The 57671-nt window shown below is 63.6% G+C and carries 46 protein-coding genes and 1 pseudogene (2 of these 47 running past the window's edge); 14 read left to right on the forward strand and 33 right to left on the reverse strand.

The annotated features are described in order from the left end of the window. From GR328_RS16470 to GR328_RS16480, 3 genes are all read right to left on the reverse strand, one after another. Positions 1-808, reverse strand: the 5' portion of a protein-coding gene (locus tag GR328_RS16470) for an allantoate amidohydrolase (RefSeq protein ID WP_160885616.1). It extends 431 nt beyond the left edge of the window; the window shows 808 of its 1239 coding nt (coding positions 1-808); the start codon lies at positions 806-808; the stop codon falls past the left edge of the window. A 68-nt stretch (positions 809-876) separates the two neighbouring features. Then, entirely contained in the window at positions 877-1920 is a 1044-nt protein-coding gene (locus tag GR328_RS16475; protein WP_160885617.1) for an NAD(P)/FAD-dependent oxidoreductase, read from the reverse strand. Positions 1921-1995: 75 nt separating this feature from the next. After that, positions 1996-2310, reverse strand: coding sequence for a 2Fe-2S iron-sulfur cluster-binding protein (locus GR328_RS16480; protein ID WP_160885618.1), 315 nt, complete (start codon positions 2308-2310; stop codon positions 1996-1998). Between the two features lie 183 nt (positions 2311-2493). On the opposite strand from GR328_RS16480, the pseudogene GR328_RS16485 reads away from it, so the two are divergent. Beyond that, positions 2494-2682 (forward strand): annotated as a pseudogene (locus GR328_RS16485) (MHYT domain-containing protein); the annotation flags it as partial. Here the strand turns inward: GR328_RS16485 and GR328_RS16490 are convergent. Genes GR328_RS16490 through GR328_RS16505 form a run of 4 tightly spaced genes read right to left on the reverse strand, consistent with a single transcriptional unit; the run spans position 2679 to position 7262 of the window. After that, complete coding sequence (locus GR328_RS16490; RefSeq protein WP_160885620.1) at positions 2679-3392, reverse strand: ABC transporter ATP-binding protein; 714 nt, start codon at positions 3390-3392, stop codon at positions 2679-2681. The pseudogene GR328_RS16485 and the gene GR328_RS16490 overlap by 4 nt on opposite strands. Continuing rightward, positions 3389-4165, reverse strand: a complete 777-nt coding sequence (locus GR328_RS16495) for an ABC transporter ATP-binding protein (RefSeq protein ID WP_160885621.1) — start codon at positions 4163-4165, stop codon at positions 3389-3391. The genes GR328_RS16490 and GR328_RS16495 overlap by 4 nt, the downstream gene beginning before the upstream one ends. After that, entirely contained in the window at positions 4162-6009 is a 1848-nt protein-coding gene (locus GR328_RS16500; RefSeq protein ID WP_160885623.1) for an ABC transporter permease, read from the reverse strand. Before GR328_RS16500 ends, GR328_RS16495 begins: the two co-directional genes overlap by 4 nt. Before the next feature lie 47 nt (positions 6010-6056). Continuing rightward, positions 6057-7262 (reverse strand): ABC transporter substrate-binding protein, encoded by a 1206-nt coding sequence (locus tag GR328_RS16505; RefSeq protein WP_160885625.1) that lies wholly within the window; start codon positions 7260-7262, stop codon positions 6057-6059. Positions 7263-7415: 153 nt separating this feature from the next. Here GR328_RS16505 and GR328_RS16510 point away from each other — a divergent pair, with 153 nt between their 5' ends. The 3 genes from GR328_RS16510 to GR328_RS16520 all read left to right on the forward strand — a co-directional run bounded on the left by GR328_RS16510 (position 7416) and on the right by GR328_RS16520 (position 10584). Further along, complete coding sequence (locus tag GR328_RS16510) at positions 7416-8609, forward strand: amidase (protein WP_160885627.1); 1194 nt, start codon at positions 7416-7418, stop codon at positions 8607-8609. A gap of 76 nt (positions 8610-8685) precedes the next feature. Further along, positions 8686-9567 carry an SMP-30/gluconolactonase/LRE family protein gene (locus tag GR328_RS16515; RefSeq protein WP_160885629.1) on the forward strand — a complete coding sequence of 294 codons (882 nt, stop codon included), beginning with the start codon at positions 8686-8688 and terminating at the stop codon, positions 9565-9567. Between the two features lie 3 nt (positions 9568-9570). Next, a complete protein-coding gene (locus tag GR328_RS16520) occupies positions 9571-10584 on the forward strand; it encodes an aldose epimerase family protein (RefSeq protein ID WP_160885631.1) in 1014 nt (337 codons plus the stop codon). Between the two features lie 308 nt (positions 10585-10892). Here GR328_RS16520 and GR328_RS16525 read toward each other — a convergent pair whose 3' ends face one another. Beyond that, a complete protein-coding gene (locus tag GR328_RS16525) occupies positions 10893-12953 on the reverse strand; it encodes a M3 family metallopeptidase (RefSeq protein ID WP_160885633.1) in 2061 nt (686 codons plus the stop codon). Positions 12954-13105: 152 nt separating this feature from the next. Beyond that, positions 13106-13885: a dienelactone hydrolase family protein gene (locus GR328_RS16530; protein WP_246215928.1), complete on the reverse strand. Its 780-nt coding sequence runs from the start codon at positions 13883-13885 to the stop codon at positions 13106-13108. Between the two features lie 182 nt (positions 13886-14067). On the opposite strand from GR328_RS16530, the gene GR328_RS16535 reads away from it, so the two are divergent. Then, positions 14068-16086 (forward strand): AI-2E family transporter, encoded by a 2019-nt coding sequence (locus tag GR328_RS16535; RefSeq protein WP_160885635.1) that lies wholly within the window; start codon positions 14068-14070, stop codon positions 16084-16086. Between the two features lie 2 nt (positions 16087-16088). Here the strand turns inward: GR328_RS16535 and GR328_RS16540 are convergent, their stop codons facing one another. The 10 genes from GR328_RS16540 to bcsN form a co-directional block, all read right to left on the reverse strand. Beyond that, positions 16089-17072 carry a dipeptide ABC transporter ATP-binding protein gene (locus GR328_RS16540; protein ID WP_160885637.1) on the reverse strand — a complete coding sequence of 328 codons (984 nt, stop codon included), beginning with the start codon at positions 17070-17072 and terminating at the stop codon, positions 16089-16091. Then, positions 17069-18085, reverse strand: coding sequence for an ABC transporter ATP-binding protein (locus GR328_RS16545; protein ID WP_160885639.1), 1017 nt, complete (start codon positions 18083-18085; stop codon positions 17069-17071). Before GR328_RS16545 ends, GR328_RS16540 begins: the two co-directional genes overlap by 4 nt. A 2-nt stretch (positions 18086-18087) precedes the next feature. Continuing rightward, on the reverse strand, positions 18088-18999 hold the full coding sequence (locus GR328_RS16550) for an ABC transporter permease subunit (RefSeq protein ID WP_160885641.1): 912 nt from the start codon (positions 18997-18999) through the stop codon (positions 18088-18090). Beyond that, complete coding sequence (locus GR328_RS16555; RefSeq protein ID WP_160885643.1) at positions 18996-20006, reverse strand: ABC transporter permease subunit; 1011 nt, start codon at positions 20004-20006, stop codon at positions 18996-18998. The genes GR328_RS16550 and GR328_RS16555 overlap by 4 nt, the downstream gene beginning before the upstream one ends. Before the next feature lie 64 nt (positions 20007-20070). Further along, on the reverse strand, positions 20071-21672 hold the full coding sequence (locus tag GR328_RS16560) for an ABC transporter substrate-binding protein (RefSeq protein ID WP_205790065.1): 1602 nt from the start codon (positions 21670-21672) through the stop codon (positions 20071-20073). 327 nt (positions 21673-21999) lie between these two features. Beyond that, the gene (locus tag GR328_RS16565; protein WP_160885647.1) at positions 22000-23937 is read right to left on the reverse strand and encodes a tetratricopeptide repeat protein; all 1938 of its coding nucleotides are present in this window, start codon (positions 23935-23937) and stop codon (positions 22000-22002) included. A 125-nt stretch (positions 23938-24062) separates the two neighbouring features. After that, entirely contained in the window at positions 24063-25160 is a 1098-nt protein-coding gene (locus tag GR328_RS16570; RefSeq protein WP_160885649.1) for a family 8 glycosyl hydrolase, read from the reverse strand. Continuing rightward, a complete protein-coding gene (locus GR328_RS16575; protein ID WP_160885651.1) occupies positions 25157-27679 on the reverse strand; it encodes a cellulose biosynthesis cyclic di-GMP-binding regulatory protein BcsB in 2523 nt (840 codons plus the stop codon). The genes GR328_RS16570 and GR328_RS16575 overlap by 4 nt, the downstream gene beginning before the upstream one ends. Positions 27680-27688: 9 nt before the next feature. Next, on the reverse strand, positions 27689-29884 hold the full coding sequence (gene bcsA, locus GR328_RS16580; RefSeq protein WP_160885653.1) for a UDP-forming cellulose synthase catalytic subunit: 2196 nt from the start codon (positions 29882-29884) through the stop codon (positions 27689-27691). 174 nt (positions 29885-30058) lie between these two features. Beyond that, a complete protein-coding gene (gene bcsN, locus GR328_RS16585; protein ID WP_160885655.1) occupies positions 30059-31021 on the reverse strand; it encodes a cellulose biosynthesis protein BcsN in 963 nt (320 codons plus the stop codon). Positions 31022-31365: 344 nt separating this feature from the next. On the opposite strand from bcsN, the gene GR328_RS16590 reads away from it, so the two are divergent. Continuing rightward, positions 31366-32553: a multidrug effflux MFS transporter gene (locus tag GR328_RS16590; RefSeq protein WP_160885657.1), complete on the forward strand. Its 1188-nt coding sequence runs from the start codon at positions 31366-31368 to the stop codon at positions 32551-32553. On the opposite strand, the gene GR328_RS16595 is transcribed toward GR328_RS16590, so the two are convergent. After that, a complete protein-coding gene (locus GR328_RS16595) occupies positions 32544-33440 on the reverse strand; it encodes a transcriptional regulator GcvA (RefSeq protein ID WP_160885659.1) in 897 nt (298 codons plus the stop codon). The genes GR328_RS16590 and GR328_RS16595 overlap by 10 nt on opposite strands. A gap of 144 nt (positions 33441-33584) precedes the next feature. Here GR328_RS16595 and GR328_RS16600 point away from each other — a divergent pair, with 144 nt between their 5' ends. Genes GR328_RS16600 through GR328_RS16610 form a run of 3 tightly spaced genes read left to right on the forward strand, consistent with a single transcriptional unit; the run spans position 33585 to position 36785 of the window. Then, the gene (locus tag GR328_RS16600) at positions 33585-34784 is read left to right on the forward strand and encodes an acyl-CoA dehydrogenase (RefSeq protein ID WP_160885661.1); all 1200 of its coding nucleotides are present in this window, start codon (positions 33585-33587) and stop codon (positions 34782-34784) included. A 15-nt stretch (positions 34785-34799) separates the two neighbouring features. Next, on the forward strand, positions 34800-35606 hold the full coding sequence (gene dapB, locus GR328_RS16605; RefSeq protein ID WP_160885663.1) for a 4-hydroxy-tetrahydrodipicolinate reductase: 807 nt from the start codon (positions 34800-34802) through the stop codon (positions 35604-35606). A gap of 6 nt (positions 35607-35612) precedes the next feature. Beyond that, complete coding sequence (locus GR328_RS16610) at positions 35613-36785, forward strand: CaiB/BaiF CoA transferase family protein (RefSeq protein WP_160885665.1); 1173 nt, start codon at positions 35613-35615, stop codon at positions 36783-36785. Positions 36786-36825: 40 nt separating this feature from the next. Here GR328_RS16610 and GR328_RS16615 read toward each other — a convergent pair whose 3' ends face one another. After that, on the reverse strand, positions 36826-37395 hold the full coding sequence (locus GR328_RS16615; RefSeq protein WP_160885667.1) for a TetR/AcrR family transcriptional regulator: 570 nt from the start codon (positions 37393-37395) through the stop codon (positions 36826-36828). Positions 37396-37539: 144 nt separating this feature from the next. Here GR328_RS16615 and GR328_RS16620 point away from each other — a divergent pair, with 144 nt between their 5' ends. Further along, positions 37540-38673, forward strand: a complete 1134-nt coding sequence (locus tag GR328_RS16620; protein ID WP_160885669.1) for an efflux RND transporter periplasmic adaptor subunit — start codon at positions 37540-37542, stop codon at positions 38671-38673. Between the two features lie 10 nt (positions 38674-38683). After that, positions 38684-41767 carry an efflux RND transporter permease subunit gene (locus GR328_RS16625; protein WP_160885671.1) on the forward strand — a complete coding sequence of 1028 codons (3084 nt, stop codon included), beginning with the start codon at positions 38684-38686 and terminating at the stop codon, positions 41765-41767. 95 nt (positions 41768-41862) lie between these two features. Here the strand turns inward: GR328_RS16625 and GR328_RS16630 are convergent, their stop codons facing one another. The 7 genes from GR328_RS16630 to GR328_RS16660 form a co-directional block, all read right to left on the reverse strand. Continuing rightward, positions 41863-42321 carry a Fur family transcriptional regulator gene (locus GR328_RS16630; RefSeq protein WP_160885673.1) on the reverse strand — a complete coding sequence of 153 codons (459 nt, stop codon included), beginning with the start codon at positions 42319-42321 and terminating at the stop codon, positions 41863-41865. A gap of 221 nt (positions 42322-42542) precedes the next feature. Beyond that, positions 42543-42950, reverse strand: a complete 408-nt coding sequence (locus GR328_RS16635) for a Fur family transcriptional regulator (RefSeq protein WP_160885675.1) — start codon at positions 42948-42950, stop codon at positions 42543-42545. 159 nt (positions 42951-43109) lie between these two features. After that, entirely contained in the window at positions 43110-44285 is a 1176-nt protein-coding gene (locus GR328_RS16640; protein ID WP_160885677.1) for a Gfo/Idh/MocA family protein, read from the reverse strand. 14 nt (positions 44286-44299) lie between these two features. Continuing rightward, a complete protein-coding gene (locus GR328_RS16645; protein ID WP_160885679.1) occupies positions 44300-45361 on the reverse strand; it encodes a sugar phosphate isomerase/epimerase family protein in 1062 nt (353 codons plus the stop codon). Positions 45362-45484: 123 nt separating this feature from the next. Further along, positions 45485-46435: a substrate-binding domain-containing protein gene (locus GR328_RS16650; protein ID WP_160885681.1), complete on the reverse strand. Its 951-nt coding sequence runs from the start codon at positions 46433-46435 to the stop codon at positions 45485-45487. 66 nt (positions 46436-46501) lie between these two features. Beyond that, on the reverse strand, positions 46502-47500 hold the full coding sequence (locus GR328_RS16655; RefSeq protein WP_160885683.1) for an ABC transporter permease: 999 nt from the start codon (positions 47498-47500) through the stop codon (positions 46502-46504). Beyond that, positions 47497-49017, reverse strand: a complete 1521-nt coding sequence (locus tag GR328_RS16660; protein WP_160885685.1) for a sugar ABC transporter ATP-binding protein — start codon at positions 49015-49017, stop codon at positions 47497-47499. The genes GR328_RS16655 and GR328_RS16660 overlap by 4 nt, the downstream gene beginning before the upstream one ends. A 256-nt stretch (positions 49018-49273) precedes the next feature. Here GR328_RS16660 and GR328_RS16665 point away from each other — a divergent pair, with 256 nt between their 5' ends. Beyond that, positions 49274-50392 carry a LacI family DNA-binding transcriptional regulator gene (locus GR328_RS16665; protein WP_160885687.1) on the forward strand — a complete coding sequence of 373 codons (1119 nt, stop codon included), beginning with the start codon at positions 49274-49276 and terminating at the stop codon, positions 50390-50392. Here the strand turns inward: GR328_RS16665 and GR328_RS16670 are convergent. After that, positions 50332-50712 carry a hypothetical protein gene (locus GR328_RS16670; protein ID WP_160885689.1) on the reverse strand — a complete coding sequence of 127 codons (381 nt, stop codon included), beginning with the start codon at positions 50710-50712 and terminating at the stop codon, positions 50332-50334. The genes GR328_RS16665 and GR328_RS16670 overlap by 61 nt on opposite strands. 363 nt (positions 50713-51075) lie before the next feature. On the opposite strand from GR328_RS16670, the gene GR328_RS16675 reads away from it, so the two are divergent. Beyond that, a complete protein-coding gene (locus GR328_RS16675; RefSeq protein ID WP_160885725.1) occupies positions 51076-51525 on the forward strand; it encodes a VOC family protein in 450 nt (149 codons plus the stop codon). Here the strand turns inward: GR328_RS16675 and GR328_RS16680 are convergent. Beyond that, positions 51518-53149 carry an alpha-D-glucose phosphate-specific phosphoglucomutase gene (locus GR328_RS16680; protein WP_160885691.1) on the reverse strand — a complete coding sequence of 544 codons (1632 nt, stop codon included), beginning with the start codon at positions 53147-53149 and terminating at the stop codon, positions 51518-51520. The genes GR328_RS16675 and GR328_RS16680 overlap by 8 nt on opposite strands. A 286-nt stretch (positions 53150-53435) precedes the next feature. Here GR328_RS16680 and abc-f point away from each other — a divergent pair, with 286 nt between their 5' ends. Then, positions 53436-55058 carry a ribosomal protection-like ABC-F family protein gene (gene abc-f, locus GR328_RS16685; protein WP_160885693.1) on the forward strand — a complete coding sequence of 541 codons (1623 nt, stop codon included), beginning with the start codon at positions 53436-53438 and terminating at the stop codon, positions 55056-55058. 64 nt (positions 55059-55122) lie between these two features. Here abc-f and GR328_RS16690 read toward each other — a convergent pair whose 3' ends face one another. The 3 genes in view from GR328_RS16690 to GR328_RS16700 are tightly spaced (each overlapping or abutting the next) and all read right to left on the reverse strand, a layout consistent with a single transcriptional unit that may run on beyond the window. Continuing rightward, positions 55123-55881 (reverse strand): iron ABC transporter ATP-binding protein, encoded by a 759-nt coding sequence (locus tag GR328_RS16690; protein WP_160885695.1) that lies wholly within the window; start codon positions 55879-55881, stop codon positions 55123-55125. Continuing rightward, positions 55878-56837: an iron chelate uptake ABC transporter family permease subunit gene (locus GR328_RS16695; protein WP_205790067.1), complete on the reverse strand. Its 960-nt coding sequence runs from the start codon at positions 56835-56837 to the stop codon at positions 55878-55880. Before GR328_RS16695 ends, GR328_RS16690 begins: the two co-directional genes overlap by 4 nt. Next, on the reverse strand, positions 56830-57671 hold the 3' portion of the coding sequence (locus GR328_RS16700) for an ABC transporter permease (protein ID WP_343039408.1). Its footprint extends 121 nt past the window's final position; the window shows 842 of its 963 coding nt (coding positions 122-963); its start codon lies beyond the right edge, outside the window; it ends in the stop codon at positions 56830-56832. Before GR328_RS16700 ends, GR328_RS16695 begins: the two co-directional genes overlap by 8 nt.

The following is a 57671-nucleotide window of genomic DNA, read 5'->3' on the forward strand; positions in this document are numbered from 1 at the left end:
CCACGCCCACGGTCGCGACCGTGTCGGTGCGAGTCGAGCTTGCGCGCTCCACGATTCCGATCATCTCGGCGAGCGCGGCGAGCGCATCGCGGCGCATGGTCATCGGTACGGTACCCGCATGTCCCGCCTCGCCGATCACACGGGCCCGGGCGCGCGTGATCCCGTTGATGGCCGAGACGATGCCCACGGGAAGATTGCGCGCCTCGAGCTGCGGGCCCTGTTCGATATGCACTTCGAGATAGCCGCGATAACGCGCCGGATCGCGGGCGAGGGCCGAGATGCCGAGAGGATCGCCGCCGAAGGCGATCAGCGCATCGCGAAGAGAGACGCCCTCCGCATCCTTGCCCTCGAGCCAAGCAGGATCGAAGCGGCCTGCTAGGGCGTAGGACGTGGAGAGATTGGTGGGGAACCGGACATTCTCCTCGTCCCCGAAGGCCACGATCTCGATCGGGCAGGACGGGGTGATTCCTTGCGCCTTCAAGGCCTCAGCCACGACGATGCCGAGCACGACGCCGAGCGTGCCGTCATAGCGGCCCGCATCCACCACGCTGTCGATGTGAGAGCCGATCAACAGGGCCGGAGCTTCGGGGTCGGCGCTGTCCAGGCGTCCGACCACGGAGCCGAGGGCGTCGATATGGGCGCGCAGCCCGGCCTCGCGCATCAGGCTCAGCGTCGTGTCGGCGGCAGCGCGGTGGGCCGGCGAGAGATAGAGGCGCGTCAGGCGCCCCATCTCGTCCGTGTGCTGGGCAAGATCCTCGATCATCGCCATCACGCGGCGGCCGAGGGTGAAGTCCGGTTGATGTGTCATGGAGATAGAGTTTCAGGAACGGGCCCGCTCCGCAAGAGGCGAGCGGGCCGATCGCCTTGAACCCCGGTTCAGGCCGCGACGCCGAGCTTCTTCTGCAGGCTCGTCGAGGACGTCGTGTATTGGAAGAGTAGCTTCTTCTCGGGATATACGTAACGGTGCACCTTCTGGGCCGCCAGAGCGCCCTCGTGGAAGCCGGAGAGGATGAGCTTCAGCTTGCCCGGATAGGTGTTGATATCGCCGATGGCGAAGATGCCGGGAACATTGGTCTCGAACTTCTCCGTATCGACGGGGATCAGGTTCTCGTGGAGGTTCAGGCCCCAATCCGCAATCGGGCCGAGCTTCATGGTGAGGCCGAAGAAGGGCAGCATCACTTCGCAATCCACGGTGAATTCGGAACCGTCGTCCTTGCGGATCACGGCGCCCTTCAGGATCGGGGCGTCGCCGACGAGGGAGCTGACCTGTCCGAGATGCAGGTCCATGTCGCCCGCGGCGACGAGCGAGCGCATCTTTTCCACGGTGTGCGGTGCGGCGCGGAAGGCGTCGCGGCGGTGGAGGAGCGTGAGGCGCTTGGCGATGGGCTGCAGGTTCACGGTCCAGTCGAGGGCCGAATCGCCGCCGCCGACGATCAGCACCTTCTTGTTCCGGAACATCTCCATCTTGCGCACGGCATAGAAGACGCCGGTGCCCTCATAGGCTTCGATGTTCTCGATCGGCGGCTTCTTGGGCTGGAACGAGCCGCCGCCCGCCGCGATGATCACCGACTTGCAGACGAAGGTGGTGTCGTTCTCGGAGGTCTTCACGCGAAACAGCGGGGCTTCGGGCGTCCCGATGGCTTCCAGGCTCTCCACCATCTCGTTGAGGTGGAAGGTGGGGTGAAACGGCTCGATCTGCGCCAGGAGGTTGTCGACGAGACCCTGGCCCGTGACCATGGGAAACCCGGGAATGTCGTAGATCGGCTTTTCAGGATAGAGCTCGGCGCATTGTCCGCCCACCTTCGGCAGGATATCGATCAGATGACATTTGATATCGAGGAGCCCCAGTTCGAACACGGCGAACAGGCCCACAGGCCCGGCACCGATGATGACGACGTCGGTTTCGATATGGTCGGTCATGAACAGGCTCCTTCGAGAGACGGCCTTTGGAAAAGCACGGTCTCCAGGTCTTGGCAATGCGGCAGGCTCGACGGCTTAGCTTCCAGTGGGGGCCAAGGTGACCTCCAGGCCGTCGAGTTCGGGAGTCCAGATGATCTGGCAGGAGAGGCGGGAACTGGGCCAGCTTACCACCGTGTCGAGCTGGCCCTCTTCCTCCTCGCTGGGCGGATAGAGCTTTCCCAGCCATTCCTCGGCCACGAAGACGTGACAGGTGGCGCATTCGCAGGCCCCGCCGCACAGGCCTTCGATGGGCAGGCCCCAATCCCGGATGATCTCCATCACCCGCCATCCCTCGATGGCCTCGAGGGTATGGCGCTGGCCGGCCCGGTCGGTCACATGGATGACGCCCATGAAGCGGGAATTCCTTCGTGTGAAGTCAGGGAAACGGCGCGGGAGCCCACGCCTTCGCGCTGGATATCGACCTTTCGGTCCGTCGCGTCAATGGTTTAAGGGCTTCGTTTGTTGCCGGATCGGCAGGGCGTGAAACATTGTGCTTCCTTCATCCGTTGACCCCTCGCAAGACGCTGGGGAAGCCCTATGAATCATCGGAGCTGGATTGCCCTTGCCGCCGTCGCTGTGGCTGTCGTCGTTCTGGGCGCCGCCCTGTGGGTCGTGTTCGTTGACCGCGACGAGCCTCCGGGAGCCACGGGCTCGGTTCCAGGTACCGAGAGCTCTCCTTCAGCGACGCCGGTCACGCCCGAAACGCCGGGGCGTGCGCCCTAGACGCCCAATGTCTCGGTCCTGAGGCGCTCATCCGCGATCAGTTCGGCCATGGGCCCCTCGAAACGCATCTCTCCCCGCTCGATCACCATGGCGCGGTCGCTGATGCCGGCGGCGAAGGCCCAGTTCTGTTCGGAGAGGAGCACCGCGACGCCCTCCGCCTTCATGGCCCGGATCGCCTCCGCCATCATCTGCACGATCACGGGCGCGATGCCCTCCGAAGGCTCGTCCAGGAGGATCGCATCCGGATTGCCCATGAGGGTCCGGGCGATGGCGAGCATCTGCTGCTCGCCGCCGGACATCTGGCTTCCGCGCCGCCCGCGCAGCTCGGCGAGGTTGGGGAAAAGCCTGAACAGCCGCTCCGGCGTCCAGGGGGAGCGGCCTGCCCCGGCCGCCTTCCGGCCCGTCTCAAGGTTCTCCTCGACGGTCAGGTCCGTGAAGATGCGCCGGTTCTCCGGCACGTAGCCCAGGCCGAGGCGCGCGATTCTGTAGGTCGGGAGGTGCGAGAGGGAATGGCCCTTGAAGCTGGCTTTCTGGGCGATTGCGGGCACGAGACCCATGATGGCCTTCAAGGTGGTGGTCTTGCCCGCTCCGTTGCGGCCGACGAGGGCCAGCACCTCGCCCGGGCGAAGCTGGAAGGTCAGGCCGAACAGCACCTGTGCGCGGCCATAGGACGCGGTGAGATTCCAGATTTCCAGCAGCGGCTCGCTCATGCGGAATCCATTCCTTTCGGCTTCTCCAGCGCGTGCTCGTCGCCGAGATAGGCGCGCCGCACGTCCGGATCCTGGCGAATGTCCTCCGGCGAGCCTGTTGCGATGGTCTGGCCGCGCACCAGCACGATGACCCGCTCCGCATGGCCGAACACCACATCCATGTCATGCTCGGTGAAGAGGACCCCGATACCCTCCGCATCGGCAATCGAGGCGGTGAGATCCATGAGATCCGCCCTTTCGCGGGCGGCCATGCCTGCGGTCGGCTCATCCATGAGCAGAAGCTTCGGATGTCCGGCGAGGGCGATGGCAAGTTCCACGCGTTTCACGTCGCCATAGGCCAAGGCGGAGCAGGGGTGATCCGCCGCATCCGCCATGCCGACCCGCTCCAGCAGGGTCACGGCCTCATCGCGGCAGCGGGATCGGGCTGGAGACCATAGGGCTCCGCTCTCGCGGCGGCGGCTGACAAGGGCCATCTGCACGTTCTCGGCGACGCTCATGGACAGGAAGGTCTGCGCCACCTGGAAGGTGCGCCCCACGCCGAGCCGGAAGCGCATTTGCGGCGAGGCTGCGGTGATGTTCCGGCCGTCGAGCAGAACCGTGCCACGGTCCGGGCGCAATTGCCCGCCGACCATGTTGAACACCGTGGACTTGCCGGCACCGTTGGGACCGATGATGGCCAGCATCTCGCCGCGTTGGAGCGTGAAGCTCACGTCCCGTGCCGCCGCGACCCCGCCGAAGGACTTGCCCAAATGCTGAACGGAGAGAAGCGTCATGCCCGCTCCTCCCGCCATGCGCGAAGCGTGCCGACGATCCCGCGCGGGAAGACGAGCACGATGGCGATGATGCTCAGGCCCAGAACAAGGCGCCAAAGGGAGGTCAGGGGCATGATCTGATCGCGCAGCACGTGCAGAACGCCTGCGCCGACGAGCGGGCCCGTAACGGTCTGGATCCCGCCGATCAGCAGCATGGTCAGCGCATCGACGGAAGTGGGGATGCCGAGCAGAGTCGGGTCCACGGAGCCTCGCGAGAACGCATAGATCCCGCCGGCGAGACCTGCAGCCGCGCCGGAGATGGTGAAGGCGAGCCAGCGATGGCGGCGAATGTGGAGGCCGATCGCCTCGGCCCGCGCCGTCGAGTCGCGTGCGGCACGCAGCGCATAACCGAATGGCGCGTCGATGACGCGCATCAGCAGCAGAATCACAGCCGCCGTGATCGCGAGTGTGAAGAGGTAGTAGGTTATAGGCCCGCTGGCCCAGGCCGACGGCCACACTCCGACGATGCCATTGTCGCCGCCTGTGACATCCACCCACTGGAAGGCAACGGCGAAGACGATCTGTGCGGCGGCGAGCGTCATCATGGCCAGATAGATGCCAGACAGCCGCACGACGAACGCGCCGATCAGGGCTGCGCCGAGAGCCGCAAGCAGCAGGCCTGCCGGAATTGCCGTCTCCATCGGGAGGGCGAGCCACTTCACGGCGAGCGCCGAACCGTATGCGCCCAAACCGAAGAAGGCTGCGTGACCGAAGCTCACGAGGCCGCCGACCCCGATGAGAAGCTGCAGGCTGAAGGCGAAGAGCGCGAAGATCAGGATCTCGGTGGCGACCTTCAGCACATATGCATCGCCGATCAGGGGCAGAGCCGCGAGAACGCCGATGACGGCGAGGGCCGCCAGTGTCGCGAACGGCGAGCGCTCGCGACTTGCGACGCCCACCGCATGCGTGCCGCCGATCGCCTCGGGGCGACCGAAGAAACCGTAGGGACGGACGGCGAGAACGACGGCCATGAGCAGAAACACCACCACGAGCGTGCTCTTGGGAAAGATCAGGATGCCGAAGGCCTGTAGCTGCCCGATGAGGATCGCCGCCAGGAAGGCGCCCGGCACGCTGCCCATGCCCCCCACAACGGTAACGACGAAAGCCTCCGCGATGATCGAGAGATCCATGCCCGCATGAGCGGATACGCGGGGGATCTGCAATGCGCCGCCGAGACCCGCGAGGAACGCGCCGAGAAAGAGCGTGCCGGTGAAGAGGAGCGCTTGGTTCACCCCGAGAGCCGCGATCATCTCACGGTCCTGCGTGGCCGCGCGCACCAGGACGCCGAAGCGTGTCCTGCGCAGCAGAAGCCACACGAGTCCGAGGACCACTGGCCCGGCCGCGATGAGCACGAGTTCGTAAGAAGGGAAGCGTCGCCCGAGAATTTCGACGGGCGCACGCAAGCCTGGGGCGCGGGGGCCGAGAATGTCCTCCGGGCCGAAGATCAGGATGGTGACGTCCTGCACCACGAGGACGACGCCGAAGGTGGCGAGCAGCTGGAAGAGCTCCGGCGCGCCGTAGATCCGGCGCAGGAGCAGCACTTCAATCAGAACCCCGATCAGGCCGACCACGATGGCGGAGGCCAGAATGCCGGCCCAGAACGTGACCGGTCCGAAGGAGAATTCGAGCAGTCGCGGCACCAGCGTCGCGGCCGTGTAGGCGCCGATCATGTAGAGCGAACCGTGCGCGAAGTTCACGATCCTCGTGACGCCGAAAACGAGGGTGAGGCCGCAGGCGGTGATGAAGAGCGAAGAGGCGCTGGAGAGCCCGTTGAGAGCCTGAATGGCAAGAAAGGAAAGGTCCATGTCCTGTCTCTCAACGGACGCTGATCGCGCGCTCTGCCGTCAATCCATCAATCCTTCCGCGCCGCTTTCACTTCGGCTTCGCTCGGCATGAAAGGTGCGCCGTCCATGTAGGTCCAGTCGGTCATGCCGCCGGTGGCGCCCTTGAGCACGAGCTTGCCGACCCAGGCGCCCATCGTGGCCTGGTTGTCGATGCCGCGCATGGTGACGGGACCGATGACGGTATCGAATTTCGCGTCCTCCAGCGCCTTGATCATCGCCTCCGTCTCCACGGACCCTGCGCGCTCGATGGTGTCGCGGATCATGTAGACCACCATGTAGCCCAGGAGCGAGCCGAGACGCGGCGTTTCGTTGAACTTCGCGCGGTAGGCATCAACGAAGGCCTTGTGCTTGGGATCGGTGATCTCGTCCCACGGATATCCCGTTACGGTCCAGCCTTCCGGCACTTCGTCCTTCAGGGGCAGCAGCCATTCAGGCTCGCCGGTGAGAAGCGAAAGAATCGTTGTGTCCTCGAAAAGGCCGCGCGTATTGCCCTCGCGCACGAACTGCGTGAGGTCGGGGCCGAAGAGGACGTTGAAGATGCCGTCGGGCTTGGCCTGCTCCAGGGCCGAGACGGTGGCGCCCGCCTCGATCTTGCCGAGTGCCGGATATTGCTCGGCGACGATCTCGGCGCCGGGCACGCGCTCCATGATGAGGCGCTTGAACACCTCCGCCGCCGACTGGCCATATTCGTAATTCGGGGCGACGATGGCCCAGCGCTTGGCGCCGGAGGCTTTTGCCTGATCCACCAGCATGCCGACCTGCATGAAGTTGCTGGGGCGGATGCGGAAGGTGTAGCGGTTGCCCTGGGCCATGGTGATGGCATCGGTCAGCGGCTCGGCGGCGATGTAGAGGATCTTCTTCTGGTTGGCGTAATCCGCCATGGCGATGCCGACATTGGACTGGAACGATCCGAACAGCAGGGACACGCCCTCGCGGGTCACCAGCTCGTCCGCCACCCGGGTCGCATCCCCCGTGGTGGCACCGTCATCCCGGGAGACGATCTCGAGCTTGCGGCCGAGGACGCCGCCTTTGGCATTGATCTCGTCCAGGGCCATCTGCCAGCCGTTGCGGTAAGGCACCGTGAAGGCCGCCCATCGGGCATAGGAGTTGAGCTCGCCCAGCTTGATGGGAGCCTGCTGGGCCTGAGCGGCCGGACCTGAGAGCGCGAGCGCCAGTCCAAGAGCCAGCCAGCGGGTCATCGATGCCTTCGTCATGATGCGGTTTCCTGTATCGAGGATCGGCGTGGATGTAGGGCCTATCGCTACTCGAAGAAAGGCGGAACTGCCAAGGTTTGCGGATTCATACCTTGCATGTTCCATCAGGGGAATGACACATTCGCTGTCCCGTTCCTCGCTTGCCGTGATCCCATGCTTCTCGATGCCGACCCTGCCCGCGCCTTCATGCCCTATCCGGCCGTTGCCGTGCCTCATGCGGAGCGCGGTCCGCTTTCGGGACTGACCTTCGCCGCCAAGGACCTGTTCGACGTGGCGGGCTATCCCACCGGCTGCGGGTCGCCTCACATGCTTGCGATGTCCGGCGTCAAGACCCGCACGGCGCCGACCGTTCAGAGGCTCCTCGATGCCGGGGCGCGGTTCTTAGGGAAAGCGATCACGGACGAACTCGCCTTCTCCATGACCGGCAAGAACGCTCATTTCGGCACCCCGGTGAACGGCGGCGCTCCCGATCGCATCCCCGGCGGCTCGTCTTCGGGGTCGGCGGCCGCCGTCTCCCATGGTCTGTGCGATTTCGCGCTCGGGACGGATACCGGCGGCTCCGTCCGCGCCCCGGCCGGCCATTGCGGGCTCTTCGGCATCCGTCCCACCCATGGGCGGGTGAGCTTGGAGCTCTGCCACGCTCTCGCCCCCTCCTTCGATACCTGCGGATACTTCACCCGTGACCCCGTCACCTTCGCCCGGGTGGGCGAGGTTCTGCTGGGGAATGACACCAATCCGCTGTCCTCCAGCCCCAACGTTCTCCTGGCCAAGGATGCGTTCGGGCTTCTCGGCCAGGACGTCAGGGAAGCGCTGACTCTGGCGGTCCATCAGGTCGAGGCGGCGCTCGGGGCGCCTGAGAGCGTGACCGTGGCCACGGAGGGCTTCACCTCCCTCTACTGGGCTATGCGCTACATCCAGGGCCGGGAGGCCTGGGAGGTCGATGGACCCATGATCGAGCGCTACCGTCCGCCCCTGGGACCCGGCGTCGCCGACCGGTTCGAGTTCTCAAAGGCCGTCACCGATGCACAGGTGACCGAGGCTCAGGTGATTCGCAATGCATTCCGGGCCCGGTTCAACGCCCTGCTGGCGCGGGACACGGTGCTCATCCTTCCGACCATGCCGGACGTGGCGCCGCTCCTCTCCGAGAGCGAAGACGGGCTCAACGATTACCGCAACAAGTCCCTGAACCTGCTCTGCCTTTCGGTGCTCTCCGGCCTGCCGCAGGTGTCGATCCCGCTCGCGTCCCGACAGGGCGCGCCGCTTGGGCTGTCCCTGATGGGGCCGCCCGGTTCCGACCTGAGCCTCGTCGCTTTGGCGCGCCGGATCGCGGACGGGGCATCGGCCTGAATGAACCGCCCCCGCCCCATGCTCGTTACCGGCAGGCGCAGGTGGCGGCGGACGCCTGAGCCAGGAAGGGAACATCATGACCAATCCCATCGTCCACTCTCAGATGCCGCACGTGGCGGTGGCAAGCGCCTGCCTCCTCGGCGAGGGACCCGTGTGGGACGATCGCTCGAATACCCTGTTCTGGGTCGACATCAAGAATCCGGCCGTCTGGCGCTATCATCCGGGTACGAGCAAGCACTCCCGGGTCGAAGCACCGGAGCGTATCGGCTTCATCGCGCTTACGCCCGACCCCGATGTGGTGGTCGCGGGTTTCAAATCGGGCCTCGGGCGCTTCAATCTGAAGACGGGGGAGGCCGAGCCCATCGTGGCGCCGGAGAAGGACAAACCCGGCAACCGCATCAACGACGGTCATGTCGGGCCGGACGGAGCGATCTATTTCGGCACCATGCATGATGACGAAACGGAAGAGAGCGGCTCCTTCTGGCGCTGGGACGGCAAGGAACTGACCGAATTCCATTCCGGCTTCATCGTGACCAACGGACCCGCCTTCAGCCATGACGGGCAGACGCTCTATGGCACGGACACGGTCAACGGCATGATCTATGCCTTCGACGCGAACAAGGGCGGGATCGGCGAGCCGCGCAGGTTCGCCCGTTTCGAGGAAGGCTGGGGACATCCCGACGGCATGGCTGTGGATGCGGAGGGGCACGTGTGGGTCTGCCATTGGGGCGGCTCGTGCATCACGCGCTTCGCACCGGACGGCTCGGTGGAGCGCACCGTGCCGGTGCCGACCGCCCAAGTCACGAAATGCGCGTTCGGCGGGCCCGACCTGACCACGCTCTACATCACCACCGCCGCCGTTGGGCACGATCCTCATGTGGACCCGATGGCGGGCCATCTCTTCAAGGTCGAGACCGGCGGAATCCGGGGCCTGAAGGCCAACATCTTCGAGGGGTGAGACATGGGGATCGAACGCTTCGGCTCGGTCGACGGAGAGGACGTCCTGCAGGTTACGCTCGCCGGGCCGGACGGCACCGGGATGCGCGTGCTCAGCTGGGGCGCGGTGATCCGCGATCTCGTCGTTCCCACCGCGCACGGGCCGCAGGGAGTCCTTTTAGGGCTCAACTCGATCGAGGATTACGTTGCCCACTCGCCCTATTTCGGCGCCATCGTGGGGCGGCATGCCAACCGCATCGGCGGAGCGCGGTTCACCCTGAACGGCGAAACCCACAGGCTCGATGCCAATGAGGGACCCAATCAGCTCCATGGCGGCTCGATGGGCTTCGGCACGCGGCTCTGGAGCATCGTCGAGCACAGCGAGACGGGGGTGACCCTCGGTCTGGTTTCGGAAGACGGGGATATGGGCTACCCGGGACGCCTCGTCGCCACCTGCACCTATACGCTGCTTCCTTCGGCGACCCTGCGGATCGAGCTGACCGCCGTGACCGACCGGCCCACCCCGGTCAACCTCACCACGCATGGCTATTTCAATCTCGACGGCAGTACCGACATCCTTTCCCATTATCTGATGATCGCGGCCGATTACATGACGCCGACACGCCCGGATCTTATTCCCACGGGCGAGATCAGGCGCGTGGCGGGCACGCCGTACGAATTCACCACGCCTCGCCCCATCGGCGCGGCGGAGTTCATGCAGGATCGCACGATCTACGATACGAATTTCGTCCTGCGTGGCCCTTACGGGGTACTTCGTCAGGCCGCGACGCTCGCATCCATCAAGAACGGCCTCACGATGGAGCTCTGGACGACCGAGCCGGGGCTTCAATTCTACGCGGGCCACCTCATCAGAATTCCCGTGTCAGGGCTCCACGGCGCTCAGTACAGACCACACGCGGGACTTTGTCTGGAGCCTCAGCGTTTTCCGGACAGCCCCAATAATGCCCATTTTCCGTCGTCAATTCTCGATCCGGGGCAGGTTTCAAGGCAGGTCAGCGAGTTGAGGTTCTCGGTTTGAACGGGAACTTTGCCATAAGTTGGCCGTTTTTCCTGCAGCGTTGCGTTCCGGAAAAACACCAACCAAGAAGGGAATGCTCCCGATGCCTGTGCTCGATGCGAAAGCCCTGGAGACCGATCCTAAAGGAATGGCTTTCCTGACGAGCGTTCTGCGTCCACGTCCTGGTGCCACCGCGCTTCAACCGAATGAGGTACCTCCGCCTAAGAATCTGCCGCACAATGTGCGGATGTACTTTCGCGGCGTGAGGCGCACCAAGCCGTTTCTTACCCATTTGGTCTAGCAGGCGCTCTTCACGCCTGCCGTTCCGCTCAAGCCGCTAATCCGCGCTTGGCCAGAAGCGCGTCTGCCGTCGGAAGGCGGCCCCGAAATGCCGTGTAGGCTTCAGCCGGATCACGAAGATTTCCGGCGGAATAGATGAAGCGCTTGAGCTTCTCCGCCATCTCCTTGTCGAAGGCGTCGCCCGTCTCCTCGAAGGCCGTGAAGGCATCGGCGTCCAGAACCTCCGACCACATATAGCTGTAATAGCCCGAGGAATAGCCGTCCCCTGCGAAGACATGAGTGAAGTGGGGCGTGCGGTGGCGCATGATGATTTCACGCGGCATGCCGATCTTCTCCAGCGTTTCCTTCTCGAAGGCGGAGACATCGAGATCCTTTGCGTCGTCGCGGCGGTGGAGCTCCAGATCGACGAAGGCGGAAGCCAGATATTCCACCGTTGCGAAGCCCTGGTTGAAGTTGCGCGCGGCCATGAGGCGCTCGAGCAACTCTTCCGGAATCGGCTCTCCGGTCCGGGAATGCGTGGCGTAACGGCGGAGGATGTCCGGTTGCGACAGCCAGTGCTCGTAGAGCTGTGAGGGCAACTCCACGAAATCGGTCGGGACCGCCGTTCCTGCCAGCAACGGATAGGTGACGCTGGAGAGGAGGCCGTGCAGGCCATGGCCGAATTCGTGAAACAGCGTGCGCGCATCATCGAAGCTCAGAAGCGAGGGCTCGCCTGCGCCGCCTTTGGCGAAGTTCATCACGTTGACGATGATGGGCCGCACGTCGCCCGTGAGCCTTTCCTGCGAGCGGAAGGCGCTCATCCAAGCCCCACTGCGCTTGGACGGGCGCGCGAAGTAATCGCCGATGAAGATGCCGACATCAGCCCCCTGGGAATCGAGCACCTGCCAGGCGCGGATGTCGGGATGGTACTTCGGGAAATCCTGCAGCTCCTGGAAGTTCAACCCGAAGAGCCGATGCGCGGTCTCGAAGGCCGCCTCAATGATGCGGTCGAGCTGGAAATAGGGCTTGATGGTTGCCTCGTCGAGATTGTGCCGGGCCATGCGCACCTGATCCGCATAGAAGCGCCAGTCCCACGGCTCGATGACGACATTGTCCCCCTGAGACTGAGCGAGAGCCTGCAGGTCGTCGCGCTCGGCCAGGGCACGGGCACGGGCCGGCGCCCACACGTCGTTCAGGAGCTTGAGCACCGCTTCCGGCGTCTTGGCCATGGTGTCGGAGAGCTTGAAATCGGCAAAGGTTTCATAGCCCAGCAGCTTCGCGCGCTCGACGCGAAGCGCGGCCATCTCGGCGATGATCGCCTTGTTGTCGGTCGCGCCGTTGTTGTCGCCCCGCGAAGCCCAGGCCCGGAAGGCCTGCTCGCGCAGATCGCGCCGCTTAGAGAACTGCAGGAAGGGCTCGATGCTGGAGCGCGACAGGGTGATGACGTATTTGCCGGTCAGGCCGCGTTCTTCCGCCGCCTGTGCGGCGGCCTCTCGCAAGAACGAGGGAAGTCCTGCAAGATCCTCCTCGGTCTCGAGCACGAGCTGATAGGACTTCTCGTCGGCCAGCACATTCTGGGAGAACTGAGTGCCGAGGCTTGCGAGACGCTCCGTGATCGCGGCGAGGCGCCTCTTCTCGTCCGGCGCGAGTTTCGCGCCCGCGCGCACGAAGATGGTGTGGTAGCGTTCGAGGACGCGCGCCTGCTCCGCATCGAGGCCGAGGCTCTCGCGGTTGTCGTAGAGATCGGCGACCCGCCGGTACAGCGCCTCGTTCATGAAGATGCTGTTGCGATGCTTGGCGAGGATCGGCGCCATCTCGCGCTCGACGGCCTGAATGGCCTCGTTGGTATGCGAGCCTGCGAGGTTGAAGAACACGCCCCCCACTCGCTTGAGCGCGGCACCGCTGCGCTCCAAAGCCTCAATCGTGTTGGCGAAGGTGGCGGCCGTCCCGCTTCCGGAGATTGCCGCGATCTCGTCCTGCTGGTCTGCAAGAGCCCTGTCGAAGGCGGGCTTGAAATGTTCGGGCGCGATGCTCTCGAAGGGGGGGATGCCGAAAGGGGTGTTCCAGGTGGAAAGGAGAGGATTGCCTGAGAGATTTGCGCTGGACGCCATCGTTGAAGTGCTCCGCCTGATCGTTCGCTGTTTCGAGTCTTAGAACATCGAGCGCAAAAGCGGGAAACGGTTTTGCGCCCAAGGATGCTCAGAAATCAAAATCCTGAAGCATCGGACGTGAGTTCGAAGTCACGTCCGATGCATTATCCGCCTCAGCCGCCCATCGGAAGAGGCGTGGTGTCCGTGCCGGCCAAATAGCGGCGCAGGAAGGCGAGCGCCCGCTGCGTGGCGTCCTGTTCCGCAGCGCCGCGGAGGCCGTGCCCCTGACCAGGATAGACCTTCACCTCATGCGGCACGTTCTGTCGGCGCAGGAGGGCCTCCACCGCATAGGCATTCGCGACCGGCACGACCGGATCGGCGGAGCCATGCAGCACGAGCGTGGGCGGAAGGTGAGAGGTCGTGGCGATGGCTCCCTGAGGCAGAGGCCCGAAGTAGCTCACCAGGGTTTTCACGCGCCGGTCCATGGAGGAGACGGCAAGCCCTAAGGCTGCGCCCAGGGAAATGCCGACGATGCCGATACGGTCGGCGTCCGCCCCGGGATGGTCGGCCGCGAAGGTCAATGCATCCTGCACGGTATTCATCCAAGGCATGAAATTCTGGAAAAGAGTGGCGAAGGACGCTCGCCTCTCGCCCGTTCGGTCCAGGTAATGGACAAGGTGTACCTGATAGCCGGCAGCGGCCATGCCGCGGGCGCCATCGCGGTATCGCGTATTGAAGCTCAATCCATCGGCACCATGCAGCATGAGCACGGCAGGATGCATGGCCGAACCGGGGGGCTGGAAGGTTTCGACGGCGATGGTCCTGTCGCCGCTCGTGAACGTGTTGCGCTTTTCCGTTACCGGCATCGTTCGGGCTTGATCCTGTTGGGCATGGATGAAGGAAGGGGCGGCGAAGGCCGCACCGACCACAAGGCTGCGTCTCGTGAGCGACATGGAGAGATCATTCCAGGGAAGAGATCTGGACCGCATGGAGATGGGGGTGGGCGGCATTGGTCCCCAGATGGCAAAAGGTCCCATCCGGCACCTGGAATAACGGCCAAGGATCGATTTGCAGGGTCCATACGTTGTTTGCTGACCGGCGGGAAATTCTCGCTGCCACCAGAGACAGAACAGCGATGCCTCCTGCACCCTTGCCACCGCCTACAGAGACTGAGATCCAGCCTCCCCGGGTTCCAGGCCTGTCCGGACTGCTGACATTGGCAGTGGGCGTTGTCGTGCTGGCGGCGCTTTATGTCGGGCGCGAGGTGTTCCTGCCTGTCGTGCTGGCCATTCTGCTCGCCTTCGTGCTCGCTCCCTTCGTCGACCTGATGCGCAAGTGGCATCTGGGACGGGTGCCTTCCGTCATCATCGCGGTTCTGGTGACCCTCGGGATCATCGTGTCCCTCGGCGGCCTCATCGGATTCCAGCTCGCGGGCCTGGCTTCGGATATTCCGCGGTATCAGACCACCATCGAGCGAAAGGTCGGCGCTCTTCGGGAAGGAGCGCTGGGCAAGCTGCCGAACATGCTCCGCGACTTCGGCCGCCGCTTCGACGAGGCGGTCGGCGAGCAATCGCCGGTAGCGGCATCTCCATCTCCCACCAGCACGGCCGATGCACCACCGGAGGAGCCGAAGCCCTTGCCCGTGGAGGTGCATGAGCCGGAGCCGACGCCGGCACAGGTCGCACGCAACGTCCTGATCCCCCTGCTCGAGCCCCTCGCGACCACGGGCATCGTGTTCGTGGTCCTTGTTTTCATTCTCATGCAGCGGGAGGACCTGCGCGACCGCATGATCCGCCTGTTCGGTTCGAGCGATCTCCACCGCACCACAGCAGCCATGGACGACGCCGCACGGCGGTTGAGCCGCTACTTTCTCACGCAGCTGGCACTCAATGCGAGCTTCGGTCTCCTGGCCGGTATAGGCCTGTGGCTGATCGGCGTACCGAGCCCGGCCCTGTGGGGCGTCTTTGCGGCGTTGATGCGCTTCGTTCCCTATATCGGCTCCTTCGTCGCCGCCGCTCCTCCGATCCTCCTCGCCGCCGCCGTCGATCCGGGCTGGTCCATGGCGCTGATGACCTTGGCTCTCTTCGCGATCGGCGAGCCTCTGATGGGGCATGTGGTCGAACCGGTCGTCTACGGGCAGAGCACGGGCCTGTCGCCCTTCGCGGTCGTCATCTCGGCGATCTTCTGGACCTGGATCTGGGGGCCTGTGGGTCTGCTCATCGCAACGCCCCTGACCCTCTGCCTCGTGGTGCTGGGACGCCATGTGGAGAGGCTCGAATTCCTCGACGTCCTGCTGGGCGACAGGCCCGCTCTGACGCCGGCGGAGAATCTCTATCAGCGCATGCTCGCCGGCGATCCGGACGAGGCCCTGGACTCGGCGGAGGTTCTTCTGAAGGAACGCTCGCTCACATCCTATTACGACGAAGTGGCGCTCAAAGGGCTCCAGCTTGCGGCCAATGACGCGACGCGCGGCGTGCTCACCCATCGTCAGCTCGATCAGGTCAGGGACGTGATCAGGGCCCTCGTCCAGGATCTGGGTTCTCATGACGACATCGAGCCGCCGCCGCAAGAGACCGAGGATGAGCCGGTGGCATCGCCCCAGAGCCAGAAGCCTGAGATCAAGGAGCCTGCGGTCGTCGGCGAGATGCCGCACGAGGACAAGATTTCCGAGGCGTGGAAAGCGGAGGGAGCCGTCATGTGCATCGCCGGTCGCGGGCCGCTCGACGAGGCCGCCTCCGAGATGCTGGCGCAGCTCCTGAAGAAGCATGGGCTCGGAAGTCGCCTCGTGCCTCACGAGGCGGCGTCACGTTCAGCGATCTACAACCTTGACGCGTCAGGCGTGCAGATGGTCTGCATCAGCTATCTGGAGATCAGCGGCACTCCGGCGCATCTGCGCTATCTGCTGCGGCGGCTGCGCAAGAAAGTGCCCAAGGCGCCCATTCTCGTAGGCCTCTGGCCCGCGGAGGATGCGGTCTTGAAGAGCGAGACGATGCGCTCGACCCTCGGAGCGGACTACTATGTCTCGTCCATGCGCGATGCGGTGGTGCAGTGCCTGAAGGTCGCAACCGGCGAAGAGGGGCTGCCGCAAACCGTGACGACCGGTCAGGCTGCGAATGAGGCAGCGGCGGCCAAGCGCCTGCCGCTGCCCGCATGAGCTCAAGCCGCCGTTTCCGTCAGGAAGTTCTCGGCGTAGTGGCAGGCGACCTGACGGCCGTCTAGCTCGCGCAAAGCCGGGCGCTCGACCTTGCAGCGCTCCGTCACATAGGGGCAGCGGGTCGAGAATACGCAGCCCTTCGGCGGATTGAGCGGCGAGGGAAGTTCGCCCTTGAGCACGATGCGCTTGCGTCGGACACCCGTGATGCCGGGCGTGGAGGAGAGGAGCGCCTGCGTGTAGGGATGCAGCGGGCGCGCGTAGATCTTTTCCTTGGGTCCGTGCTCGACGGCATGGCCGAGATACATGACGAGCACGTCGTGAGCGATGTGCCGGACCACGCCGAGATCATGCGAAATAAAGAGATAGGCGAGACCCATCTCCTGCTGGAGATCGGCGAGGAGGTTGAGCACCTGCGCCTGGATCGACACGTCGAGCGCGGAGACCGGCTCGTCCGCCACCACCAGCTTCGGCGACAGCATCAGCGCGCGAGCGATCGCGATGCGCTGGCGCTGACCGCCGGAGAACATGTGCGGATAACGGTTGTAGTGCTCGGGACGCAGGCCAACCTTCGCCATCATCGTCCGCACCTGCTCCTTGCGCTCCGCAGAGGAGAGATCGGTGTTGATGACGAGCGGCTCCTCCAGAATCGTGCCGACCTTCTTGCGGGGGTTGAGGGAGCCGTAGGGGTTCTGGAAGACCAGCTGCACCATGCGGCGCAGCTCCTTGGCGTAGTTCGACGGCGGGTTGACCGCATCGATGCCGTCCAGGGTCAGTTCCCCTTCGGTCGGCTTCTCGATCAAGGTCACCATGCGCGCGAGGGTGGACTTGCCGCAACCGGATTCGCCTACCACCGCCAGCGTCTTGCCGGGTTCGATGGAAAACGAGATGCCGCCCACCGCCTGCAGGGCGGCCGGCTCCTTGAACAGCCCGCGCTTGACCTTGTAGATCTGCCTCAGGCCCTTGGCTTCAACAACGGGAGCGCTCACGACGCAGCCTCCGTCTTAATGGGATGATCGTGCTGGATGGCGGCGTCCCGGTCCGGATCGCCGAGCGGGTAATGGCAGCGGATGTGCCCACCGGCCCAGGGACGCAGCTCCGGCCGTACACTGCGTGAATGCTCGGTGGCATAGGCGCAGCGCGGGCTGAACAGGCAGCCTTTCGGACGGTCGTAGAGGCCCGGCACGACGCCGGGGATCGTCGCAAGGCGTCCGCCTTCGCTGCGCTCCGGCAGGGCGGCGAGCAGGGCGGCCGTGTAGGGGTGCTGCGGCGAGGCGAACAGATCCGCGGCGGAGCGTTCCTCCATGATCTGGCCCGCATACATCACCATCACGCGCTGGGCGGTGTCGGCGACGACGCCCATGTTGTGCGTGATCATGACGAGGCCCATGTTGCGCTCCTTTTGGAGCGTCATGAGCAGATCCAGGATCTGCGCCTGGATTGTCACGTCGAGCGCGGTGGTGGGCTCGTCGGCGATCAGGAGCTTGGGATTGCACGCGATCGCCATGGCGATCATCACGCGCTGGTTCATGCCGCCCGACATCTGGTGCGGGAAAGCGGAGAGGCGGCTTTCGGGCGAGGGAATGCCCACCTGCTCGAGCAGCTCGATCGCCCGGCGACGCGCGGCCTTACGGTCCATGCCCTCGTGCAGGCGCAGCGTCTCGGTGAGCTGAAAGCCGATGGTGAAGGACGGGTTCAGGCTTGTCATCGGCTCCTGGAAGATCATTGCGACGTCCTTGCCGGTGAGCTTGCGGCGATCGCGTTCGGAGATCGTCAGGAGGTCGCGGCCGTTGAAGGTGAGCTTGTCCGCCTTCACGCGGCCCGGGAAGGGGATGAGGCCCATGAGGGCCAGCATCGTCACGCTTTTGCCGGATCCGGATTCGCCCACGACGCCGAGAACCTCGCCTTCTTCGAGCTTGAGGCTGACACCGTCCACGGCACGCATGATGCCGCCTTGGGTCGGGAATTCGACCGATAGATTTTCGATTTCGACAAGAGCCATGATCAGCGCTTCAGTTTGGGATCCAGGGCGTCACGGAGGCCGTCGCCCAGAAGATTGAAGGCAAGAACGGTGATGAGGATCGCGAGGCCGGGGAAGGTCACGACCCACCACGCACGGAGGACGAACTCGCGAGCATCCGCCAGCATGGTGCCCCATTCCGGCGACGGCGGCTGTGCGCCGAGACCGAGGAAGCCGAGAGCCGCGGCGTCGAGGATTGCGGTGGAAATGCCGAGCGAGGCCTGCACGATAAGAGGGGCCGTGCAGTTCGGCAGCACTTCCTTGAACATCAGCCGTACTGTGCCGGCGCCGCTCACGCGGGCCGCCGTCACGTAGTCCTTGGAGGTTTCGGTGATCACCGCCGCGCGTGCAAGACGAACGTAGTGCGGCAAAATCACGAGGGCGACGGCGAGCATGGCGTTCATCAGGCCCGGTCCCAGCACGGCCACGATTACGATGGCGAGCAGAAGGCTCGGCAGCGTGAGGACGATGTCCATCAGGCGCATGATGAAGATCTCGGTGATGCCGCGGAAGAATCCGGCGACGAGGCCCAGCACGGTGCCGAGGGCGATGGAGATCGCCACCACGGCGATGCCGATGAGGAGCGACAGGCGCGCGCCGTGGATCATGCGCGAGAGAATGTCGCGACCGATGGGATCCGTGCCGAGCGGATAGGCGATCGATCCGCCCTCCTGCCAGAACGGCGGCTTTAGAGCGAGCGCGGTATTGGTGACGTTCGGATCGTGCGGAGCGATCACGTCCGCCAGAAGTGCGACGAGTACGACGGCCACGATGATCACGAGGCCGGCGACAGCGCCGTGATTGGCGCTGAAATAACCCCAGAATTCACGCAGCGGATGGGGAGGGGTGGCCGTCGGAGCCGCGGCGGCCGGAGCTTCCATGGTTTCAGTGGTCATCGCGTGTGCCTGATGCGAGGATTGATGAGGCCGTAGGCGAGGTCGACGAGAAGGTTCACGCTCATCACCACGACGCCGAGCAGCAGGGCGCCGCCCTGCAGGACGGGATAATCGCGGCGGAAGATGGCGTCGATGAGCCATTTGCCCACACCCGGCCAGGAGAAGATGGTCTCGGTGAGAATCGCGCCGGTGAACAATACGCCGATCTGCAGGCCGATCACGGTGATGACGGGAATGAGGGCATTGCGCAGCGCGTGCAGGGCGACGATGCGGAAGCGCGACAGTCCTTTGGCCTTGGCCGTGCGGATGTAATCTTCGCCGAGCACCTCCAGCATCGCGGAGCGGGTCATGCGCGCGATCACGGCAAGCGGCACGGTGCCGAGAACGATGGTTGGCAGGATCAGATGTTCGACCGCCGACCAGAATGCGCCTTCCTCCTCGGAGAGAAGCGTATCGATCAGCAGGAAGCCGGTGGTCGGCTCGATATAGTACAGGACGTCGATGCGGCCCGAGACCGGGGTGAGGTCGAACTGCACGGAGAAGATCAGAATGAGGATGAGGCCCCACCAGAAGATCGGCATGGAATAGCCGGTGAGCGATATGCCCATCACGCCATGGTCGAAAATCGAATTTCGTCGAAGAGCGGCGATGATGCCCGCGGGCAGGCCGATCATCAGGGCGAAGAGAATGGCACAGAGCGCCAGCTCGACGGTCGCCGGGAACAGGGCCTTGAATTCGTTCAGAACCGGCTCCTGCGTGATCATCGACTTGCCGAGATCGCCTTGCAGGACACGAGACAGATAGATTCCGTATTGAACGAAGATCGGCTTGTCGAGGCCGTATTCCTTCAGGAGCTGCTCATGGCGGGCAGGGTCGATGCCGCGCTCGCCGGCAAGGGTTTCGATCGGATCGCCCGGAACCAGGCGGATCAGGAAGAAGGCAAGCAGCGTGATTCCGAGGAAGGTCGGAATGATCAGGCTGACGCGGGTAAGAATAAATCTGAGCATTGCTTGAACGTAAAAAGGCGGAGCGGCTGAACGAGCCGCTCCGCCACAGGTTGAGTGTGAAGGCTTACTTGCCCTTGATGTCCACGCCGTAGAAGGTGTGACGGCCGAACGGCGAGAGCTTGAAGTCCACGACTTCCTTGCGGACCGGCTTCAGCTGCACGGCGTGGGCCACCGTGAACCACGGAGCCTGCTCCTTGAAGATCACCTGAGCCTGCTCGTAGAGCTTGGCGCGCTCGGCCTGATCGGTCGTGACCTTGGCCTTTGTGACGAGATCGTCGAACGGCTTGTGGCACCACTTGGCGATGTTCGATCCCGACGCGCTTTGCGCCGAGGCACAGCCCAGCAGGGTGTGCAGGAAGTTGTCCGGGTCGCCATTGTCGCCCGTCCAGCCGAGCTGAGCCATCTGGTGCTCGCCCGCCTGAGCGCGCTTGCGGTATTCGCCCCATTCGAAGCTCTTGATCTCGGCCTTCACGCCGATCTTGGCGAGGTCGGCCTGCATCAGCTCGGCGATGCGGCGGGCATTCGGGTTGTATGGGCGCTGAACCGGCATCGCCCAGAGGTCGGTCTCAAGACCGTTCGGATAGCCGGCTTCAGCCAGGAGCTTCTTGGCGGCTTCCGGGTTGTACTCGTCGTCCTGAATGCTGTCATTGTACGACCACATGGACGGCGGGATCGGGTTCTTGGCCGGAACGCCGGAGCCGAGGAACACCGCGTCGACGATGGCCTTCTTGTTCATGGCCATGTTGAAAGCCTTGCGGACGCGCACGTCGTCGAAGGGCTTCTTCGTGGTCTGATAGGCGAGATAGCCGATGTTGAGGCCGGGCTGCTCGAGAATCTGGACGTTGGGATCCTTCCGCATGGCCTCCAGGTCAGCCGGATTGGGATACGGCATGACGTGGCATTCGCCCTTCTGGAGCTTTGCCCAGCGCACGGAGGCATCCGGGGTGATCGAGAAGACGAGGTCGTCGAGTTTCGCCTTGCCACGGAAATAATCGGGGAAGGCCTTGTAGCGGATGATCGCGTCCTTCTGGTACTGAACCAAGTAGAATGGGCCCGTGCCGATCGGATCCTGGTCGATCTTCTCAGGGGTGCCGGCCTTCAGCATGGCATCGGCGTATTCCTTCGACTGAACGCTCGCCCACATCATGGCGAGGTTGGCCAGGAACGGAGCTTCCGGACGGTTCAGGGTGATGCGGACCGTGTAGTCGTCGACCTTCTCCACGGATTTCAGCAGGGCGGGCATGCCCATGTCGCCGAAGTAGGAGTGGTTCGGGCTGGTGACCCTGAAGTAAGGATTGTCTTCCTTCCACTGGCGCTCGAACATGAACACGATGTCATCGGCGTTCATGTCGCGGGTGGGTTTGAAATTCTTGTTGGAATGCCACTTCACGCCCTTGCGGAGGTGGAAGGTGTAGACCGTACCGTCAGCGGAGACGTCCCACTTCTCGGCGAGGCTCGGCTGGACTTTCGTGCCGCCGCGCTCGAACTCGACGATGCGGCTGTAGATCTGCTCGCTGGCATCGAAGGACGTGCCTGTGGTGTTGACGCCGGGATAGAAGTTCTCTGGGCTGCCTTCGGAGCAGTAAACGAGGGTTTTGGCGGCCAGCGGGGCAGCTGCCAGGAAAGCCGGAACGCAGATCGCTGCGAAAAGGGCTGATTTCTTCATTATCTTGGTCCTCTGAGACGGCATTGCACGTGGCCGTTCTGTGACGAAGTTAAGGTGCGAAGCCCCAATAATGTCAATCTGTCCCGGCAACCTTGGCTCATTTTTGGAAGAAATTTACCATTTTGTGCCGGTTCGCGCATTTTCCTTTAAGAATTCGCCGGCTTCAATTTTCCGAGATTCTACGGGATTTGCGACGCCTTTGATCACCCCGCCGTCCACAGCCGGACAATCGATGCCGGTTGCCGCCCCGAACAGGGAGCGGCGGCATAGCTTCCGTTGGGGCAAACACGGAGGAGGGGCCCGAAACGATGCGGGTCCGGGGGCCGTTCACTGACGGGTGGGGTATCTGGCTTCCATGACGGCGTTCAGGCCCACGCCGGCTTCTTTCGAAGAACCCGTGCGCTGAACGGCGCGGAAGATTTTTTCCGCATCGTCATACCGGCCGAGCCTGTAGTAGGACCAGCCTCTGATCAGCATGAGATCGGTCTGCTCCGGCACGATCCGGGCCCGCTCGCTCAGCGCCAGAATGGCTTCCACGTAGCGTCCGTCCCGATAGGCGGCGAGGGCCCGCTGCCCGAGGATGGAGGCGCTCAGCTCAATCCGCCGCCCGCCCGTCTGCGGAGTCTGGGCGGCCGCCACGGCGGCTTCCGCGGTCAGGTTCTTGCGCAGATAGGCGAGGGACTTGCCATAGGCGGCTTCCTCGCGGGTGCGGGCGCTGCCTCGGCGGATGGCCTGATCAAAGGCGTCGACGGCTTCCATGGGGCGGTCGGCTTCCATCAGGCACCAGCCGAGGGTGAGCGCCGTATCGGGAGCCAAACCCTTGGAATTGCGGGTCATGACGCAGGTCCGGTGGCCGCCCCTGCGCAGTCTCGGTTCCGCCTCCACGGTGCTGCGCTCGACGAATGCGCGCGGAGCTTCGGTTCGAACGGAGACGGAGCGAACAGAGACTTGCGGCTCTCTGTCGGCGGGCTGCAGCAATTGTCCCTGTGAAACACGCTGCCGGGATGCGCGAGGGGTGGCGCCGGCGGCAAGATCCGCAATTCGCTCCGAACGGTCGCGCCATTGCGCGACGATGGCATTGAAGTTGGCCCGGTCGTTCAGTTGCTGGGCGGACAAGGCAAGTCCATAGGCGGAGGGCTCGTCATCGGCCCTCCACTTCAGAGCCTGGCGGAACCACTCCCGGGCCCTCTGGTACTGGCCAGTGTTGTAGGAATACCAGCCGATCGCCTGAGCCCCGTCGGGAAAGCGTTGGCTCGCGACAACCGGAACGATCCTCGACACGATGCGAGCCTCGAGGCGCGGCGGCGGGTCCTGAGCCAGCAGGGCCGTTGCCACGTCGAGATAGATCTTCATGTTCGCGGGCGCCCTGTCGCGCCAGTCATAGGCGAAGGCCTCGGCTTCTACGAGGCGCTCCAGGGCGCGCAGGGACATGGCATAGCCTTCCGCCGCCTTGCCTCCGCCATTGCGATCGAGCGCCGTCTTGAACAGTTCGAGTGCGCGCGCAGGATTGCCGTGGTGATAATTGTACCAGGCCAGGACCAGCACGGGGCCGGGCTCGTCCGAGCTGCGGATCAGTCGATCGACGGTGGCGAGATCTTCCGCGGAAGCGGTCATCGTTTCGTCGTTGGCTGCGCGCTCCACGCGGCGGCGTGCCAGCTCTCCGCGGATAGAGTCGAAATTGTCGGGCTCGTCGCCGGTCTTGCGCTCGAACTGAAGCAGGTCCGCCACTTGGTTGTCCGGGAGGAGGGCAAGGGCCTTCTGCAACGTCGCCAGGCGCTCGCCGGGATTGGCGCAGTTGGTGAGGAGATAGGTGTAGACGTCCCGCGTGCGGTCGGGCTGCCCCGTCTTGGCGAAGGCCTCGGCGACGCGCCAGAGCACGTCCACGTTCATGCAGGTCAGAAGATTCGGATTCTCCGTCGCAACGGTAAGCACCGTACGCCACTGGCCGGAATCGGACGCATTGACGAGGCGCCGGCGTGCCTCGACGGTGTCGAGGGCCGTCACCAGCTCGTCCGGCGGCTTCCAGTTGGGATCGGAGCTTTGTCGCTCGGCGATGGCCGCGCGCACCTCCGCGACACGATCCTCCTTGTAGAGGTTCCACAAACGCTCGATGATCGGATCGGCCGCGACGGCCCCGGCCGAGAGCTGGGACAGGTCGCTCGGCGGCGTCCAGTTGGGATAGAGCGCGCGCAGGCGGGCGATCTCCGCGTTCACGCGACGGGTATCGCCCTGAGAGGCGAAGTAACGGAGAGCCGATTCATCCACCTGCGGCTGGTTGCTCGACGGAGCAGAGGGGGCCGTGGAAGGGGGCTGTCCCTCGGCAGGGCCTTGTTGCTGCGCGATTGCCGTAAAGCCCAGGCCGAGGACCGCAATCGTTATAGCGCTGCTAGTTAGACGCATTGCGGATGCTTTTCACCAAGCCAGGACTTCGTCATCAGGTACAGGGTCGACGGATAATAGAGCTGCGGCTGAAAGGTCTTGAGCCCTTCGGGAACAGGCGTTCCGTCCAGTGCGCAAGCCAGGGCGGCCGAGAGGATGGTATAGCCCTGGTCGGTCAGCCGCTCCCGGATATTTCCGGTCACTACATTGACGACGGCCACTCCTTCGTTTCCGGCGGACCAGCGCTGCCTGAGGGCGCGCAGCCACTCCAAATCAGTCATTCCTGCCCTGAGAAGGTAAAGTGGTATCCTTAACGAGTTGTAACCGAACTCCGGAGGAAAACCGTCGGCGGGCTTCGTCTGCATCCTGCGCTGGATGGAGATCCAGTCCGCAGGGAGCCGGATCCGGCCGGAGGTGGCCTGTTGAAGCAGGCCCACTCCCTCTCGCCAGACGCTGTTCCACTTGTATTCGGGCGCGAGGCCCGCGAGCACGGGAAAGGCTTCGAACACCCAATAGGAGAGATTGACCACGGGACCGTCCGGGCGCTCGCCTTCATTGAATCCCTCCGCACCCGGCAAAAGGAAGACGGATCCGCCGATGCGGCCGAAGGTGTTCTTGCCGATGGCCCTTGCAAGTTTCTGCGCAGCGGCCGCATACCGGGGCTCCTTCCAGGCGGTCGCCGCCTTCGCCAGCGCGTAGGCGATGAGGATGTCCCCATCGGTCGCGTTGTTGCTGTCGGTGACGCGGGGCCTGGCCGCCGGATCCCATTTCCAGGCAACGAGACCATCGTCCCGGATCAGCAGTTCGGTGAAGATAAAGGTCCAGATCTTCTCGAAGGTTACGCGGTCATTGGCGGCCAATGCGAGGAGCAGGCCGTAGCCCTGTCCTTCGCTATGGCTGATGTTGCCGTTGGCGTTGTCGACGACCCGTCCGTTGTCCTCGACGAAGCGGGAGCGATAGGCCTCCCATTCCGCGGATGGAAGGGTGCCGACCACGTTCAGGGGTTGCACGGCCAGACCCCAGGAGGGAGTCGCCGCCGGCGCGGCCGCAAGCAGTCCGGCAAGCAGCCAGGGCAGGAGCGTTGAGCCGCGTCTTGCGAAGTTTCTCATGACGGCCGCCCCAAGCGTTTGAGGAGCAGATAGGTTGCCGTTCCCAGAAGCAGGCAGAACGCCACCATGAGCAGAGCATATTGGAGAATGTTCGCCGACATCCAGTTGGCCGCGACGAGGCGCAGGTTCAGCAGAGAGAAGGGCTGCGTCTGGACGAAGTCGTAGTCCTGAATCGGCTCGATCTGCAGCTTGAATTCACGCGGATCGAGCGCGACCGCGCGGCCGGCGACCTTCGACCACAGGAGCGGGTCCGCCATGCGGGCCATTTCCTCTGTCAGTGCCTCTTCCGTGCGGGCAGTCACGAGGGTCCAGATCCCGGCTTCGGGCGTCCGGTTCTGCGCGATGAGAAGAGTCGACCGCTGCGGCGGCTCATAAGGGCTGTCGATCCGCGTTCCCAGCGACAGAGAGTTGATGGACAGGCTGAAAGTCTGCTCCATCCAGTCCTGAACCGTGCCGAGCGTCTGATGCAGGATTCCCTGCCTGCGGAAGGATTCCGACCAGCGTTTGCGGACCTCGTCGGTCGAGGCCGTGCTGCTGCGGTCGGCCGAAAGCGGCTTCAGAGTCATCGTGAAGTCCGTGCTCACGACCTGCGAGGGGGAGGATCCGGACTGGAGAGGGGTTGCCGGCCAGACGAGACGCAGGTGTTCGGAAACCCGCACTCGGCTGAGAAGACCCGATGGGATCTGTTCGACGGCGCCGATGAAGACCACGGATGCGTCATCCGCCGAGGTGGCGCTGGCGAATCGCGTCCGCATGGGAGTTCCCGCAGTGCGTGCCATGCGCGCGAGGAACGTGCCCGCGGCTGCAACGTTCAGCGCGTCGGGACGGCCCAGCACGATCGTCGTCGGGCCATCCTCGTCGGGGAAGTGACCGGTGCTCAGCACCCCGAGGTCGGGCTGGCGTCCGATGCGTCCGAAATCGGGAAATTCGAGGCTGCTGGTGTCGAAGAGGACGAAGCGGTTCGTCTCCGACAATGTCTCGCCCGGCGCGCAGCGATCATCCGCGTCGGTCAAGAGGCCCACTTCCACTGTGATGCTGTTGAGGCCTGCCTTGAAGTGCTTGAGAGGCACCCTGATGGCATGTCGCTTGACGATATCCCCGTGTGCCGTGATCACGAGCTGCGTGCTGATCATGTCGTTGACGAAGACGTTCACATGGCTGCCGGGCTTGACCGCCGCCGTGTAGGCCGCATCGACATAGAGGAGCGCCTCGCCGTATTCCGTCGCATAGAAATCCGGCGGGAGATTCATCATGAACCGGCTCTTGAGACGGCGCCCCGAGAATTCCTGGGTCGAGATGCCGAGATCCGCGAATCGGAAGGAACGGCGGCCGAATGCCGTTTGAACCTCGGGCCAATGCCAGGAGGCCGTATCGATGACGCCGGGATCGATCTTCCCTGTACTGGTGGCCTGTGCGCCGATGACGGCGATGGCCGAATCCAGATCGCTCCAGGTCGGGCCGGAAACGACGAGAGTGGAGCCGAGCGATCCCGGCTCCTGCATCATCATCGTCAGGGGCTGAGTCATGACGGTGTCCGGCACGCCCGGAACCAGCCCGCGCAATTCGCCCGCAAGCCCCATCACCACCTTGATCGTTCCCACGGGGGAGGGGCCTGGATCGGATTCGACCACCTGAACCACAGGCCGGGCATAGCGGCCGCGCAGGGCGATCAGCTGCACGAGGCGCAGCAGACGGTCGCGGATCTCGGGCCGATAGACCTTGGGCGCGACCACCCGGATCGTCGTGACACCGGAAGTGTCGACGCCGACGGCGGGGAGATCCTCGAGGCTGCGCAGGGTCTTGGTGGCGCCCTCGGCGAAAACGAGCTTGGTGGAGGCCGAATCCACATCGGTCCAAAGCTCGTAAGTGGCGGCGATGGTGCAGTCCGTCCTGTGGCGCTGTACGGCTTCAATGCGGATGAAGTTCGACCCCGCACGTAAGAGACCCGGCCGGATGGCGGCGGTCACGGACCTGATGTCCTCGGAGGATTGGACCGGCGTGTCGATGACGGTCTCGCCGTTGATCACGACCCTGAGCCGCGAGCCCTCCGGCATCACCACGACCGCGTTCTTGTAGCCGACCGCGACCGACGCGCCGCTCGTGGCCTCGTCCTGCGTCAGATGAAAGGTCCAGGACTGTGCATCGGTCTCGCCTTCGAGGCGAATGGTTTCGAACGGCAGGATCGGGCGCTCGATGCGGACGGGAGACGGGCGGTTTGGCGGGGCGGCGACAGCGGGCCTTGAATGGGCGCTCGGCGCCGATTCCCCTGGTGCCATCCGAAACGGTGCTGCGGAGTTCCGGGAGGCCGAAGGTGCGGGCGGCGGAGCCGCCGCTCCCGGTGTCGTGGGGGAAGCACGCATGTCGAACGCGGCAGGCAGAGCGCCCGATTGCGAGGGCGGCGCACCGGCGGACGGCCTGGCGGGCGTTCCGCCCATGCTGAACGGCGCGACCTGTGCTGCCGCCGTCCGTGCTCCCAGCAATTCGAAAGCGATGAGGAGGGGAATCAGAAGGGAGCGCATGACACGCCTCTATTTGAGGGCCGACGGAACCGACGGCGCCGGCGGCTTGGAGATGCCGATCCGCTGAAGGCCGAAGAGATAGGAAAGGCCTCGCCCGGTCTGGTAGAGGGAGACCATGAGAAACCACAACGTGCCGCGCAGCACGCCGATATCCTGGTGGCGGCGCTTCTGGAATGTGCTCCACTGATCCGCATTCGCGAAGACGAGATCGGCCACGAGCTTGTGGTGCTCGGGGCTCTCGATCAGGAAGCGGCAGCCCAGCAGCAGGCCCTTGTCGTCCATGCGGATCTTGCGGATCTCGACCGGCATGTGTTGGGACGGCAGTTCGGCATAGGGCATGAATTCAAGAGTGCCGAGCGCACCTTTCTTGAGGCTGGGCTCGTTGGAGGGCGCGACGTGCAGCCGCGCCCCCCCCACGGAAATGTCACGCACCGAGGCTTCGATGATCTCGTCGCCGAACAGGAATCGGCAGGTGCGATCGATACGCACGCGGTGACTCATGCGCCGCGAGGCCCGCTCCGAAACGACCCCCAATGCGCATCCCGCGATGATGAGGTTGAGAACGTTCCAAGCGCCCGTGACCAGGGTCAGGTCGGCCTTGTAGGGCTCCAGCCAAACGCGAACGCCCGTGGCGACGACGCCTAGCAACAGGACGCCGAAGATGATGAAATAGGGCGTGCCGAGTTCCGAGACGCGGCTCTCGAGCATGGACTCGCCCTTGGAGGTGACCTTGAAGGTCGGCCTCTTCGGATTGGCCATCACGGACAAAAGGGCGGGAAGCAGATAGATCGTCTGGATATATTCGTAGAGATCCGAGATCCACGGCCAGCGGTAACGGCCATAGAGATAGTTCTGCATCATGAAGTTCACCATCATATAGGTGAACGTATAGGCCAGGAACTCGCCGCCCGATGCGGTGAAGATCTCCAGCGAGAAGAACAGATAACAGAGCGGCGACAGCAGGAATACGAGACGCGAGAACGGAAAGAGCCAGAACAGGGTGCTCGACATGTACGCAAGGCGCTGCGGGAGCCTCAGTCCGCGCTTCAAGAGCGGGAAGCTGAAGCGCATGATCTGCAACATGCCCTGCGCCCAGCGCGTGCGCTGGCCGATGAAGCTCGCAAAGGTATCGGGCTGGAGGCCGGCGATCAGCGGCTTGTCCACGTACACGCTGCTCCAGCCGCGTGCATGAAGATCGAGTGCGGTCTCGCAATCTTCAGTGATGCTCAACCCGCTGAACCCGTTGGTCTCCTGCAGGGCCTCGCGCCGGAGCACGGCGGCCGAGCCGCAGAAGAAGGCCGCGTCCCATTTGTCCAGGCCCCGCTGGATGACGCCGTAGAACATTTCGTTCTCCGACGGCATGGTTTGGAAGGTGCCGAGATTGCGCTCGAGCGGATCGGGATTGATGAAGAAGTGCGGTGTCTGGACAAGGAACAGATTCTTGTCGGCGCTGAAGAATCCGACGGTCTCCTCCAGAAAGCTCCGTGCCGGGGCATGATCCGCATCGAACACGGCGACGAGGTCGCCGGTGGAATGTTCAAGACCGTTGTTGAGATTGCCCGCCTTGGCATGAAGGTTGCGCGCGCGGGTGAGATACCTGACGTCGAGAGCGGAACAGAGGGCCTGAAGCTCGGTGCGCCGTGCGCGGGCCGCCTCGGCTGCGTGCACATTGTCGGAATTGCATTTCTCGTCCGTTCCGCCGTCGTCGAGCAGCCAGACGGTGAATTTCTCCGCCGGATAACTCATGGCCTTGGCGGCGGCGAGGGTGGTGGCCAGAAGACTCGCATCCTCGTTGTAGCTCGGCACGAACACGTCGACCGTCGGCAGGTTGTTCGGGTCGATCTTCGGCGGCTTGCGCGAGGGCATCGGGCTCGACACCACGAAGAGGCTCAAGAACAGCATCATCACGCTGTACATCTCGGCGATATAGAGCAGGATCGCGGGGATGAAGTTCGTCAGCTCCGTATACGGCGGGATGGTGCTCGTGGTGCGCCAGAAGACGTAACGCAGGACGATGGCCGTCCCGAGAGCCAGCGCGATCACGCGCCAGACGCCCTGGGCGCGAAAGAACTTCAGCACGATCATGCAGGCCACCACCACGAGGCCCGCGACGAGATGTGTCTGAAGACTGATAGGAAGGGCGACCAGCAGGACGATGAGCATCGCCGCCACCGCCCATAAGGCTACGAGTGCACCCCTACGCATCTTTTAGTGTTCTCAGTCAAAATTGTTGCGCAATAAGGATCACGCATAAGCGAACGATTACTGAAGGTCCACCTTCGAATACGAAATACGATTACTATATATTTGCGTTTCTTGGTACGCTGGTGAATATTGTGTTCTGCAATGTAACTACTTTACATAGGCAAGGCTGCTGCCTCACTGCGAAGGTGGAGGGGGCACGACCGGATAGCCGGGTTGCGGGGAGGCGGCAGGTTCCTCGGCCGGAGGAAGGCTCGGCTGGGCCGGCGGCGAGGGAAGGACCGTATCCTTGTCGATGATCCGGGCCGCCGCCGGACCCGGGTCGGCACGCACCTGGATATGCCGCTTGCGTACAACGGCATGAGGGGCGGCGCTGTTCATGCCGAACGGATAAATCGGCGCGTCGACGCCGCCCAGATGCTCGGGCACCTTCGGTGGTGCCCCATAGGGGTTCCAGGAGCCGGACATGTAATAGGCCGAGATGGTAAAGCCGTACATGCTGCGCAGGAGCTGCTCCGGGGTCGCGGCTAAATCGCACAGGCGCAGGCGGACGGAAACAACCCCGCCCGGCACCAGGATGGCCGGTTCGTTGGGTTCGATCCGCTGCCACGCGTAGAGGCATACATCGCCGCTGCCGGAACGGCCGGTAGCGAAGCCGAAAGGGCCGTATTTGTTCTGCACATAGACGAGGGAGGTCTGCATCTCGATCCCGGGCAGGCGTTCCTCCATTTCTTTCCGAAGCCGGTCCTCCGTCATGGGCGGCAGGTTTAGGGCATCATCGACTTCGGATTGCGCTCCGGATCCGCTGGCGAGCGTCACGTGGAAGGCGTTCTGGCCCGGTGTCAGGGAGGCGGTCGACAGGGCAATCTCCTGCTCGATGCCATTCTGATACCTTCGCTGCAGAACCGCTACGATGGACGGGCCGCCGGGTGGCGGCACGATGATCGCCTGGGTGGCCGGGACCTCGCTCATGAGCGTGGCAAAGCCCAGCTCCGATCGGGTCGTGCACGCTGCTGCCAGGAGTGGCGCCATGAGGAGAACGGCCCTGATGCTCCTGCCGAGGCGCCAAGTCGAGCCGTTACGTGCCGCAAGCGCCGGGACGTCCAGGTCGGTCCGATCGTGGAGGCGGGAGAACGGCATGGGCGGGATCAATTCTGGCTGGTGGCCGGGTTCTCGGGATGTGCCCATCCTGGAAACGCTGCTCCTCGAGGACCGACGCATCGGTGGATCTCTAATCAGGCATGGACAAACATAGTTAACGAAAGGTAACCGGAGGCCCGGTTCAGAGATTGTTGTCTTGGAAACGTGAAGGGCGCGGCTTGACGGGCGGCCCGCGGAGCATCAAAGCAGGACAGCGTCGCCCCTCAGTGACCTCCGGCCGTCAGCCCAGGCGCGGTCCATGTGCTGCTTGCCCGATCTGAAGCCGTGGTCGGGCCGCTTTCCCGTTTCCGCTTCAAGAAGCCTCGGGCTTGAGAGCCGATTCCATGCGATCCGCCTTTCTGCGCAATGCGCTCGTTCTCGGGATGCTGTCCGCCATCGGACCCTTCGCCATCGATATGTACCTGCCGGCTTTCCCGGCGATCGCACGCGAATTTCAGGTGGATGTGGGCGCCGTGCAGATGAGCCTGATGAGCTTCTTCCTGGCGGTGGCAATCTGTCAGCTAGCCTATGGACCGCTCTCGGACCGCTTCGGCCGCAAGCCGCCGCTCTACGGGGGGCTGGGGCTATTCGTCTTGGGCAGCATCGGCTGCAGCTATGCTCCGAACGTGGAAGCGCTCATCGCCTTTCGCTTTCTGCAGGGGGTCGGGTCCTGTGCGGCCATGGTGATTCCCCGGGCGATCATCCGGGATCTGCATACCGGCCACGAGGCCGCACGCCTGATGGCGACCACGATGCTGGTGTTCAGCGTATCCCCGATCCTTGCCCCCCTCGCCGGCAGCACCCTGACCGAATTCTTCAGCTGGCGCTTCATCTTCTGGGCCATCGCGGCCATTGGCCTCGGGGGCATGGCCGTGCTGCTGTTCCTGCTGCCGGAAACCCGTCCGGAAGGCGCGATCCGGCAGAGCCTCGGTCAGACATTCGCCACCTACAAGAAACTCCTCAAGGATCGCCGCTTCCGAGGCCTCGCCTTCATCGGCGGTTTCAGTCAGGCGAGCTTCTTCGCCTACTTGGCCGGCTCGTCCGTGATCTTCATCGAGCATTTCGGTTTGTCGCCGTCGCACTACAGCATGATCTTCGCGTCCAACGCGATCGCCTTCATCGGCAGCGCGCAGTTCAACAGCGCCCTCATGCGCCGCTTCGGCGCCGAGCGGGTGGTTCGCATCGCCATTTCCGTCTTCGCGGCTCTGGTGAGTCTGCTGTTCATCCTGACGGTGGCAGGGGCCGACAACGCCTACATCCTCTGGGGGCTCCTGTTCCTGTCCTTCGGCTGCCTCGGCTATGTCATTCCCTCGACGGCGGTGCTTGCGCTGGAGGAGCATGGACCGATCGCCGGAACGGCCTCAGCGCTGATGGGCACTCTGCAGCTCAGCACCGGCGCCGTCCTGATCGCGCTGGTGAGCGCGCTCTACGATGGAACTTCGCTCTCGATGGTCGGCGGCATCGTGGTCTGCGGCTGGGTAGCCTTCGTCCTGAGCATGCGGATTCTGAAGCCGAGGCACGCCTATTCCTGATTGCTCTGCGCGAGAATCCAGTCGCGGAAGGAGCGGACCAGGGGCGCTTCCGCCTTGTGCTCCGGATAGACGAGGAAATATGCCCCGACGCTCAGGATGCTTTGCGGGAAGAGAACCTCGAGGCGCCCGCCGGCGAGTTCGTCCGCGATCAGGAAATGGGGAATGAGCCCGACCCCCAGGCCCGCGGCGGCGGCCTGAGCGACCATGGCGAACTGCTCGAACCGGGGCCCCCGCATGGGGTTGCCGGCATCGACGCCCACGCTCGCAAACCATTCGGCCCAGGCTGCCGGCCGCGTGCTCTGCTGGAGCAGGGTGGCGCGGGCGAGGTCCTGAGGAGAGCGGATCGCCTCGCGTTCACGATAGGCCGGGCTGCAGACGGGCACGGCCTCTTCCCTTCGCAGCAATTCGCAGATTGCGCCCGGCCAATGCGGCGCGCCGAAATGGATGGCGGCGTCGAAGGGCTCGGCGGAAAAATCGAAGGGCACGAGGCGAACGCCGAAATTCACCGTTGCGTCCGGGTGCTCGGCGAGGAAGTGCGGAATGCGGGGAATGAGCCATCGAGTGCCGAAGGTCGGCAGCGTCGCCAGGTTCAGAACGCCGCTCGTGCCCGACAATGCGATGGCCTGATGAGTGGCATCCGAGAGCTCCGTGAGGGTGGCGCGGACCTGCGAGGCATAGAGACGCCCGACATCGGTCAGCACCACTCTCTGGCGGGAGCGGCTGAACAGGGAAACGCCGAGCGAATCCTCGAGCTGCTGGATCTGGCGGGAGACGGCGCTTTGAGTCAGGTTCAGCTCCTCGGCAGCGCGCGAGACGCTGCCGTGACGAGCTGTGGCTTCGAAGGCGAGGAGATTGCCGATATTGGGTAGAAAGCCGCGACGGAGCACCAGTTCATTCCATTTTCGAATAACCTGCTGCGAAGATGTCGCTTTACTTCTCCCCTGTCCAGCGCGATTTTCCAGCAAAATTCAACAGGTTTGCCCGGGGTTCCGGACTAACCTCCCGCGCTATACGGAAGAGGATTGCTCATCATGGCAGGTGCACATCAGGACATCGCGAAGCTCAAGTGGGAAGATCCGCTCCTCCTCGACGAGCTGCTCACCGACGACGAGCGCATGATCCGCGACACGGCGCGCGCCTATGCCCAGGACAGGCTCCTGCCGCGCGTGATCGAGGCCTACCGGGAGGAGCGCACCGACCGCGAGATCTTCAACGAGATGGGCGAGCTCGGCCTCCTGGGCGTGACCCTGCCGGAGGAATACGGCTGCGCCGGCGCCTCCTATGTGGCCTACGGTCTCGTGGCCCGCGAGGTGGAGCGCGTCGATTCCGGCTACCGCTCCATGATGAGCGTGCAGTCCTCCCTGGTGATGTACCCGATCTATGCCTACGGTTCCGAGGAGCAGCGCCGGAAGTACCTGCCCAAGCTCGCCTCGGGAGAGTTCGTGGGCTGTTTCGGCCTGACCGAGCCGGATGCGGGCTCCGATCCGGCCGGGATGAAGACCCGCGCCGAGAAGATCGAGGGCGGCTATCGCCTGAAGGGTTCGAAGATGTGGATCTCGAACTCCCCCATCGCGGACGTGTTCGTGGTGTGGGCGAAGTCGGAGGCTCATGACAACCAGATCCGCGGCTTCGTGCTGGACAAGGGCATGAAGGGGCTTTCCGCTCCGAAGATCGGCGGCAAGCTCAGCTTGCGCGCCTCGATCACCGGCGAGATCGTCATGGACGGCGTCGAGGTGGGCGAGGACGCGCTCCTGCCGAACGTCTCCGGCCTGAAGGGTCCCTTCGGCTGCCTCAACCGGGCGCGTTACGGCATCTCCTGGGGCGCCATGGGCGCGGCCGAGGATTGCTGGCACCGGGCCCGCCAGTACACGCTCGACCGCAAGCAGTTCGACAAGCCGCTCGCGGCGACCCAGCTCGTCCAGAAGAAGCTCGCCGACATGATGACCGAGATCACGCTCGGTCTCCACGCCAGCCTGCGCGTCGGCCGCCTCTTCGACGAGGGCCGCATGGCTCCCGAGATGATCTCGCTCGTCAAGCGCAACAATTGCGGAAAGGCGCTCGAGATTGCCCGAATGGCGCGCGACATGCACGGCGGCAACGGCATCCAGGAGGAATACCACGTCATGCGCCACGCTCAGAACCTGGAGACCGTGAACACCTATGAGGGCACGCACGACGTGCACGCCCTCATCCTGGGGCGTGCGCAGACGGGCCTGCAGGCGTTCTTCTGAGATAGGAACGGGATCATGCCTCTTCGGATCACCCTGGCCGGGTCGACGGGATGGGTCGGCAAAGCACTGGTCGCGGCGATTGCCGCTTCCGACGATCTGGAACTCGTCGGCGCCGTCAGCCGCAGCGCGGCGGGCCAGGATGCCGGCGAGGCGGCGGGGCTTTCCCGTCTCGGCGTCGCGATCAGCGGGACTCTCGAAGAGGCATTGGCGGCCCCCTCCGACGTGGTGATCGACTATACCAAGCCCGGCGCGGTCAAGGCGCATGCCCTCACCGCGCTGGCCCGGGGGCGCTCCTTGGTGATCGGCACGTCGGGTCTCTCCGCCGAGGATTATGCGGAGATCGATCGGGTTGCGCTCGAAGCCGAGCGGGGCGTGCTGGCGGCCGGAAACTTCTCGATCACGGCGACGCTCCTGCGCCGCTTTGCGCTGGAAGCCGCCCGTTATGTACCGGATGTGGAGGTCATCGACTACGCTTCGGCGAAGAAGCCGGACACGCCCTCCGGCACGGCGCGGGAACTCGCCGAGCTTCTCAGCGAGGTGCGCCAGCCCGCGACATCGAAGCCGGTCGATGAGCTGACCGGCGTGCGGGAAACCCGCGGCGGCACTCTCGGTGCAAAGCTCCCGGTGCAGGTTCACTCCCTGCGCATGCCATCCTTCGTCCTGTCCTGCGAGGCGGTGTTCGGCGCGGACAACGAGCGCCTCGTGCTCCGTCACGACGCGGGATCCTCGGCCGCCCCTTACGTCGCCGGCACCCTTCTGGCTGCGCGCCGTGTCTTTTCCTTCATCGGATTGAAGCGCGGCCTCGATGCCGTAATGGATTGATCGTTCATGAAACCGCTTGCAGGCCTCAAGGTTCTCGAACTCGCCCGCATTCTCGCCGGCCCCTGGGTCGGTCAGATGCTCGCCGATCTCGGCGCCGACGTGGTGAAGGTGGAGCGTCCCGGTGCGGGCGACGACACGCGCGGCTGGGGGCCACCCTTCGTGGAGGCCGCCGATGGCGGGGATCTGTCTGCCGCTTACTTCCATTCCTGCAATCGCGGCAAGCGCTCCATCGCGGTCGATTTCGAGAGCGCCGAAGGCCAAGCCCTCGTGCGCAAGCTCGCGGCCCATGCGGACGTGGTGATCGAGAACTTCAAGGTCGGCGGGTTGAAGAAGTACGGTCTCGATTACGAAAGCCTGAAAGCCGGCAATCCGCGTCTCGTCTATTGCTCCATTACCGGCTTCGGCCAGAACGGTCCCTATGCCTCGCGGGCGGGCTACGACTTCATGATCCAGGGCCTCGGCGGCATCATGGACCTGACCGGCGATCCGGAGGGGGAGCCGCAGAAGATCGGTGTGGCCTATGTCGATATCTTCACCGGCGTCTACTCGGTGGTCGGCATTCTCGCGGCTCTCCGCCGTCGCGACCAGACGGGTGAGGGCGCGCATCTCGACATGGCGCTCCTCGACGTGCAGACGAGCGTGCTGGCCAACCAGGCCATGAACTATCTGGCTTCCGGTACATCACCGCGGCGCATGGGCAATGCGCATCCCAACATCGTGCCCTATCAGGTTTTCCCGGTTTCCGACGGTCATGTCATCGTGGCGGTGGGCAACGACGGGCAATTCTCCCGCTTCGTCGCCGTTCTGGGGCAGCCCGAACTCGCTCAGGACGAGCGTTTCGCCACCAATGCGGGCCGCGTGCGGCACCGCGCCGAACTCGTGCCGGTCCTGACCGGGCTCACGCTCCAAACGACGCGGGAAGCCTTGCTCTCGGCGCTCGAGAAACAGGGCGTGCCTGCGGGCCCCATCAACACGGTGGCGGATGTTTTCGCCGATCCTCAGGTGATCGCGCGCGGCATGAGGATCGATCTTCCCTCGTCGTTCGCGAAGGGCGGCGCGATTCCCTCCGTGCGCTCGCCCATTGTCATGAACGGCGAACCGATGGCGGCTGCCTGCCCCTCGCCGCGCCTGGGCGAACATACGGATGAAGTGCTGAACGACCCGTCCTGGATGGCCTAGAACATCGGACCGAGAGGGATTCGGCTTTCGGTCCAGTGCCCTAAGGGGCGATACCCTTGGTGAGCAGGCGGTTGATCATACCGACGATCCGCTCCCGATCCTCGTCCGAGAACGGACTGAGATTGTGCATCTCGAGATTGCTCAGGCCCTGGACGGCGAGCCAGCCGAGCAGGGCGGACTCGGCGTCGTCCGAGCTGGTTTTGATCTGCTCTACCGTTGCGGAGATCACCTGCCGAACAGGATCGAGCAGGCGCGGGTTTTCGGCTGCCGCCGCCATCATGCCCGTGGCGATCTCCTGCATCTTGCCCCCGCAGTACATGTTCAGCAGGCTTGTCGTGACCACCCGTGCCTCCAGGTTGGGGCCAGGCCCTATCTGGGCGCGCAGCGCCTCCCTGGCTTCGGCGACCTGGTCGATCATGCGCTGGATCATGGCTTGCAGCAGCGCATCCTTGGTCGGGAAGTTATAGAGAAGTCCGCCCTTGCTGAGACCGGCTCGCTCGGCCACCGCTTCGAGGGTGAGCCGTCCCGCGCCGATTTCTGCAACAAGTTCCGCGGCCGCATCGAGAATCTTCTCGCGGGAACTCTTGCGGCCTCGGGCATTCTCTAACATTCGCAACTCTTGCAACTAAACCGTCCGGTCGGTATATAAATGGTGCCGCAGCATTAGCGTCAAGGGCAAGTTGAGCTGATGCCGCACCTCCAAACCATAAGTCTGTAACCCGTCTGACGGGTGTGTAACTCCTGGAAGAAGCCCATGAAACGGCGCATCATCGTCAGCCTCGTCTTTATCCTTGCGATCTTGCTCTGTGCCGGACTGGTGGGGTTCAACCTGTTCCGGGACAAGATGATCACGCAGTTCTTCGCCAACATGCAGCCGCCGCCGCAGACCGTGACGTCTGTCAAGGTCGAGGCGAAGACCTGGACGCCCAGCATCAGCGCCATCGGTACCGCCAAGGCTGCGAACGGCGTGGAACTCGCCGTTCAGGTCGGCGGCGTGGTGAAGAGCATCAACTTCAAGCCCAACCAGAACGTCGAGGAAGGCACCGTGCTGGTGCAGCTTGATGATGCGGTCGATCAGGCCGATCTCGCCAATGTTCAGGCGCAGGTGAAGCTCGCCGAGGCCAATTTCGAGCGCTCGCGGCAGCTGGCTTCCCGCGGCATCGCCGCCGAGGCAACCTTCGAGCAGAACCAGGCCCAGCTGGCGACCTCCCGTGCCCAGGAGGCGCGCGTGAGAGCCGTGATCGATCAGAAGGCCCTGAAGGCGCCGTTCTCCGGCATTATCGGAATCCCGCAGATCGACGTGGGTCAATACATTCAGCCCGGAACGGTCGTGGCGAGCTTCCAGGACCTGTCGTCCATGAAGGTGGATTTCACGGTGCCTGAGCAGATGGCGGTGAACGTCAAGCTCGGCCAGGAGGTCCGCGTCGGCGTGAGGGAGGGCGATCTTCCCTTCAAGGGCCACGTCATCGGCAAGGATCCCCGCGTCGACCCCAAGACCCGTCTCGTAGCCGTGCAGGCAGTGGTCGAGGACAACAAGGACGGCGCGATCCTGCCCGGTCAGTTCCTCCACGTGGAGGTGGTTCTGCCTGAGGAGCCCAACGTCATCACCGTGCCACAGACGGCGGTTATCACGAGCCTCTATGGTGATTATGTCTACGCGATCGAGCAGGAAGAGCGGGCAGGCAGCCAAGTTCAGGTGGCACGCCAGATCTTCGTGAAGACCGGCCGCCGCCGCAGCGGTGTTCTCGAGATCATTTCCGGCATTGCGCCCGGCCAGCAGGTCGTCGCCTCGGGGCAGAACAAGCTGCAGGCCGGTGCCACGGTCAAGATCAACAACACCATTGATGTGACGAAGCTCGACGCGAGTGGGCTCGCGGACGGTCAATAGGCAACACGCCATGAGTTTCACAGAGCTTTTCATCCGTCGCCCCGTCTTGTCGATGGTGGTGAGTCTCCTGATCCTGCTGCTCGGCGCACAGGGTCTGATGAACCTCCAGGTGCGCCAATATCCTGAGGTCGAGGAGACCACGATCACCATCACGACGGCCTATACGGGCGCGAGCGCCGACCTGATCCAGGGCTTCATCAGCACGCCCATCGCCAAGTCCGTGTCGAGCGCGGAAGGCGTCGATTACGTAACGACTCAGAGCCGTCTCGGCGTGAGCACGGTTTCAGTGCGCATGCGCCTGAACACGGATCCGAACGCGGCGCTGACCGAGGTCACCGCCAAGGTGCAGCAGGTGCGCGCGCAGTTGCCGCAGGAGGCCGAGGATCCCGTGATCGTGAAGGGCACGGGCCAGACCTTCGCCCTCATGTACATCACCTTCGCCAGTACGGAGATGACGCCCGAGCAGGTATCGGAATTCCTGACCCGCGTGGTGCAGCCGCGCTTTGCGACGCTCGATGGCGTCGGTAATGCCGAGATCCTCGGCGGGCGCGATTTCGCGATGCGCGTGTGGATCGACCCCGTGCGTCTTGCCGCCCGCGGCGTGACGGCGGGTGACGTGGTTTCGGCGATCGGCGCCAACAACTTCCTCGCGGCGCCGGGCAAGACACAGAACGAGTATGTCGCGTATTCGCTGCAGATGCAGACCACCCTGCAGACGCCGGAAACCTTCGGCGCGCTGCCGATCCGCTCCAATGGCGATCAGGTCATCCGCCTGCGCGATGTGGCGGATGTGGAACTGGGGCCCGAGAGTACCGACGTGAAAGTGAGCTTCAACGGCAAGGAGGGCACCTTCATCGGCGTTACGCCGACGCCCTCCGCGAACCCGCTCACGGTAGCAGAGGAAGTCACGAGGGCCATCGAAGAGATCCGCTCGACCCTCCCCAAGGGTATGACGGTGCAGATCGTCTACGACGCGTCGGACTTCATCTCGGCCTCCATCGAGGAAGTGTTCAAGACCATCGGCGAAGCCGCGCTCATCGTCGTGGTGGTGATCCTGCTGTTCCTGGGCTCCTTCCGCTCGGTGCTGATCCCCATCGTCACGATTCCGCTCTCGCTCATCGGCGTATGCTTCTTCCTTTACGCACTGGGATATTCGATCAACCTCCTGACCCTGCTGGCGATGGTGCTCGCCATCGGTCTCGTGGTGGACGACGCAATCGTGGTCTTGGAGAATATCCACCGGCACATCGAGGAAGGGTTGAAGCCGGTCGACGCGGCCATCGTGGGAATGAAGGAAATCTTCCTGCCCATCGTATCGATGACTATCACCCTGGCGGCCGTGTATGCGCCTATCGGCTTCACGCAAGGCCTGACCGGTTCGCTCTTCCGCGAATTCGCGTTCACTCTCGCAGGCTCGGTAATCATCTCGGGCATCATTGCGGTCACCCTCTCGCCCATGATGTCCTCCAAGCTCCTGAAGCCCCATGCCGCTCAAGGCCGCTTCGCCGGGTTCGTGGACCGCACTTTCACGCGCCTGGAGGACTGGTACGGGCGACGCCTGAAGGGCTCGCTGGACTATCGTCCTGTCACGCTCGTCATCGTGATGATGCTGCTTGCGACCACGGGATACCTCTTCTCGAAGACCTCGTCCGAGCTCGCGCCGGAAGAGGATCAGGGTGCCTATCTCGGCCTCGTCAACGCGCCGAAATACGCAACGGCCGATTACACGCAGACCTTCGCACAGCAGTTCACCAAGGCTGGCGAGACGATCCCCGAGATCGACGCCAACTTCCTGATCGTCGGCACCGACGGCGGCGGCGGCGGCTTCGTGGGTTTCAAGCTGAAGCCGTGGAACGAACGCGAGAAGAAAGGTGCCGAGACCAAGCAGGAGATTCAGAACCTGCTGGACGAGAACGGTGGCCTCCAGGCCTTCGTCTTCGCGCCCCCGTCCCTGCCAGGTGCCGGTGGCGGCCTCCCGATCCAGTATGTGCTGCGGACCATCGGCGATCCGGCGCAGGCCTACGAGGTCGGTGAGCAGGTGCGCCAGCGCGCGCAGAAGTCCGGCAAGTTCATCGTCGTGCAGAACTCGATCTCCTACGAGACGCCTCGTGCGCGCATCACGGTGGACCGCGACCGTGCGGCGGCTCTCGGAGTGCCGGTGAGCCAGATCGGCAGCACGCTCGGCGCGCTCGTCGGCGGCGCTCCGATCTCCAAGTTCGACCGGGACAACCGCAGTTATGACGTCGTGAGTCAGGTCCGCCAATCCGATCGCCTGAACCCGGAGCTTCTGGCTCAGTACTATGTGCGGGCGTCGGACGGATCCATGGTTCCGCTCTCGGCGCTCGTGCGCATTGAAACGGATGCCGCACCGGCAAGCATCGAGCAGTTCAACCAGCTGAACGCGGCCACGATCTCGGCGCTGCCGCTGCCCGGCGTGACCACCTCGGAGGGATTGGCTACCCTGCGTTCCATCGCGCGGGAGGTCATGCCCCAGGGCTTCTACGAGGATTATGCCGGACAGTCGCGGCTCGAAGTGCAGGAGGGAAGCTCCATTCTGCTTGCCTTCGGCCTTGCCATCATCGTGATCTACCTGGTTCTGGCGGCGCAGTTCGAGAGCTTCCGCGATCCGTTCATCATCATGATGTCGGTGCCGCTCTCCATGTTCGGTGCCATGATCTTCCTGAACGTCGGCCTGGCGACGCTCAACATCTACACGCAGGTCGGCCTGATCACCCTGGTCGGTCTGATCACGAAGCACGGCATTCTGATGGTGGAGTTCGCCAACGAACTGAAGGAGAAGCGCGGTGTCAGCAAGCGCGAGGCGATCCAGGAGGCCGCCCGTGTCCGGTTGCGTCCGATTCTCATGACCACGGCGGCCATGGTTCTCGGCGTCGCCCCGCTGCTTTATGCCAGCGGCGCGGGGGCTGCGGCCCGCTTCTCCATGGGCCTCGTGATCGCATCGGGCATGTCCATCGGCACGATCTTCACGCTCTTCGTGGTGCCGATGTTCTACACCTATATCTCCAAGGAAGCCGTGCGCAGGGAGCGGGAGAGCGAGGAACATGCTCACCGCCGGGCCCTCGCAGCGGAGTAAACGAAAATGGCCGGACAGCGATGTCCGGCCATTGCGCATGTCTGCCTTAGGAAAAGGGAGGCATTGAGCGGCTTACTTTTCCGTGCTCGCTCAGATCAGCTTTGGCGGTTCAACTCGCCTTCGACCTCCATGAAGGGCGAGACCGACTTGAAGCCGGCCTGCTCGGCGGCTTTGCGGACGGCCTCCGCCACCTCCGTGGAATGGACCTCGATAGTTTCTCCCGTCTTCGAATCCACGAACATGATCTTCATGGCGTTAACATCCGGCTGGCCGTGAGAGACCACGTAGGAGTTCTGCGTGGCGAGCCGGTGAACCAGACCGGCATCGCGAAGGAAGTCGAGGGCACGGTAGATCGTCACCGGGGCCAGGCGCTTCTTGTCGCTGCTGAGACGGTCAACGAGGTCGTATGCGCCCACCGGGCCGCCGCTCTGAACCAGCTCGCGGTAAACGCGCTCACGGATCGGCGTCAGACGAAGGTTGTTCTGGCGGCAAAGATCGTCTGCACGGCGGAGGAGGTTCTCCTCTTCTTCTTTCCTGACGGCTCTTGTGCTCATGCGCCACACTCCTGTTATTTCAAAACCTATCCATTCATATAGGGGAAACAGGGGCTTAACAATGTGTTATCGTTGCAATGAAGTATTGCAAATCTGCATTTTCCCCAGGGGAATTTGGCGAATTAGCAGACGAGTTCCCCAAGAGAGTTATTTTTGATACAAAGTAGCAAAACGAAACCGCCAAGTTTTCCGTCACTTGGTGCCGCCAAATCACTTATCCATCACTTGGAGCAGACCTCACAGAGGCCGCGTATCTCAACGGTAACTTTCTTCGAACAGAAGGAATGATCGTCACCCCACTGGGTCAGGCGCTCACTGATACTCGGATCGCTGAATTCCGTGACGAGACCACAATTCTCGCAAATGGCGAAGGCAGCCATCTCATGGTGGTGGGGGTGCTTGCAGGCGACATAGGCATTGAGGCTTTCGAGCCGGTGAGCCAACCCTTTCTCGATGAGCTTGTCGAGGGAGCGATAGACCGTCGGAGGCGTGACGGCCCCTTTGGCACGCAGCTTGTCGAGCACTTCGTAGGCTGAAAGAGGATTCTGGGCAGCGCTCAGTATCCGGTGAACGCGCTTTTGCGTGTCATTCAACTCCTCGAGGAGATTATGGCGGTGATTCGCTGCCATGACGGGATCGACTCTCAAACAAAACTTGGTCAATCCTATACGTCATGACTATGCGGATGATTTCAAGGCGGGAACCGCCGGCCTGTGCCTAAAAGGCACAGGCCGATTCCACACATCCCGCCACGCCTGAACGGCCAAACGGCATCCGCCGGCGCTGAATCAGATCTCCACCCAGGCAGCCTTCGCCTCCGAGGATCGAACCGCCGCTTCGATGAAGCGGACGCCGCGCAATCCGTGCTCGATGGTGGGGACCTCGAGCGAGAAGGGGTTGGGATCGCGACCTTCCATTCGCGCGACGATTTGCTCCGCCACATCGGAATAGAGCTGGGCAAAGCCTTCCAGGTAGCCTTCCGGATGCCCGCCCGGAACGCGCGAAGCCGCTCGCGAAACTTCGTTTGCGCCATATCCGTTGCGGCGGATCATTCGTGGCGGTTCGCCCAGGGGAGAGAACAGCAGAACATTCGGGTTTTCCTGGTCCCATTCGAGACCCGCCCTCTCACCATAGACGCGAATCCGCAAGCCGTTCTCCACGCCCGCCGCAACCTGGCTGCACCAGAGCATGCCCTTTGCACCGGACGCAAAGCGCAGCATCATATGAGCATTATCATCGAGCCTGCGGCCTTGCACGAAGGTGTGGAGTTCGGCGGAGAGCGAAGTCGCCTCATCGCCGGTGATGAACTCGGCCAGATTGAAAGCATGGGTGCCGATATCCCCCACGGCTCCCGCAGGGCCCGACCGGACAGGGTCGGTGCGCCACTCCGCCTGCTTGCTGCCGGTCTCTTCGACCCGAGTCGCGAGCCAGTCCTGCGCATACTCCACCTGCACCACGCGAATGCCGCCGAGCGCGCCTTCGGCCACCATGGAGCGGGCCTGCCGCACCAGCGGATAGCCGGTGTAGTTGTGGGTGACGGCGAAGATCAGCCCCGTCTCGCGGGCCAGCTGCGCGAGCCTGTCGGCCTCCTGGCGGGTCGTGGTCAGGGGCTTGTCGCAGATCACGTGAATTCCCGCCTTGAGAAAGGCTTCGGCGGCGGAGGCATGCGCATGGTTCGGGGTCACGATGGCCACCGCATCGATGCCGTCCTCCCGCTCCCCCTCGCACTGCGCCATCTCCTGGAATGTGCTGTAAATGCGGTCCGGGGACAGGAGCAGATCCTCGCCCGACAGCCGGGCCCGCTCCGGATCGGACGAGAGCGCGCCGGCCGCCAGTTCCCAACGGTCGTCGAGCCGGGCAGCAATACGATGCACTGCCCCGATAAAGGCGCCGCGTCCGCCACCGACCATTCCGAGGCGGAGACGGCGGTTGAATTTCTCGTCGCGTGATCCTGCGATGGTCATGGCCGATATCCTCTTCAAGGGGCGCCAATGCCGAGCAGGCGGCGGTTTGCCGCCTCGTCCGTTCCGCCTGCGGCGAAGTCATCGAACGCTTTTTCCGTGACCCGAATGATATGTGACCGGATGAACTCCGCGCCCTCTCGCGCACCATCCTCAGGATGTTTCAGGGCGCATTCCCACTCGAGCACCGCCCAGGAATCGTAGTCGTACTGCGCGAGCTTGGAGAAGATGGCGTTGAAATCTACTTGCCCGTCGCCAAGGGATCGGAAGCGGCCCGCACGGCTGATCCAGCTTTCATACCCGCCATAGACGCCGATGCGCCCTGTCGGATTGAACTCCGCATCCTTGGCGTGAAAGGCCTTGATGCGCTCATGGTAGAGATCGATGAAGGCTACATAGTCGAGCTGCTGCAGCAGGAAGTGACTGGGATCGTAGTTGATGCAGGCGCGCTTGTGTCCGCCGACGGCATCGACGAAGCGCTCGAAGGTGGCGCCGTCATGGATGTCCTCGCCCGGATGGATCTCATAACAGACATGGCAATCCGCATCCTCGTAGGCATCGAGGATAGGCCGCCAGCGCCGCCCCAGCTCCTCGAATGCCGTTTCGATGAGACCGGCCGGGCGCTGCGGCCAGGGATACACGAAGGGCCAGGCGAGCGCGCCGGAGAAGGTGACGCTCGCCTTCAGCCCGAGGCGTCGTGACGCCCGAGCCGCCATCAACATCTGCTCGACGGCCCAGGCCTGCCGCGCCTTCGGATCGCCGCGCACCTCCGGGGCCGCGAATCCCTCGAAGACCTCGTCAAAGGCCGGGTGCACGGCCACGAGCTGACCCTGGAGATGCGTGGAGAGTTCCGTGATCTCCAGGCCATGCGAGCGGACGATGCCCTGAACCTCGTCGCAATACGCATCCGACTCGGAGGCTCTCTTCAAGTCGAAGAGGCGGGCGTCCCAGGTCGGAACCTGAACGCCCCTGTAGCCGAGAGAGGCGGCCCAGCGGCAGATGGAGTCGAGTGAGTTGAACGGCGATTCGTCGCTGGCGAATTGAGCGAGGAAGAGGCCGGGACCCTTCATGGTCTTCATGGGTGAACTCCCGAGATGCGGCTGCAAAAGAAGGTGTAACAGGCAAAGGAAAGCCGCTCGACACCGCAGGCAGCTTGCCGTTGCCTCGCCCCCCGGTCGAGGAGGGGCGAGGGCGCGCAGCCGTTAGAACGGCGATTCGGGGAAGTAATGCTCCTGGGCGTTGTCCTTCGTGATCAGCTGGGCATCGAGCGTGTAGGTGCCGCGCATCGGTGCGTTGGTATAGAAATGCGCGGCGGTGACGCCCATGGCGGTGGAAATCATCGAGGGCGGATAGGACACGTTGGCGGGGATCATCTTGTCCCCGTCGATGACCTTCTTGATCATGTCCTTCATGCCCGCGCCGCCAAGCACGAATTTGATGTCCTCGCGCTTAGCCTGCCGGATGGCTTCCAGGACGCCGAGCGCCATATCGTCGTCGGATGCCCACACCGCGTCGATCTTCGGGTGCTTGGAGAGGAAATCCTGCATCACCTTGAAGGCATCGTCACGGTTCCAGTTTGCGTATTGCTTGTCGATGACCTTCACACCCGAACCTTCGAGAGCCTTCTCGAAGTTGGACACACGCTCCTCGTCGATAACGGTCGGGATGCCGCGAAACACCACGACGTTGCCTTCCTTCAGGTTGTCGACGAAGTACTTGCCCGCGACGCGGCCGAATTCCGCGTTGTTGCCGGCAACATAGATGTCCTGGATCGACGGATCCTTCAGGCCGCGGTCGACGACGGTAACGAAGGTACCGCGTTTCTTCACCTCGCGAACTGGGTCCGTCAGTTCGTCCGAGTTGAAGGGCAGGACGACCAGAGCATCGACCCTCTGAGCCATCAGATCGTCGAGTGCGTTCGCCTGGGCCGCGCCGTCAGGCGACGTCTTCACGATCACCTTCAGGCCGGGATAGCCCTTCTCGAGCTGCTTGGCGGTTTCTTGGGCATGATAGACCACGCCGCCGGTCCAGCCGTGAGTGGCGGCCGGAATCGAAACGGCGATCGTCACATTTTTCGGCTGTGCCGTCGCACCTGTCGCGACACCGGCCATCAGACCGGTCGCGAGAGCCACTTTCAGAAGTGCTGCTTTCATCTGCTCCTCCCTGGAGGTGTTAGTTTTTGAGCCTTTGTCCTTTTGTCCGGTGGCTTCACCCCGGTTTCATCGCCCACGGTGGACGGACCGCTGCACGAGCATGGCGATAATGATGATGGCGCCTTGAACCGCGCCCACGAGGAACTCGGAGACGAAGTTGGACAGCACCATGATATTCGCGACGAGTTCGAGAATCACCGCGCCGACCACGGTGCCCCAGACACGGCCGACGCCACCCTTGAGCGCCGTGCCGCCAATGACCACGGCGGTGATCGCCTGCAGTTCCCAGAGAAGGCCGGTGGTTGGCGTGGCGGAGCCGAGACGCGGCACATAGACCAGCACTGCGATGCCGACGCAGATGCCTTGGATAATGTAGGTGAGCGTGCGCACGCGCCAGATCGGCACCCCCGAATAACGCGCCACATCCTCGTTCGAGCCCAGTGCCACCACATGGCGGCCAAAGGAGGTACGGTAGAGGATCAAAGCACCGATCGCAGCCACAACGAGGAATGCAACGATCGGCACCGGAATGCCGAACACGGTGCCGAAGTAAACGGGTCGATAGAGTTCGCGCAGCTCGAAGTTGCGGAGGGTGATGGTGCCGCCGGCCGCAAGCCAGACCACCAGCGAACGGAAGATGCCCATGGTGCCGAGCGTGACGATGAAGGGCTCGATCCGCCCGAAGGTAACGATGAGGCCGTTCGCCAAACCGCACATGGCGCCGAGCGCAAGGGCCGCCAGCATTCCGACCGCGAGGGTGCTCATATCGGCGCCGCCGAGTGAATTGAGCGTGAGGATCATGACGCCTGCGGTCAGTGCCGCCATGGATCCGACCGAAAGATCGAGACCTCCGGCGGAGATCACGAAGGTGGCGCCGACCGCAATGATGGCGATGAAGGCGGAGCGGGTGACGACATTGAGAATGTTCGAAGCCGTCAGGAAGTCGGGATTGATCAGGGCTCCGGCAATGGCCAGAGCGACGAGCGCGATGAAAGGCGAGAGCGCCCGCATGTCGATCGTGGACTTGCGCCTCTCGGCGCCGCTGCGAAGCACGGTTTCGGTCATGCGTGGCCTGCGGCGATTTCCGCCGCCCTTTCTTCATGAACGCCAGTGGCGAGGTAGACGATGGAATCCTCGGAGAGGTCGGCCTGGGAGACTTCGCCTGCCACATGGCCGTTGCGCATTACGATAACCCGGTGACACAAGCCGATCAGTTCCTGCATCTCTGACGAGATGACGACGATGGAAAGGCCATCTTCGGCAAGCTGCGCGACGAAGCGGTAGATTTGCTCTTTGGTGCCGATATCGACCCCCCGGGTCGGCTCGTCGATGATGATGATGCGAGGATCCAGCATCATCATTTTGGCGAGCAGGAGCTTCTGCTGATTGCCGCCGGATAGCTGGCCTGCCAGGAGATCCCGGCTTCGGGTGCGTATATCGAAATTCTTGATCGCTCCATCGAGCGCCTCTTCCTCCGCGCCGATATCGATGAAGGGGCCACGGCTGAACCTGCCGAGGGCGGCGAGCGATAGATTGACTCTCAGATTCTGTTGCAGCAGCAGCCCTTTGCCCTTGCGGTCCTCGGAGAGATAGACGACGCCTGCGGCCATGGCCTCGCGCGCATTGCGGAAGTGTACGCTCTCGCCGCGGAGCGTGATCCTGCCCTGGCTCGGACGCAGTCCCACGAGGCCCTCGAAAAGCTCCGTGCGGCCAGCGCCGACCAACCCGCCGAACCCGAGGATCTCGCCGCGCCTCAACGTGAAGGAGGCGTTCTCCACATAGCCTGGGACGACCATGTCGCGTACCGACAGAATGACATGTTCGGATATCGTGGAGGGCTTGTCGGGATAGAGCTTCGACATGTCGCGCCCGACCATCAGGCGGGCCATCTCGAGGGGCTCCAGGCCCTCGATGTCCCGTGTCGCGATGTGCCGGCCGTCGCGCAGAACCGTCACCCGATCAGCAACGGCTTTCACCTCATTGAGGCGATGGGAGATATAGAGCACCGCGACCCCGTGAGAGCGCAGCTTGCGAATGATGGCGAAAAGGCTCTCCGCCTCGACCGGCGTGAGAACGGCAGTCGGTTCGTCGAAGGCCACGACTTTGTGTGGTACCAGCAGGGCGCGGGCGATTTGCACGAGTTGACGGTCGGCGATCGAGAGGCGCCGGACCTCGCAATCCGGGTCGATCCGCGTGCCGAGCTCTGCCAGGATGCCCCGCGTGCGTTCGCGCATGATCCTGTCGTTGACGAAGCCGAAACGTTTGATTTCGCGACCGAGAAAGAGATTCTCGGCCACGGTCAGGTCTTCTGCCAACAGAATTTCCTGATGCACGAGAACGATGCCGTGACTTTCGGCGTCAACGGGACCCGAAAAGGCGATCGGCTGTCCGCCGAGGTAAAGGCTGCCTTTGGTCGGGGCGATATGGCCGGAGAGAATGCGCATGAGAGTCGACTTGCCGGCACCGTTCTCGCCGATGACCGCATGAACCTCGCCAGGCCGCAAATCGAGTGAAATGCCACTCAGGACCTCAATCGGCCCGAAGGATTTAGAGATGTTCTCTGCGCGAAGAACAGAATCCATGCGCGACTCCGGCTAAACGATATCGTTCGCTGGCGATGTCACGGCAGCGTTGGTGTAACGTTCACAGGGGCGGTCAGCAGGAAGGGGTGGGTTCTAGCATTCGTTTCCTCCGGCTGGTCAATTCATCCTCTGGCGGGACTTGAACGATCGATCTAGGGACATGCCGATCTATGGCAATGCCACTATGTAATCGATTACATCAGAACTTTACCGCAACGGCAGCTTCTGTCAAACAGAACCAAGGTAGGGGAGGAACATGGACGAGAGCGGGCCTTCAGTCAGACCAGAGGAGGACGGTGCCCCCAGTGGCCGAGCGGTGCGTATTCAGGATGTGGCGAGGCTTGCCGATGTCTCGACCGCCACCGTGAGCCGTGCATTGGCATCGCCCGAGCGGGTGTCGCCGGAGGCGCGGGCACGTGTATTCGAAGCTATTGCCAGGACCGGCTACGTGCCCAATCCCGCCGCGCGGTCGCTCCGCTCTCAGAAAACCTATATGGTGCTCGTCGTCCTGCCGGACCTGTCGAACACCTTCTTCTCCAAGATCCTGCGCGGCATCGAGGAGAGGCTGTTCGAGGCGGGTTACGGCATGATCATCAGCGATCTCGACGGCTCGCCCGAGAAGGAGGCGCATTTCGCGGCGTTCACGGCAGCAGGACGCGTTGACGGCGCCATCCTCCTCAACGGCCACCTGTTCGGGCAGAGCCGCGACGGCGAGGGCACGCCCGCTAAGACAGGTATTCCGCTGGTCGCTCTGTGTGAGGCGATTCCCTCAGCGGATATTCCGCAGATCGAGATCGACAACCGCGCTGCCGCAAACCGTATGACGCAGTATCTCGCGTCCTTGGGCCACCGGAGCATCGCTTATGTGAGCGGTCCCCCGAACAACATTCTGGAGCGGGAGCGCTTTCTCGGGTATCAGGAGGGTCTGAAGGCGTCCGGACTCCCTTTCGATCCGGCACTGGTGATCCCGGGGGACTACACCATCGCGTCCGGCGTGATGGCGGGGCAGGATCTGGTGACCCGTTCAAGGCGCCCGACAGCCGTGTTCTGCACCAGCGACGAGATGGCGATCGGTTTGACGCGTACGTTGTTGTCGGCCGGGCTGAGGGTGCCGGGGGATATTTCAGTGGCGGGGTTCGACGATATCGAGTTCGCGGCCGTCGCCGAGCCTGCCCTGACCACGGTCCGTCAGCCGCGACGAGAGCTGGGGCAGACGGCAGCTTCCGTTCTTGTCGATCTTCTGCAAGGTCGTCCGTCACCCAAGCGGATTCTCCTCGAAACGGAACTCGTTCTCCGGGATAGCGTCGCGCCGCCTCAGAACATGGAGAAGGCGCCTGCGAAGAGCACTAGGACGAGTGCGATAAAGCCGACATAAGCATAAAGTGCTTTGCGCGAGTGCTGGTGGGCGTAACTGTCCTTGTCGGCACCGTTCTTCCAGCGGCCCGCGCCTTCCTCATGACGGGCCAGATCCACTTGGTCCGGCCGCGGCGAAAAGCCGGCAGCTTCGTCATCGGTGCCGAGAGGGGACAACCCGGGGTCGAACACCTCGTTCTTGTCGCCCGTCCGACCGCTGTTGATGTCACCCTTCAGCTGTGCCGAGGTTGAGCCCGCATTCGTGGGCGGCGCCTCTATCGGCTTGATGGTGTGCGTCCGCGGAATATCGGTGTGGTTGGGGTCGTCTGAGCGGGTGGACATCGAAACTCTCCCGGAAGCTCTGTTGATGGGAAAACCATCGGAAGTGAGCGAGGTTCCTGGGGGGGCGCTCTGGAAGTGGCCCATTCAAGAGCCCAGAAAAAAGGCCGCTGATGACAGCGGCCCGAAGTTTAGGGAGGAAACGCCCAAGAAGGGCAGCGGCACTGCGACGCCAATCGCCGTGCTGCACTGCGATATGTAGGGGCTGCTCAGAAGGATCGCAAGACTAAAAGGTCAGCATGGTTGCCCAATTTTTCGTCTCCCCGGGGATCTTGGCCGGTCAGGAAGCTTGGCCTGTCGGGAAAGGGGGGCAGACTGGGGTGGTGTGATCCGAAGCGATGTAACATGGATGCGTGAATGGCCGCAATGCCGAAGCTGAACTCCGTTCTCGAGACAGCCCTCCATGTGGAGGATCTGGAGCGATCCAGGGCTTTCTATGAAGGCGGGCTCGGGTTGTCCCTCCTGCTCGAGAATCGGCGCATGTGCGCCTTCGACGTGGGCGGAAGAAGCGTGCTGCTCCTGTTCCTGCGCGGAGGATCGGCGCAGGATGTGACGACACCGGGAGGAACCATTCCCGGTCACGATGGGCACGGCCCGTTTCACATGGCTTTTGCCATTTCGGCCGAGGAACTTCCGGCTTGGGAGGGGAGGCTGCGCGAGCGCCAGATCCCGATCGTCAGCAGAGTGACCTGGTCGCGCGGCGGCACCAGTGTCTATTTCCACGATCCGGATGGGCACGTGCTGGAGCTGGCGACTCCCGGGCTTTGGGCGATCAATAGATCGCCCAAAGCCCGAGATTGGGAGAGCGTCATGTGATGACGCTGGGCTCGCTGCGGCCCGTCCGCGAAGCGATCTCCGAGATGGCGTTCGCGGCCTCGATCACCGGTGCCAGCACCTCCGCCGTCGGCATGTTGTGGCGGACCGGGTTCGGCTCGAAGCGTTCGAGGTAGACGCGCAGGGTCGCGCCCGAGGTGCCGGTACCCGACAGGCGGAACACGGCGCGGGCATCTTCCCGGAACAGGATGCGGATGCCCTGTTTCATCGTCACCGATCCATCGACCGGGTCCGTATAGGCGAAGTCGTCGCATGCCTGCACCGTCAGCTCCCCGAAGCGCTGCCCGGGAAGGCTCGCGAGCTTGGCTCGTAAGGCATCCATCAGCTCGTTCGCCGGCGCGGTCTCGAGTTCCTCATAGTCGTGACGGGTGTAATAGTCGCGCCCGTACGTGGCCCAGTGCTCGCGCACGATCTGGTCCGCAGGCTTTCTCGTGACCGCCAGGATGTTGAGCCAGAGCAGCACGGCCCAGAGACCGTCCTTCTCGCGGATGTGGTTGGAGCCGGTGCCAGCGCTCTCCTCGCCGCAGATCGTGATCAGCCCCGCATCGAGAAGGTTCGCGAAGAATTTCCAGCCGGTGGGCGTCTCGAAGAAATTGATGCCGAGTTTCTTCGCGACGCGGTCGGCTGCGCGGCTCGTCGGCATGGAGCGCGCCACGCCTGAAAGGCCCTGTGCGTAGCCAGGGGCCAGATGCGCGTGGCTCGTGAGGATCGCGAGGCTGTCGCTCGGCGTCACGAAGAGCCCGCGGGCCACGATCATGTTGCGGTCGCCGTCGCCATCGGAGGCGGCGCCGAAATCCGGCGCATCCGGACCCATCATCAACGCCATCAGCTCATGGGCGTGGACCGGGTTCGGGTCGGGGTGGTGGCCGCCGAAATCAGGCTTCGGCTCTCCGTTGACCACGGTTCCGACAGGAGCGCCGAGGCGGCCTTCGAGGATGGCCTTGGCATAGGGGCCGGTGATGGCGTTGAGCGCATCAAACCGCATCCGAAAGCCCGAGCGGAAGAGTTCGCCGATGGCGTTGAAGTCGATGAGGCGCTCCATCAGCTCCACATAGTCCGCCACCGGGTCGATCACCTGGACGATGGTGTCGCCGATCCTGGTTTCGCCGATGCGGGCGAGGTCGATGTCCGTGCCCTCGACGATCCTGTATTCTGTGACTGCGCTCGCGCGCTTGAACACGGCTTCCGTGAAGGATTCCGGTGCGGGCCCGCCGTGGGACATGTTGAACTTGATGCCGAAATCGCCGTCGGGGCCGCCGGGATTGTGGCTTGCCGAGAGCACCAGGCCGCCGATGGCCTTGTATTTGCGGATCACGCAGGAGGCAGCCGGGGTGGACAGCAGGCCTCTCTGCCCGACCAGGATGCGCCCAAAGCCGTTGGCGGCCGCCATCCTGAGCGCGACCTGCACCACAGCCTCGTTGAAGAAGCGCCCATCGCCGCCGATGACGAGGGTCGAGCCTTCGGCGCCCTCCACGTTGTCGAAGATCGCCTGGATGAAGTTCTCCACATAGTGCGGCTGCTGGAAAATTGTCACCTTCTTGCGCAGCCCCGACGTGCCGGGGCGCTGATCGGAGAACGGGGTTGTCGGAATGCGGGTGATCGCCATCGGTGCTTGCCACTTCCTCAAATCGGTTCTGGGCGGCCTGATCTCGGAATCTTCCGGCCCTGCAAAAGAGTTCAGGAAGCCATTCTAGGGTTGCGCGGGTGAGATGCCACTGTCGAGCTGAAGGTAAGATGAAGATCCCAAAACCGGAGCGGAATGGCCGTGCTCGGGAAAGGCATGATCGAAATCAGTCCTTTCGAGCCTCTGACAATTTGCCCGATGCGGGACTCTCGTCCGCAGGAGCGACCCGTGCCATAAGGCCGCCGCAACTGTTTTTAGGCCAAGGTCCATGATTCGCGTCGAGAATGTCAGCAAGCAGAACAGCCACCGGATCCTCTTCATCGAGGCCTCCGCCACCCTTCAGAAGGGGGAGAAGGTCGGTCTGGTCGGCCCCAACGGTGCGGGCAAGACGACGCTCTTCCGGATGATCACCAAGGAGGAGCAGCCGGACGAGGGCCAGGTGTCCGTGGATCGCGGCGTCACCATCGGCTATTTCAGCCAGGATGTCGGCGAGATGGCGGGCCGCAGCGCCGTGGCCGAGGTCATGGACGGGGCGGGCCCCGTGAGCGAAGTGGCGGCCGAACTGAAGGAGCTCGAGACCGCCATGGCGGAGCCGGACCAGGCCGGGAATTTCGATGAGATCATCGCCCGGTACGGCGAAGTGCAGGCGCGCTACGAGGAACTCGGCGGCTATTCCCTGGAAGGCCGCGCCCGTGAGGTGCTGGCGGGCCTCGGCTTCAGCCAGGAGATGATGGACAGCGATGTCGGAGGTCTGTCCGGGGGCTGGAAGATGCGCGTGGCGCTGGCCCGCATCCTGCTCATGCGCCCCGATGCGATGCTCCTCGACGAGCCGAGCAACCACCTCGACCTCGAAAGCCTCATCTGGCTGGAGGATTTCTTGAAGGCCTACGAGGGCGCCCTGCTCATGACTTCGCACGACCGCGCCTTCATGAACCGGATCGTGAACAAGATCATCGAGATCGATGGGGGCTCGCTCACCACCTATTCGGGCGACTACGAATTCTACGAGCAGCAGCGCGCGCTCAACGAAAAGCAGCAGCAGGCGCAGTTCGAGCGCCAGCAGGCGATGCTCGCCAAGGAGATCAAGTTCATCGAGCGCTTCAAGGCCCGCGCCTCCCATGCCGCGCAGGTGCAGAGCCGCGTGAAGAAGTTGGAGAAGATCGAGCGCGTGGAGCCGCCCAGGCGCCGTCAGTCGGTCGCCTTCGAGTTCCTGCCCGCGCCACGTTCGGGCGACGATGTGATCAGCCTCAGGAACGTGCACAAGCGCTATGGCAGCCGCTCCATTTACGAGGGGTTCGATTTCGCGGTGCGCCGCAGGGAGCGCTGGTGCGTCATGGGCGTCAACGGAGCCGGCAAGTCTACCCTCCTGAAGCTGGTCGCAGGCAGCGCCGAGCCCGATCAGGGCACGGTCACCATCGGGGCCAGCGTGAAGATGGGCTACTTCGCCCAGCATGCCATGGAGATGCTCGACGGCGACCGTACCGTGTTCGAGTTCCTCGAGGATTCGTTCCCGCAGGCCGGGCAGGGTTCGCTGCGCACACTCGCGGGATGCTTCGGTTTCTCCGGGGACGACGCGGAGAAGAAGTGCCGTGTGCTCTCAGGCGGCGAGAAGGCGCGTCTCGTGATGGCCAAGATGCTCTACGATCCGCCGAATCTGCTGGTGCTGGACGAGCCCACCAACCACCTCGACATGGCCACCAAGGAAATGCTGATCGAGGCGCTGTCGCGCTACGAGGGCACCATGCTCTTCGTCTCCCACGACCGCCACTTCCTGGCCGCCTTGTCGAACCGCGTCCTGGAACTCACACCGGGCGGCATCCACCAATATGGCGGCGGCTATACCGAGTATGTGGCGCGGACCGGCCAGGAGGCGCCGGGCCTTCGCCACTGAAGAGAGGCGGGGTGACACCTATCCAGAGACGGGGCCATGCCCGTCTCCTCGATCCGGCCGGCGCTCAGGTGTAGTAGATCGAGATTCTCCGTCCCTGGATCTCCCGGATCTCGACATCCATGTCGTAGATCTCCCGCATCGCTTCGCTTGTCATGATCTCGGCGGGCGGGCCATGGCGCACGACGGCTCCGTCGCGCATGGCCACGATGAAGTCCGAGTAGCAGGAAGCGAAGTTGATGTCGTGGAGGACGAGGACGATTGTCTTGCCCATGGTGTCGGCGGCCTGGCGCAGCAGCTTCATCATGCCGACCGCGTGCTTCATGTCGAGATTGTTCAAGGGCTCGTCGAAGAGCACGTAATCCGTGTCCTGGCAGAGCACCATGGCCACATAGGCCCGCTGCCGCTGCCCGCCCGACAACTCGTCCAGGAAGCGGTCGGAGAGCGCCTCCAAGCCGAGGAACCCGATGGCCTTGTCCGCCTGGGCGCGGTCCTCGGCTGTGAGGCGTCCTTTCGAATAGGGATAGCGCCCGAATTCGACCAGGTCCCGGACCGTCAGCCGGGAGGTCACCCTGTTGTCCTGGCGGAGGATGGACAGGCGCTTCGCCAGCACGTCCGATGGGGTCTTCGTCACATCGAGCCCGTCGACCTTTACCGTTCCGGCCGTGATGGGCGCGAGCCGGCTGATCATCGACAGGAGGGTGGACTTGCCGGCCCCGTTGGGCCCGATGATGGAGGTGATGCCGCGGCGCGGGATCTGCAGCGACACGTTCTGCACGACGATGGTGTCGCCATAGCTCTTGCGAACGTTCGAGATCTCGATCAACGGGATGCTCCTCTGATCAACAGGGCGAGGAAGACGATGCCGCCCGCGAATTCGATGACGATGCTCAGGGCGGTATCGAAGGCGAAGACCCGCTCCAGAATGAGCTGCCCGCCGACGAGGCAGATGACAGCGAGCAGAACCGCGATGGGCAGAACGAAACGATGCCCGTGTGTTCCGGCCAGCTGATAGGCGAGGTTCGCCACGAGCAGGCCGAAGAAGGTGACCGGCCCCACCAGGGCAGTTGAGACCGATACCAGAACCGCCACCAGGATGAGGACGATGGTCACCATCCGGTTGTGGTCGACTCCCAGATTGATGGAAGTCTCGCGGCCGAGGGCAAGCACGTCGTAGACGTGCATGAGCCGCCACACGATGATCGAGACGATCAGGACGGCCAGGGCCGACACCGCGAGGAGATCGCCGTCGACGGTGTTGAAACTGGCAAACAGCCGGTCCTGCAGAACCACGAACTCGTTGGGATCGATGATCCTCTGCATGAAGCCCGAGAGGCTGCGGAACAGCACACCGAACACGATGCCCACAAGGACGAGCAGGTGAAGGCTGCGACTGCTTCCGGAAAAGAGCCAGCGGTAGAGCAGGCTGGAGAACGCCACCATCACGGCGACCTCGCACGCGAACAACAGGCGCGGGTCCAAAGCCGTCACTCCCGCCGAACCGATGGCGAAGATCAGGCTCGTCTGGATGAGGATATAGAGTGCGTCGAAGCCCATGATGGAGGGCGTCAGGATCCGGTTGTGGCTCACCGTCTGAAACAGGATCGTCGAGACCGCGATGGCATAGGCCACCAGAACCATGGACAGGATCTTCATGCCGCGGAACGGCAGGATGAAATCCCACCGCCCCTTCGCCCCCACCGTCATGAACAGCACGATCACGCCCGTCGCCAGCGCCGCGAGGATCAGAATCCCATGGATTGACGGCCTGTTCTCACGCAAGGCGCTCGCGCCCCTTGAGCAGGAGGAACAGGAACAGGCCGCTGCCGACGATTCCCATGATCGTTCCGATGGGAATCTCGTAGGGGTGATAGGCCACGCGCCCGACAATGTCGCAGGTCAGGACGAGGCCTGCTCCCAGCAAGGCGACCCACGGCAGTGAGCGGCGCATATTGTCGCCCATCATGAGACTCACCACGTTCGGCACGATGAGGCCGAGGAACGGCAGCATGCCGACAGTGACCACGATGGTGGCCGTCACCATCGCAACGATGATGAGGCCGAAGGATACGACGCTGCGATAACGCAGGCCTAGATTGGTGGCGAAGTCCCTCCCCATTCCGGCCAGGGTCAACCGGTCGGCGGCGAGATAGGCGAGGAGGGTCAGGACGAAGGCGATCCAGAGCAATTCGTATCGCCCCCGCAGAACACCGGAGAAGTCGCCGGTCGTCCACGCGTTCAGAGACTGCAACAGATCGAAGCGATAGGCGAAGAACGTCGTGGTCGCACCGATGATGCCGCTCAGCATGATGCCCACGAGCGGCACGACCAGCACAGAACGGAGCGGAACGAACCTGAGGATGCGCAGGAACAGGGCGGTTCCCGCCAGCGCAAACGCCGCGGCGATCAGCATCTTTCCGATAACCGGCGCATCCGGCGCGAATAGCGTGACGATGAGCAGGCCGAGGCTCGCGGATTCGACCGTTCCTGCGGTGGATGGTTCCACGAACCGGTTGCGGGTCAGCATCTGCATGATCGTTCCGGCCACCGCCATGGCTGTCCCAGCCAGGATGAGGGCCAGGGTCCTGGGGATCCGGGAGATCAGGAGGATCTGCG

Origin of the sequence: Microvirga makkahensis (assembly GCF_009830105.1) — a bacterium.
Lineage (GTDB): Bacteria > Pseudomonadota > Alphaproteobacteria > Rhizobiales > Beijerinckiaceae > Microvirga > Microvirga makkahensis.

What these genes read in the sequence shown, in the direction of transcription:
- GR328_RS16475 (WP_160885617.1), bottom strand. Translation starts at nt 1,920, where the DNA reads ATGACCGACCATATCGAAACCGACGTCGTCATCATCGGTGCCGGGCCT.
- GR328_RS16480 (WP_160885618.1), bottom strand. Translation starts at nt 2,310, where the DNA reads ATGGGCGTCATCCATGTGACCGACCGGGCCGGCCAGCGCCATACCCTC.
- GR328_RS16490 (WP_160885620.1), bottom strand. Translation starts at nt 3,392, where the DNA reads ATGAGCGAGCCGCTGCTGGAAATCTGGAATCTCACCGCGTCCTATGGC.
- GR328_RS16495 (WP_160885621.1), bottom strand. Translation starts at nt 4,165, where the DNA reads ATGACGCTTCTCTCCGTTCAGCATTTGGGCAAGTCCTTCGGCGGGGTC.
- GR328_RS16500 (WP_160885623.1), bottom strand. Translation starts at nt 6,009, where the DNA reads ATGGACCTTTCCTTTCTTGCCATTCAGGCTCTCAACGGGCTCTCCAGC.
- GR328_RS16505 (WP_160885625.1), bottom strand. Translation starts at nt 7,262, where the DNA reads ATGACGAAGGCATCGATGACCCGCTGGCTGGCTCTTGGACTGGCGCTC.
- GR328_RS16510 (WP_160885627.1), top strand. Translation starts at nt 7,416, where the DNA reads ATGCTTCTCGATGCCGACCCTGCCCGCGCCTTCATGCCCTATCCGGCC.
- GR328_RS16515 (WP_160885629.1), top strand. Translation starts at nt 8,686, where the DNA reads ATGACCAATCCCATCGTCCACTCTCAGATGCCGCACGTGGCGGTGGCA.
- GR328_RS16520 (WP_160885631.1), top strand. Translation starts at nt 9,571, where the DNA reads ATGGGGATCGAACGCTTCGGCTCGGTCGACGGAGAGGACGTCCTGCAG.
- GR328_RS16525 (WP_160885633.1), bottom strand. Translation starts at nt 12,953, where the DNA reads ATGGCGTCCAGCGCAAATCTCTCAGGCAATCCTCTCCTTTCCACCTGG.
- GR328_RS16530 (WP_246215928.1), bottom strand. Translation starts at nt 13,885, where the DNA reads ATGTCGCTCACGAGACGCAGCCTTGTGGTCGGTGCGGCCTTCGCCGCC.
- GR328_RS16535 (WP_160885635.1), top strand. Translation starts at nt 14,068, where the DNA reads ATGCCTCCTGCACCCTTGCCACCGCCTACAGAGACTGAGATCCAGCCT.
- GR328_RS16545 (WP_160885639.1), bottom strand. Translation starts at nt 18,085, where the DNA reads ATGGCTCTTGTCGAAATCGAAAATCTATCGGTCGAATTCCCGACCCAA.
- GR328_RS16550 (WP_160885641.1), bottom strand. Translation starts at nt 18,999, where the DNA reads ATGACCACTGAAACCATGGAAGCTCCGGCCGCCGCGGCTCCGACGGCC.
- GR328_RS16555 (WP_160885643.1), bottom strand. Translation starts at nt 20,006, where the DNA reads ATGCTCAGATTTATTCTTACCCGCGTCAGCCTGATCATTCCGACCTTC.
- GR328_RS16560 (WP_205790065.1), bottom strand. Translation starts at nt 21,672, where the DNA reads ATGAAGAAATCAGCCCTTTTCGCAGCGATCTGCGTTCCGGCTTTCCTG.
- GR328_RS16570 (WP_160885649.1), bottom strand. Translation starts at nt 25,160, where the DNA reads ATGAGAAACTTCGCAAGACGCGGCTCAACGCTCCTGCCCTGGCTGCTT.
- GR328_RS16575 (WP_160885651.1), bottom strand. Translation starts at nt 27,679, where the DNA reads ATGCGCTCCCTTCTGATTCCCCTCCTCATCGCTTTCGAATTGCTGGGA.
- bcsA (WP_160885653.1), bottom strand. Translation starts at nt 29,884, where the DNA reads ATGCGTAGGGGTGCACTCGTAGCCTTATGGGCGGTGGCGGCGATGCTC.
- bcsN (WP_160885655.1), bottom strand. Translation starts at nt 31,021, where the DNA reads ATGCCGTTCTCCCGCCTCCACGATCGGACCGACCTGGACGTCCCGGCG.
- GR328_RS16590 (WP_160885657.1), top strand. Translation starts at nt 31,366, where the DNA reads ATGCGATCCGCCTTTCTGCGCAATGCGCTCGTTCTCGGGATGCTGTCC.
- GR328_RS16600 (WP_160885661.1), top strand. Translation starts at nt 33,585, where the DNA reads ATGGCAGGTGCACATCAGGACATCGCGAAGCTCAAGTGGGAAGATCCG.
- dapB (WP_160885663.1), top strand. Translation starts at nt 34,800, where the DNA reads ATGCCTCTTCGGATCACCCTGGCCGGGTCGACGGGATGGGTCGGCAAA.
- GR328_RS16610 (WP_160885665.1), top strand. Translation starts at nt 35,613, where the DNA reads ATGAAACCGCTTGCAGGCCTCAAGGTTCTCGAACTCGCCCGCATTCTC.
- GR328_RS16615 (WP_160885667.1), bottom strand. Translation starts at nt 37,395, where the DNA reads ATGTTAGAGAATGCCCGAGGCCGCAAGAGTTCCCGCGAGAAGATTCTC.
- GR328_RS16620 (WP_160885669.1), top strand. Translation starts at nt 37,540, where the DNA reads ATGAAACGGCGCATCATCGTCAGCCTCGTCTTTATCCTTGCGATCTTG.
- GR328_RS16625 (WP_160885671.1), top strand. Translation starts at nt 38,684, where the DNA reads ATGAGTTTCACAGAGCTTTTCATCCGTCGCCCCGTCTTGTCGATGGTG.
- GR328_RS16630 (WP_160885673.1), bottom strand. Translation starts at nt 42,321, where the DNA reads ATGAGCACAAGAGCCGTCAGGAAAGAAGAAGAGGAGAACCTCCTCCGC.
- GR328_RS16635 (WP_160885675.1), bottom strand. Translation starts at nt 42,950, where the DNA reads ATGGCAGCGAATCACCGCCATAATCTCCTCGAGGAGTTGAATGACACG.
- GR328_RS16640 (WP_160885677.1), bottom strand. Translation starts at nt 44,285, where the DNA reads ATGACCATCGCAGGATCACGCGACGAGAAATTCAACCGCCGTCTCCGC.
- GR328_RS16645 (WP_160885679.1), bottom strand. Translation starts at nt 45,361, where the DNA reads ATGAAGACCATGAAGGGTCCCGGCCTCTTCCTCGCTCAATTCGCCAGC.
- GR328_RS16650 (WP_160885681.1), bottom strand. Translation starts at nt 46,435, where the DNA reads ATGAAAGCAGCACTTCTGAAAGTGGCTCTCGCGACCGGTCTGATGGCC.
- GR328_RS16655 (WP_160885683.1), bottom strand. Translation starts at nt 47,500, where the DNA reads ATGACCGAAACCGTGCTTCGCAGCGGCGCCGAGAGGCGCAAGTCCACG.
- GR328_RS16660 (WP_160885685.1), bottom strand. Translation starts at nt 49,017, where the DNA reads ATGGATTCTGTTCTTCGCGCAGAGAACATCTCTAAATCCTTCGGGCCG.
- GR328_RS16665 (WP_160885687.1), top strand. Translation starts at nt 49,274, where the DNA reads ATGGACGAGAGCGGGCCTTCAGTCAGACCAGAGGAGGACGGTGCCCCC.
- GR328_RS16670 (WP_160885689.1), bottom strand. Translation starts at nt 50,712, where the DNA reads ATGTCCACCCGCTCAGACGACCCCAACCACACCGATATTCCGCGGACG.
- GR328_RS16675 (WP_160885725.1), top strand. Translation starts at nt 51,076, where the DNA reads ATGCCGAAGCTGAACTCCGTTCTCGAGACAGCCCTCCATGTGGAGGAT.
- GR328_RS16680 (WP_160885691.1), bottom strand. Translation starts at nt 53,149, where the DNA reads ATGGCGATCACCCGCATTCCGACAACCCCGTTCTCCGATCAGCGCCCC.
- abc-f (WP_160885693.1), top strand. Translation starts at nt 53,436, where the DNA reads ATGATTCGCGTCGAGAATGTCAGCAAGCAGAACAGCCACCGGATCCTC.